This is a genomic window from Paraburkholderia rhizosphaerae (assembly GCF_004366595.1).
GTDB lineage: Bacteria > Pseudomonadota > Gammaproteobacteria > Burkholderiales > Burkholderiaceae > Paraburkholderia > Paraburkholderia rhizosphaerae.
Map to the genome: position 1 here is coordinate 1 of NZ_SORE01000007.1, position 57671 is coordinate 57671.

The window sequence follows — 57671 nt, forward strand, 5'->3', positions numbered from 1 at the left end:
CTGCCTTCGCGTTCGAGCAGCGCCTCGAGCCCTTCGACAATCGACAGGCCCGCGGTCAGCAACGCGAGCAGTTCCTCGCTGAACAGCACCAGCGACAAACCACCGCGCGATGATGCCGGCCGGCGCAACGAACGGCGCGGCACGAGCCGCGTCGCATGCAATCCGCGCGCTTCGACCTGGCGCCGCGCGTCGTTCTCATCATGCGCGTCGATCACCAGTGCGACGATCTGGTTGTCGGGCGCCAGCGCTCTGACTTCGTATTGCATAGTGTTTCGCGAACCCGTTTTTTGAAGCGGTTTTTACAGCTGCTTTTAAAGGAAATTTTTTACAGCATTGCTTACGATCTACCGCAATCCAATTACAATGTTTACGGACTAATGCCGGGTACTCTCTCGAGTACACCGGCATCAGTTAGTGATGCTCCGCATTTTTCGCTCCGGCTATTCGCTCGTAATCTGCGCGCTTTCCGCACTGGTGCCCGACTGGTTATCAGGCCCGTTCGAAATGATCGCGTAGTCGCTCTTCGCGCCGGGAATCTTGTAGACGTACGGATGGCCCCACGGATCCGGCGGCACTTCCTTCTTCAGATACGGGCCTGCCCATTTATCCGCGTTGGCCGGCTTGACGACAAGCGCGGTCAATCCTTCCTGAGCGGTCGGATAACGGCCGACGTCGAGCCGGAAGTTGTCGACCGCCTTCGTGAACACATCGATCTGCGCATGCGCGACCGTCACCTGCGACTTGCCGAGCTGCGAGAAGTAACGCGGTCCAACCAGTGCCGCCAGCATGCCGATGATCACCAGCACCACCAGCAATTCGAGCAGCGTAAAACCGCGTTGTTTGCTCCGCCGCGCGACCCGCGCTCGCATCTCGTTTACCGCCGGGCTACCGTTGCCATACCGCGACATCATGACTCTCCTCAAGGCACCCGCCGTACGGCGGGCGCCATTCCTTATTGCTTGTTACAAACCACTCACCGCCTGCGGCGCTTAGAAACCGATGCCAAGCACCATGTGCTCCGGCTGCGCCGCAACCACCGTCGAGCTCGCGTCCGACACGTCGTCATACGCGAAGCCGTAAGCGAGTCCGCTGATGCCGTGGTCGTGGAAGAACCGTGCGTACTCGTTCGACGGCGATGCCGCATACCACGCATCCGGCGTCGCCCACTTCGTGACGTCTTCCATCACGTGACGGTTGAACGCCGCGCAGATCTGCGCTTCGATTGCGAGTTCCGTCGAATTGCCGGTGGCGAGCGCACCGCTGCCCTGCAGGATGTCCTGCGTAGTCGGCTTGTTCACGATGTAGTTGCCACCGACGAACGCGCCGTTATGCAGATCCGTTTCCGAGAACACCAACTGGCTACCCTGCACCTTGCCGATGAACTGACGGCTGTTGCCCCACATGTTCAGCACAAGGCTGTTCGACGAGTAGTACTGCCACACCTGGTTCACATACGCGTCGAAGTAGTTGCCGTTCGGCTGACCGGCCGCAAAGCTGTCCTTCGCCGGCGCCATGATGCGGAACTGCGACTTCGATTGCGGCTGGAACGCCGACGACACTTCGCTGGCATACGCGGCGAACAGATCCGCGCGGCGCTGCGAAATACCGGTCCGCATGTGGAACGTGCGATTCGAGCCGTACACGTCCTGGGTCATCGGGAAACCGAACTCGTCGACCTGCGTCGTGTTCATCCACAGACCGTTGTCGCCGTACGTGAACTCATACCAGTCGAAGTTCACGTTCAGGTTCGGGTCCGTCCCGTTCTGCGGATTCGGGCCGGCGAAACCGATGTTGTTGTTCGCATCGTTCAGGATCTTCAGGAACACCGGGCTGCCCAGCGACACATACAGGCGGCCCGAGAACAGCTTCGGCAACTGCAGCGTCTTGCTCTGTGCGAGCGTGAACGCGTAGTTCGAGTAGTTCTTTCCATCCGGCCCGGTCAGGTGATTCGCCGCATCGTTATCCGACACGGCCGACGCGACGATCGTGCCGTCCGGCTTCAGCCATGCAAACTGGCCGGTTGCCGGATCGCGCGCGATCACCAGCACATACACCTGGTCGTCGGTGTATGCGCCGTTCGTGTTGTTCACCAGATCGATACCGATAAAGCCCGGCTTGACCGTGTAGTTCGGGACCGACGTATCGACCGACAGCTTTGCGTCGTTCGACGTCGATGCACCGTTCGGACCAGTCACGACGACGCTGTACACTGCGCCGTTGTCGCCTGCTGCCGTTGCCGGCGTGTCGTACGTGCGGCTCGTCGCACCGGCAATCGCGGCGCCGTTACGACGCCACTGGTACGTGAACGGACCGCTACCCGACATCATCGTCGCGAAGTGACCATTCTGGCCGGCCGGCACCGACTGGTTCGCCGGTTGCTGGATAAACGCCGAGACCGGCGGCGTGCTCGTGCTTGCGCCGCTGTTATACACACCAAACTCGAACAGCGAATTGCCGTACGGAGTCGAGCGCGCGGTCGAGTACATCCGCACGAAGCGCGCGGTCACCGGCGCCTGGAACTTCACATCTTCGACACCGCCTTTGCTGGCGTCCTGCTTGTAGACAGTCGTCCAGTTCTTGGTGGTGGCGTCCATCGGGTCCTGGCCTACGTCGTTCGACCACTGAATTTCATAGGCCGCAGCGTGCGCGTTCTCCCAGTTCATCACGACACGATCGAACGTCTGCTGCGCGCCGAGATCGACCATCAGGTACGACGGATCGACGAACGACGACGACCAGCGCGTGTTCAGGTCGCCATCCACCGCGGCCGTCCCAGGCACATTGTTGTTCTCGACACCGCTGACGCTTACCGCCTTGTGCAGCGCGAGGTTCACGCTGGCCGCGAGCGGCACGAACTTCACGCTGATGGTGTGCGCCGCACTGACATTGTTGAACGTGTAGGTCGACTGCGCACCGAGCAGCTGACCGTCCACTGTCATCGCGCCAACACCGTACCCGCTTGCCGGCACCGCCGTGAACGTCTGCGACGCACCCGGCTCGACACTCACCGCACCCGACGGGCTCAGCGCGCCGTTCGCATCGCCGCTCGCGGTGATCGTCAGCTTCGACGCCGCCGCGGTGTTGTACACCTCGAACTCGAACAGCGAGTAGCCATACTGCGTCGCGCGCTGCACACCCTGCATGCGGATGTAGCGCGCGGTCGTGGTCGGCAACGAAATGTCTTCCGTGCCGCCCTTGCCCGCGCTTTGCGTGAAGACGGTGTTCCACGTCTTCTCGTCGTTCGACGTCTGAATCAGATACTGCTTGCCATACGCGTTCTCCCAACGCAACACGACGCGGTTGAACGGCACCGCCTGCTGGAGATCCACCTCCAGCGATGCGTCGTCCTTCTGATCCGACGACCAGCGCGAATTCTGGTCGCCGTCGACCGCGGCGGTTGCAGGGTAGCCATCACCCTGCACGCCCGTCGTGATGGCCGGCTTGCCGAGCGCAAGATTCGCGCTCACCGGTTGGGCCGCGTGACCGCCCGGCTGCTGCGGTTGCGTCGGTTGAGTCTCGTCGCTGCCGCCACCGGTGCTGCCGCTGTTATCCGTGCCGGTGCCCGGATCGGTCGTACCGCCGTTGTCACCTGTACCCGTGCCCGGGTTGGTGGTGCCGCCGTTGCCGCTGTTGTCAGCCGTCACGTTGAACACCTGGAACTCATACAGCGAGTATCCATAACCCGTGCTGCGTCCTTCACCGTGCATCCGTACGAGCTGCGCGGTGACGGGGGTGTCGAGCGTGATGCTCTCGACGCCGCCTTTGCTATCGGCCTGCGTGTACACCGACGTCCACGTATTTCCGTTGTCGTTCGACGTCTCGATCTCATACTTCGTGGCGTGCGCATCCTGCCAGAACAACACGAGATGGTTGAACGTCGTCGCCTTCTGGAAATCGATCGTGAAATACGTCAGGTCGAACGGTCCGGACGACCAACGCGTATCCATCTTGCCATCTACTGCAGCTTCCGCCGGATACGGCGCCGGCTTACCTTCATCGTTAGGCACGCCTTCGTAGCTGGTCGCACTGACCTTTGCGCCAAGCGCCAGGTTCACCGCGGCCGACGCCGGACCGAAGGTCACACTGATCGTGTGATTGGCCAGCACATCGTCGAACGAATAGCTGTTCACCATCCCGATGGCTTTGCCGTCCACTACCACGCCCGTCACCGCGGCACCATCCGCCGGCGTGAACACGTAGCTCTGCGGAGCGCCCTGCAGCACGGTCGTCTTGCCATCCGACGTGGTCGTGCTATTGCCGGTCGCAGTGATCGTGCCGCTGCCGGTCGAAGTCGCGGTGATCGTGTACGACGGCGTGTTAGCCGTGTTGTAGATACCGAACTCGAACAGCGAGAAGCCGAACTGCGTGGAGCGCGTCTTACCATGCATCCGTACGTAACGAGCCGGCTCGGAGAGCGTGAAGCGCACGTCTTCCGTGCCGCCCTTGCCTGCCTTCTGCGTATAGACGGTCGTCCAGTTCTTGGCATTCGGGTCGGTGCTTTCGTCGTTCGATACATCGATATCGTAGACGAGCGCATACGAGTCCTGCCAGCGCAATACCGCACGATCGAACTTCTGCGCCGAGCCCAGATCGACGATCAGACTCTGGTCATCGGCGAACTTCGACGACCAGCGCGTACCGTCGTTGCCGTCGATCGCCTTCGTCGCATAGTACCCGTCGTTCTCGCGACTGGTCGCGTACGCCTTCACACCCGACGCGAGAGCGAGGTTTCCGCTCGGGATCGGATTGCCGCCGTTGTCCGGGTGGCCATTGGGGTCATCGGGGTTTTCCGGATTCGGATTCGGGTTCGGGTTCGGGTTCGGGTCCGGATCCGGGTTCGGATTGCCACCACCACCGGCAGTGACCGTCAGCGTCGCTTGCGCACTCGTGACCGTACCGCCACCGTTGCTGATGGTCACGTAGTACGAGCCGTTGTCAGCCGTGGTCAACGACTGCGTGGTGAACGACGGAATCGTCGAGATGAAAATCGGGTCCTGGCTGCCTACCTTGAACCATTGGTAGCTGAACGGTCCCGTGCCCTTCGGATCGATGCCAACCTTAAACGTCGCGGACTGGCCTACGCCCACCGTCTGGCTAGCCGGCTGACTGACGATAACCGGTGCAGCTGCCGTCGGACCCGACACGCACAACGCCCAACCCGGGTTGTTGTTCTTGATCGCGAACGACAACTTGCCGGCCTGATTGACGATGTAGGCGTTACCTTCGACGCTCGGCACGTCGGTGGTCGTCCATGTATCCCATCCTGCCGGGAACGCACAGGATGCGTAGTTCGCGCGAGCGATCGTCAACGCTTCGTTCAGCGTCGGCAGGCGCATGCCCAGCGATTTGCAATACTGGTCCGCAATCGACTGGACGAACTGCGCGCCCTTTGTCTGGAACGTCGTATCGAACTGCTGCCACGTAAGACCGCTCACGTTGTCCTGCACGGTCGCGATGAACGGACCCGACTCCAGACCGTCAATCGGCGAGGTCCACGTGCCCGGCTTGGCCGGAATCGGCGTGAAGCGCTCGGTGGTGCTCTGCGCCGAGCACTGCGGCACATCGTAGACGCCGAACTCCCACAGCGAGTAGCCGTATGCCGTGTGACGCGTCACGCCTTGCATGCGGACATAGCGTGCGGACGTGCTGTTAAACCGGATCGTTTCGGTGCCGCCTGTACCAGTGTCTTGCGTATAGATAGTCGTCCATTGCTTGTTCGCGGGAGCGGGGCCCACGTCATTCGAGACCTCGATCCGGTATTTGTCTGCATACGCGTTTTCCCACGCCAGCACGATCTGGTCGAACGTACGCACCTCGCCGAGATCCACCATGATCCACGCGGTGTCGTCAAAGGCCGACGACCAGCGCGTCCCCAGGCTACCGTCGACTGCGAACGCCGGTCCGGTTTCCTCTTTCTCGCCCGAGACCGAACCCGACGCCGTAGCGGCACCCAGCGCAAGGTTGCTCGCGCCACCGCCGCTCACGACGAGCTTCGCGATGTCACTGGTGACACTGCCGCCCGCGTTGCTGACCGTGACCTGGTAGTCACCGTTGTCGGTGTCGGTCGCCGACTTGATCACGTAATCGGAACTGGTCGCGGTGGAGTTAGCCGTAATCGGCTCGCCGTTGAGCTTCCACTGATACGTCAGTGGGGCCGAACCGCTTGCTTGCACGCTCAACGTTACGTTCTGGCCAAGCGTCACGCTCTGGCTGCGCGGCTGTGCCACGATGGCCGGCGCGATTGCGTTGCTCACCGTCAGCGTCGCGCTGTTCGACGTCGCAGAGCCCGCGCTGTTCGTCACGATCACGCTGAACTGCGCACCGTCGTCCGCAAGCGTCTCGATCGGCGTAGCGTACTCGTTCTGGTTCGCACCGGTGATCGTTACGCCATTCTTCAGCCACTGGTACGACAGTACAGGCGAGCCGGACGCGATCACGCTGAATTGCGTGCTGTTGCCCGCCGTGATGGTGACCGGCGACGGCTGCGTCGTGATTTCCGGCTTTTTCGGCTGGACAACGGACAGGACTGCCGCGTCCGAAGTCTGGCTGCCGTTGACGTTGCTGACGGTGACCGAGTACTTTGCCCCGTCGTCGTCCACCGTGAGTGCCGGCGTCGTGTAGGCGAAGCTATTCGCGCCTGGAATCGGCGCCCCGTTCTTCATCCACTGGAAGCTCAGCTGCGCCGAGCTGGCCGCGAGCACGTTGAACGTCGCCGTCAGGCCGACCGTCGAGTTCTGGTTTATAGGCTGCGTGATGATTTGCGGCGGGGTTCCCTGCTGCGCGCCGATGATCAGCGACTTGCCATCGAACACTTGCGCTGCGTCTATCGGTGCGACGGTGTAGGTTGCAGTGCCACTGCCGAGTCCCGGCGACGTCGCGGTCACCGTGACCGTGCCCGGCGTGAACGTGCTGCGCACGACGATCTGCGTGACGCCGCCTTGCACGTAGAGCTTCGTGTCACCCGGTGCATGCCAGCCGAGCGGCTGGCTGTCGTCGTAATAGTGATCGCTACCGCCACGGTACTCACCCGCTGCGCCATTGACCGCGAAGGTGATTTCCCTCTTCTGCTTTTCCGAAATCGGCACCACTACGCCATTTGCGTCGACCACTTCCACATGAATAATCGCAGCGTCGGTACCGTTCGCAACCAGCGGGAACTGCGTGCCGTCCGGCTTCGTCAGTTGCGGTTCGACCGTCAACCGGATGTGATCCTCGTTGCCGGCAGTCACTTGCTGGTCGTACGTGACGACCTCGCTACGCTGATTCAGACACTCGGCCCTCAGCGTGCCGGGCACAAATTTCACGTTGTCCCAGTGCACCTGCCCCGGAAGCTGCGTCGTCTGCTGGGAGGCGTCGGCGTTCGAATAGGTCTCTTTCGAATTCGGCGTCTGAACTTCGCCAACCTGCTGGCCGTTAAGCGTCAGACGGACCAATGGGCAGTTGCTGAACGCGTTGACCCTCACCTTCTCCAAAGAAGGATCATCATTCGTGGGCACGCGGGTCCAGTGATACGCGAGCTTCACGACCGGCTTGATCTCGTACGGCGTCCACGCTTCCTGATAGATGTAGTAAAGCAGACGCGGCAGACGGTTCTCGTCCATCATCGACGCGCCATTACTACGCACTTCCATGTTCGAGTAGTGGTCGAACTGGTCGACGATTTCGCCCGGGGTATCGGCGAGATACCAGTGCGCGATGCCCATCGACTTGATCGCGACGCTTTGCACCCATTGCTTCACATAGGACTCGGCGAATTGAATTTCATAGTCGTAGCTCGCCCGGCCGACGCCAGTGCCCCAGTATTCGGAGCCGACGCTCGGCGAATTCGGAAACTGATGCTTGACGCCGATATCGCAGCCGTTACCGCTACAACCAAGCAGATCGCCGTTGTCAGGGTTCGGTGTACGGTCCGCCTGCGCGCGCGTGTGGGTCGGGTCCCACGTCTGCGAGATGCCTTTTAACAATCTCGCAAAATCCGTGTCCGTGGCGCCGTTGTCCGCTTCCCATGCGAGCACCGACGGGCGATTGCGGTCGTGCACGATCATGTCGCGGTGCAATTCCTTCTTCAAATCGCGGTCCCACGACTGCATGCAGTTCGTTTGGGCATCGTCCGTGCAAATATGCGCAAAGCCGTTCTCGCCATCGCCGCTCGGCTGCAACACCATCACGCCGTATGCGTCGGCAGCATCGAGGAACTCAGGACCCTGCGCCGAGTGGCCCGGGCGATACAGACTCCCGCCTGCGTCCGCGAGCAGCATGAGATCGCGCCATTGCAGTGCCGCCGGCACGGCCGATCCGAGCGCCGGGAAGTCGTAGCGGCCCGATGCGCCCCACAGATAGTGCGGATGTCCGTTGATGATCGGGAAATTGCTGTCCCAGGTAATCGTGCGGATACCAAGCGGCGTGTCCTTCGCATCCTTCACCACGCCGTCCACGGCGACCGTGGTGATCACGTGGTACAGATAGGGTTTGCCGTACGTGCTATTGTTCGGATACCAGAGCGTCGGATTCGAAACCGTCAGCGTCTGGTCGAATACCTGCTCCTTCAGATTGGGCGCAGTACCACTCACCTCAACCTTCTGGGTATCCTGTCTACGCGCAACAACCTGGCCGTTCGCATCGACGATTTGCGTCGTCAACGTGACCTGCTGGTCCGTCGAATTTTCGTTCAGTACATTCGTGCGCACCAGAATCGACGCTGAATCCCCACTCGCGGTCAGCGCGGCCGTCGAGACGTAGGTACCCCAGGTGTGCATCACTGCATAGACGTTTTCAGGAATGCGCACGCGGTCCGTGATGTGCATCCACACCGGACGGAACAGGCCCGAATCGCTCTGGCCGAAGCGGAACGCACCGCCAAAACCCGGCGACTTGAAGAACTTGTCGTTGCGCGCGACCTTCACCGCGATCACGTTGTCCGTCGTGCCGTCGAACGTCACAAAGTCCGTTGCGTCGACTTCAAACGGAATGAAACCCATCACGTGGGTCGCATTCTTGTTTTCCGGGATCTCGCTGTTGCCCTGGATAAATTTGCCGTTGATGTACACCTGCGCACCGACGTGAGCGCCCTCGAACTCGATCAGCACTTTGCGGTCCTTGTACGCCGGGTCCAACTTGAAGTGCTTGCGATACCAGGTGATGTTGCCGGTGAGTTGGCCCTCGCCGCCACCCGACTCCTTATTGAGGAAGGTGTCGTTATCCGATGGGGACTGCGGTACACCTTTATCTTGCCAACCCTTGGCAGGATCCGAATCGTCGTAATCCCGCTTCGCATACTCAGGCACGCCGTCAGCGCCCACGGCACCGTCGGAATCCTTGATGTAGCGCCAGGGCGTCTGCCCGAGATTGATATCTATACGGTTGGATGCCGGTATTGAAACGCCCGCGACTGCATGTGTCGCGAAGACCAGCAACAACCAGAGTAGAGCAAGCTGGCCCGCAAGCTGCCCCGATAAATGCCCAATGCGTTCGCGCATCGTGGATTCCCCTCTTCTGGTTTTACTACGGGTGGCTTTCGTTCTCCGCTTTTCAACACACTTCATCGAAAGCGAATGTCGATGTGAATTGACGCGCAAACGTGTGCGCCTTTTCCGGGGGGCTATGATCCGGCGTTAAACCAACCGTAAAGTTGTAAATACGAAGTAACGAACGCAAAAGCGAAGTCACCTTCGCAATGCGCGTTTTAGAGGAATGGGTTATGCAGTAACTCACGTGGGTTATCACGTAACCCGAATTGCGATGGAATATTTCGGCGCCTTAAACGTATCGGTGCAGACCTATACCTGGTGGGCGTTTTAGAAGATTTCCCGTTTGGCGAACGGGTTCTTTACGACTTGCGCGGTATACCTGATCACCGATTCTTTTTTTGACTGTTCTCGCCTTCCCTAGCCTAATTCCGACAATTTGTCAGCTTATACAACGCTACCGAAAGGTTCAAGAAAGTATTAGAGCCGTAATTCCGGCGAGCAAGCATCTTTGTTACGTCATATTTCCGTTTGGTTTGTTAACAGATGGTCAATGTACTGAATGGTTTCGAAGCTATAGGTCCGTGTACGTATCTTTCATTTTTCTTTCGATCGGCAATTGCCCTTGAGGTTGCGTCGACTAGCCCGATCGAATCGGATCAGACCGAATTGGACCGCAAGACTCGGAGTGCGGGCGCGTGCCTGGACCGCTAAACTGGCTTTCAACGGTGCACACCACGGAAAGTCCAGAAACGGTCCGGGAGGTAACAGATGGTTGAGATCGCAACGCATACGGCGGGTCGTGACGCTCATGTATCGGCAAACCCATTCGAAACGCGCGTCGCAGCGCTCGACTGGCCGCGTATCGAAACCGAACTCGACGACTTCGGTTGCGCGACGGTCGCGTCACTGATCACGCCCGACGAGTGCGACCGGCTCGCGAACCTTTATACCCGCGCGGACCTGTTCCGCTCGCGCATCGTGATGGGCCGGCACGGCTTCGGACGCGGCGAATACCAATACTTCGCGTATCCGCTGCCGGACATCATCGAAGGCCTGCGCACCGCGCTCTACCCTTACCTCGTCGCGGTCGCGAATCGCTGGAATCGCGCAATGCGCATCGACGTCCGCTATCCACCGAAGCACCGCGACTTTATCAGGCGCTGTCACGAAGCCGGGCAAACCCGACCGACGCCGCTCATCCTGCGGTACGAAGCGGGCGACTACAACTGTCTGCACCAGGACCTCTATGGCGAACATGTCTTTCCGATCCAGGTCGCCATCCTGCTGTCGGAACCGGGCAAAGACTTCACCGGTGGTGAGTTTGTGATGACCGAGCAACGCCCGCGCATGCAATCGCGCGCGGAGGTGGTTCCGTTGCGTAAAGGCGATGCAGTCGTGTTTACGGTGAACAGCCGCCCGGTGCAGGGCACGCGCGGCGTCTACCGCGTGAACCTGCGGCATGGCGTGAGCCGGTTGCGCTCGGGGCACCGGCACACCGTCGGTTTGATTTTCCACGACGCACAGTGACCGGCAACCCGCTCTTTTGCTTTGGTCGGATCAAAGAAAAGGTACGCTCGACGCTTACCGCGAGAGCGGCCGCAATACAATGGCTTGCAAGACATTCTGATTCTGGCCAGGAATAGAACGCGCCCCTCGCCTGTTCCGCATTGACATAAACGAGCAAGCGAACGGACGTTCTGGCCTGTCGCTTTACGCGACAAACTTCGATCGGGCTTTGCATCACCCTGTGGCTCCGTTTAGCTTGTCGTTCTCGTTTCAACCGGAGCGCCGCCAGCTGGCCGAACTCCTTCAGTCCAGGGAACCGCATGGCTCAAACACTGAAAACGTCTGCACTCGATCGCCGCGTATGGCTGGTGGCGATCGCCTTTTTTGCCATCGGCACGGATTTCAATGTCGTCTCGGGCATCCTGCCGGCGCTTGCGCGAAGCCTCGACGTCAGTGTGCCGGCCGCAGGTCAGGTGGTCACCTCGTATGCATTCTTCTACGCAATCTGCGCGCCGTTACTAGCCGGGCTCACCACAAGCATGCGCCGCAAACCATTGATTGCCGGATCGCTTACCGCGTTCGCACTAGCCAATGCGGCGTCCGCGCTGGCGCCGACCTTTGCGTTTCTGATCGGAACGCGCATCGTCGCCGCTTTTGCCGCCAGTATGTTCGCGCCCGCCGCATACGGATTTGCCGCATCGCTCGCCACACCCGAGCGCAAGGGCGCGGCACTTTCCGCGGCGTTGTCGGGCATCACCGCATCGCTGGTCGTCGGTGTGCCGATCGGTTCATACATCGGTAATCGCTTTGGCTGGCAAGGCAGTTTCTGGTTCGTCACGGCGCTCGCGCTTGTCGGCGCAATCGGGCTCGGGTTCCGCTTGGAACATCATGAAGAACAAACGGCAGCGCCAGCCATGGGTGCGCCCGCCGCTAGCTTCCTCGCGCGCTTCGCGCCGCTGGCCAAGCGTCCGGTACTGCTAGGCATGGTGCCGTCGCTGGTCTGGTATGTCGCGATGTTTTCGTTGTACACGTATCTCGGTGCGACATTCACCGAGCGCGGCATGACGAAGGAAGGGCTCAGCGCGATGTTCGCCGCGTTCGGCATAGGCTCGCTGATCGGCAACCACGTCGGTGGTTCGCTCGGCGACCGTTTTGGATCGCAGCGCGTGATCGCAACTGCACTGGTCATTCAGATCGCCAATCTCGCGTGGCTCGGCACGACGGGTGCGTCGCTGGTCGCGAACGCCCTCGCCGTTGCGATCTTTGGTATGAACGTCTGGTTCATGTTCCCCGCGCAACAAAGCCGGCTTCTCGCACTTGCCCCGAAGCATGGACCGCTCGTGCTCGCGCTAAACAACTCGACGATGTACCTCGGTGGCGCGATCGGGTCCGCAGTCAGTGCGCTGCTGATCCGCCATGGCGTCGCAACCGCGAATCTGCCGTGGGTGTCGTGCGTGCTGTATATCGCCGCACTGGTGGTTTTCGCGCTGTGCTCGCGGGCGCTGCGCTGCGACGCGCGAGTCAGTACACGCACCGAATCAATGTAACTTTTCAACAGAACATTTAGAAGTTACCATCTCCGGAAGGAAGCTACCGGAGAATCACCCATGTCTGTTCAATTTTTGACGTTGTCCGATCACTCGGTGCTCGACTTCATCAATACAGCCGCGACCGACGATACGCGTTCCTATGAGCATCTTGCAACCGATACGCAAGTCGTCGAATGGATGAGAACGCACCAGTTCGCAGGTGCGGCAGTCGCCCCGTTATTTGACGAAGGAAAACTTGCTCACGCGGCTCGCACATTACGAGAGGCCATTCGCAATGCGATGTTCCAGAAGAAGGCTGGCCGAAGAGTCAATATCGAGCCGTTAAACGCGTTTTTGAATCTCGGCCAGTATCGCGTGACGCTGGTCCGGCACGCGAACGGTCAACTGCGGATTGCGCACGAGTACGATTGCGCAACGCCCGAGCAGTTTCTCTCGCAAATCGCCAATGCCTCCGCGGAGCTGCTGGCAACCGGCGACTTCAATCTGATCAGGAAATGTGCATCCGATGCCTGCTCATTGTGGTTCCTCGATCGAACCAAGGCTCACCGGCGCCGCTGGTGCAGCATGGCTCGATGCGGCAACCGCCTGAAGGTGGCGAACTACCGCGCGCGTCGCAAAGCATAATTCGTCGCTAAAAGATGGGCGCAGCGCACTTGTGGAGCATACGGTGCGCGCGTTGTTCCAGGATCGGAGGGTTCGTTCAAGCGCCGATCGCCGTGCCGTCATACCGGCTATGAGTATTTTTGCTCACGGCTCCGTCACTTCGTCAGCATGCGGACGCGTACGAAAGCGCGCGGCTTTCTGGCGATTTCCGCATAGAGACATGTTGCACCAGCGGCGCCGATGGGACTTCGTTCTGTCGCAAAACCATAGTGGACACCCTGGCCACTCACACTGACGAACCAGCATGAAATCGCCGCGCGTTAGCAGTTCCGCCGCCGCGATCGCGAGCGGCGTGAGCACCTGTGCAGGTGTTGCCGCAGGGAACCGATACACGGCCTGTAACTTACCGTCTTCGCTCTCGACCAGTTCCATCTGATAGCCGCCCACAATCAGCACCGGGTTCAGAAGATCAATATCCACCAGGGCGCCGGACTTTCGTTGAAAAAACAAGCGGCGCAGATTCTCTCTGAACTGTCTTGCCTCGACGGCCAGGCCGTGAAAGCATCCGTTCTCCCGCACGATCACCAGATCTAGCAGACCTGCTCGCTCAAGCCACGCAACGACGTCCTCGTCCCGCTGAAACAGATCCGCCGAATGCCCGTTGTGGGGCACAACTGTATTCAGGAATTCAAGCACGCTATCCTGCGCGCGCACCGATGCCAATGGCGAAGCCATTGAATCCTCCACAAAAGTGAATCGTGACTGTAACTGTTAACACATTCATTGACAAGTTACGAATCGAACATTAACGAATCACTCACACGATTTTTTTAGCACAGTCGGACAGCGATTCACAACTGTTGGAGGCCACGCAGATGGTGAGGTATGAGCGAATGCTCATACCTCGAATGAAGAACGCCGATTAACTAAATGACACTTGAAAGCAGCGAGGTTTTTCTTATTTTTATCAGGCTGCCGATACCGCCTTTGCCGCCTCAACAATAATGTCGATCACCGTTTCCGGTGCGGTCAGTGAAGGGGTGTGATCGACGTTGTGCGCGCGCACCGATGCTTTCATCCGCTCAGCCATCCATCGCTGCGTTTGCGGATTGATCATCCGGTCCTCTTCCGCCAGCAGATACCAGCTTTTAGTCGATTTCCATGCAGGCTCCGTTACCGCTTGCTTGATACACTCGACGGAGATTGGTCGTTGCACCGCCGCGCTCACTACCTTCTCGGCCGCGGTTGCATTCTGCGCAAAGGCCTTATCGAAGCCAACATCGGGCATCCAGATAAAGCCTCGCGCATCCGGGGTCAATTCCGGCGCATCCGCATGACGGTCATCACGGTAGAACACATCCGCCACGGTCTCGCCCGCATCCGGAGCGAGCGCCGCGATAAACACCAACGCTTTCACGTTGTCGCTTTTGACGCTGCCGATAACCGCACCGGCGTACGCGTGACCGACCAGAACGACTGGCGAATGCGTTCGCTCGACAATGGACGCGACCACATTGCTATCGTCGGTCAAGCTGGTTAGCGGAATCGGCGCACACACGACGTCCAGCCCGGCGTTCCGGAGCGGCACAATCACTTTGCTCCAGCTCGAACCGTCAGCCCACGCACCGTGCACCAACACGGCAGTCACGCCACTTGCAGACGAAGTCATACCGAAACTCTCCCAAGCAGGTTGTTTCGCGGAACGCGGGTTCACAAGCCCTTAACCTCGCCGCCGTCCATTCGCAGCGCCGCGCCGATCAGCCATTCGCCCGCGGGTGACAGGATAAAGGCCATTAATTCGGCGATATCTTCCGGTTTGCCGTACCGCGTAATGCCGGCTTGATCCGGAAACTTCTCAAGCGCTTCTTCAACTGTCATCGCATGCGCCGCCGCGTACTTTTCCATGTATGAGCGGCGCCGATCGGTCATCACCGGGCCCGGCAATACACTGTTCACGCGAACCCCGTCGCCGATGCCCCGGTCTGCGAACGCTTTCGCCATTGCGACGATGGCGGCATTCACCGTTGCGACCGCGGCGAAGCCCGATTTTGGCGCCTGCGCCGAGTTTCCGGATGTAAAGATCACAGCCCCGCGCGTTGCCTTCAGCGCGTCCCACGCGCGGATTGCGAGTCTTCTCGCGCCGTGCAGCTTTAGCGCAAAGCCGTCGTCCCATTGTTCATCGGTCATTTCCAGCACATCGACCTGTGGCACGGCGCCCGCGATGTTGATCACTGCATCGATTCGCCCGAACGTGTCCAGTGTCTTTTGCACCACGATGCCGGCAGCGGCCGGGTCGCGCAGGTCTGTGTCGATCTCCAGCGCTTGTGCCCCCGCCGCTTTCACCTCCTGCGCGGTAGACTCGAGGAGATCCGCATTGCGCGCCACCACTACCACCGCGCCAAAATTCTGCGCGACGCGAATCGCGGTGGCGCGTCCAATGCCGCGGCTAGCGCCTGTCACAATTGCAACTTTGTTTTCCATTTCGAACTACCTCCATGAGTCTGGCCGGTTATTCCGATATTGATGAATTCGCTTTTCGATTTGGATGACTGATTATATAAATTCGTCCGATTTCCTTATTACGCGATGTAAGCGTTGCCTGGCAGCAGGACTTGCTATTTGATGAAGTATCCGCGAATCGGCTCACCTGAGCGATGCGCGCCGGTTCATAGCTGTTATGACTCGAATGCGACATCCGGCGCGCTCTCGCACGCAATGTCCAGCATCAGCGATGTCATCGCCGACAGCGGGCGGCCGCGGCGGGTCAGGCCGACAATCCATCGGCGCATCATCGGCCGCTCGATCCTGACACGCACAAGCTGATATTCCTGCAGAATCTTCTCCGGAATCAGTCGCGGCAAAATGCACTGACCGTTGGTCATCGACACCAGTTTCAGCATCGCATCGACAGTCTCGACCTCTGCCGCGACCGTCGCGTCGAATTCCTTCGTGTGCAGCATCTTACGTAACGCATAGCCCGCGGGAAACACAACCAGTGGCGGAGATACCTCACGCAAATCGACGCCTGGACGCGAAGCAAAACGCGAGTTTTCGTGCACGACGAGGCACATATCGTCTTCGAATAGCGGCGTGATATTCAGCTGATCGGATGCAACGGCTGAGTCGTAAGCAAAACCGATCTCCGCTTTTCCGCTTTCTACGAGCTCAACCACGCCCGGCGAACTTCGTCCCAGTAACGCAACGCTAGCGCCAGGCCGCTGCGCCATGAATCTCGCCGCGACCTCCGCCATAAAGTAGTAGCTCAGCGTGTGAATCGTCGCGACATGGATGCCGCCATCCGTCACGCCGTGTTCGTTACGCAATTGAAGCATCGTGTTGTCCACCAGCTGATACGCGGCGCTCGCAACCTCGAGCAGCTTGTTGCCCGCCTCGGTCAACTGGACGCCGCGCCCGTGACGAACGAACAGCGCCTGCCCGAGGAACGCTTCGAGGCTTGACAGGTGCCGGCTCAATCCTGATTGAGTCAGCGAGAGAGACTGCGCCGCTGCGGAAAGCGACTTGTGCGCGGCGATCTCTATGAAAAGCCGGGTCTGGTAGTCAATGTTGGATTTCATCGGCAGCGTCATGAAGACCTGGCACTTTGCAAACGATACGTTACGGGTTACGTCGGCTACCTGACTAACGTGAACGATGCAGGAGACCGCACCACCCGACGCGAATCACGCCTTCAGGTTTTCCGCGAGGAAGTCACGCATTGCGGACGCGATCTCATCAACGTGCGTTTCCAGTGCAAAGTGTCCGGTGTCGAGCATCCTGACTACCGCCTTCGGGTTGTCCCGCCGATAAGCTTGCGCGCCGGGCGGAATGAAGAACGGATCGTTTTTCCCCCAGATCGCGAGCGTCGGCGGCTGGTGGTCGCGAAAGAACTTCTGGAACGTCGGATACAGCTTCAGGTTCGACTGGTAGTCGAGGAACAGGTCGAGTTGAATATCTTTCTGGCCCGGTCGTTCGAGCAGCGCCGCATCGAGTGTGTACGACTCAGGCGCGACCGAATCGGGGTCCGACACACCGTGCACATATTGAAATCGCGTGCCTTCATAGTTCAGGATCGCATCGTGAACGGTCTTCCGATGAGCCGCGGTCGGCTCGGCCCAGTACCTGCGTATTGGGTCCCATGCGTCGCCAAGCCCTTCCTCATACGCATTGCCGTTCTGGGAAATGAGGGCGCTCACGCGCTCCGGGTATTTCACCGCCAGCCTGAGGCCCACGGGCGCGCCGTAATCGAACACATAGACCGCATAGCGTTTCAGACCAAGCTTGTCGACAAACGCCGCGACCGTCTGAGCAAGCGCATCGAACGAGTATGTGTAAGCGCGGTTGTCCGCCACATGCGTAAACCCGAAGCCCGGGAGATCCGGCGCAATTACACGATATGTGTCAGCCAAGCGTGGAATCAGTTCGCGATACATATGCGACGAAGACGGGAAGCCGTGTAGCAACAGGACGACCGGCGCGTTGGCAGCGCCTGCCTCCCGATAGAAGACGTCGACCCCATCCGCTTCGGTACGCTTGACGGAAACCGCAGGAACAGCATGACCTTTCGACATTGAAACCTCCATGAACAGTTGTTCAACGAGCCCGGCAGCCCTCTTCGAAGGTTCTATCGTAGCTGGAATAGGTAACTTTTCAAAGTTACTTTTTCGGGTTACTCAATTGATCGATTGAGGACACGCGATGTGCTGGAACGGTGGCCGGTATCCTGCTTGATGAAATGTATTGCAAAGCACCCGCCGCGCGTGTCCAAATCGCCCGCATACAACGACGCCACCCCCGGTTTTACACGCCGCAGCAACGTCGCTCCCCCGTGCGCCAGAGTCAATCGCGTCACTGCCTATCGAATCGATGGTGCGATGCAAACTCATCGAGCACGGGTGACTCCGGCGCCCGACAGCAGCGAAATAGGCAAGTGCCCTTGCCGAATTCGCCCGGAACGGCGACACAGGCACCGGAACACTCACCTCGCCCTCCGGCCCCTCCAATATCGATTCACCGGCAAAACCCGCGGAGCAAGACTCCTGACCGTCGTGTCAACCGGTACACATGAGCGGAAATTTCGCAAAATGAAACAGTGAAAAGCCGTTTCCGTATCTAATCGCGCACCTGCTCGAGATTCCCGTCAACGAGCGGAACGGTCTCTTCCATCAATGTTCCTGTACCCGCGATTCTCCGAAACCTATAGTTGTGCCATCGAAACACGTGAACAACCTGTCGGAGCTTTTCAAATGAACATCGTTAAGGTGATCTTCGCAACGTCTTTGCTGTTAAGTGGAATTTCCTTCGCTCAGGCCGAGGAACCCGCACCGCCGGTCAACGCGGTGACTCAGGTACAAACGCCGAACGCGTCTGCTGCCACACGGCCGGATCAGCAACGCGACAATAGTGCGTCGTCCGAATATCCGTCCGGATTTAACACCGGACCGACCAAGCCCTACGTGAAAGGCTGTGTCGGGCCAGTCAGCTATTGCAACATCTATTTCGGAAGCTAACCATCCGCCACTAGCGCGCACCGATGCGATCATGCCGGCTCGCTTTGACGCGCGCCGCCTGATGGTTGCGGCAAGATCCAGAGAAAGACGACCCGCATTGAAGCGGAAGTCAGCTGAGATTGACCTTGTCGCCCTACGATAACCTTTCAAAAGCAAAACTACGATGCAACCGGTATAGTCAGTTATACCGGTTTCAATGTGATGCACGTGGCAAGCCAGAGCGGAACTCGCCTTGACCCCTCCGACTGTACCTAATAGTATGTACGAGACAGGTGACGCATACTTCAACGACGAAGGACGCAGTGATGGGCCGGCGCGAAGACATCATCGAGGCAACGAAAGATCTGCTCTGGGAGAAAGGGTATGAAGCCACGAGCCCACGCGACATTCAGGCAAAAAGCAAAGCCGGCCAAGGCAGTTTTTATCACCATTTCACGAGCAAGCAGGCGCTCGCGCGCGAAGCGATCGTTGAGGTCGTAGAAGAACGAATCGCCGATTTCGAAGAAGCGATGTCTCGTCAAGGTCGCTTCAAGGATCGGCTGCTCGCGTATTTCGAACAGAACACAAGGCCCTTGTCGGGCTGTCGCGTCGGCCGCCTCGTTTGGGACGCCGCCATCCAGGACGACGAATTGCGGCAACCTTTGTCGCACTATTTCGGCCACATCGAAACACGGCTACAGGAAATCCTCAAAGGCGAGCAGTCAGCAGGATCGTTCAGATTGAAGCTGCCGGCAGCGCATATCGCGCTGACCATTGTCACTGTCGTGCAAGGCAGTTTCGCTGTCAGCCGTGCAATGAACCGGTCTCGCGCGCATGATGCGCGCACCGCACTGCTCGCCTGCCTCGATCTCGCGATCATTGAACGCACCGACCCGCGAACTGCACAGGCAGCTTCGTGTAACCATTGAAAGGTGTGCCGCCATGACAGCGACTATCGAAGGCTTTGTCAGCGTTGCAGGACAGCAAGTCGCCTTTACCCGTACCGCTGAAACACCGACGGTCGCGTTACTGCACGGCATCCCGACCAACCGGCATTTGTGGCGCGCCGTCACGCCGGCACTGTCAGCAAGACAATGCGGATGGATTGCTTTCGACCTGGTCGGGTACGGCGAGTCGTCGAAGCCGGAATCCATTGATATCGGCGTGCATGCGCAGGCAGGTTTTATCGCTGACGCACTTCATCAGTCGGGGTGGCAAGGCGGCACGATCATCGGCCATGATATCGGCGGCGGCGTCGCACAACTGCTCGCGCTCGATGCGACGCTATCGGTTAGCCGGTTAGGTCTGGTCGACAGCGTCGCTTATGACTCGTTTCCCGAACCCGGCATTGCACGGTTAAAGGATCCGATCTGGGACGCGATTCTGGGCGCAGCAGACTTCGATCTGCAACGCGGGTTCGCAAAAGGTTTGCGGCAAGGCGTTGTCAAAGCTGAACGCGTCACACCGCAGCTCGTCGCCGAATATGAACGCCCATTTGCAGGCGTGGCGGGACGCGCCGCGTATCTGCGTGCCGCACGCGCGCTACGCAGCGAAGACCTCGAAGCGCGGAGCGCCGACATCGAAGCGCTCAAGATTCCTGTGCTGCTGGTCTGGGGTGCTCAGGACCGCTTCCAGCCCCTGAAGTATGGTCAACGACTCGCGGACGCGTTGCAGAACGCGCGGCTCGAAGTTGTCGACACAGCCGGACATTTTCTACCCGAGGACGAACCCGAGTTGCTAGGCAAGATGCTGGCGGATTTCGCGCTGGACACGCGCTGAAACGCTCGATTGATTGCATGAGGTAACCGATGAAAGTTGCTGTTTTAGGATCAGGGGGTGTCGGCGGATATTTCGGCGCGCGTCTGGCGGCTGCCGGAAATGACGTGACGTTTATCGCGCGCGGCAGACACCTCGCGGCAATCCGTGAAGACGGCCTACGGGTATCGAGCCCGCTAGGCGACCTCGCGATCCATCACGCGAACGTAGTGGAAGACCTAAGCGCTGTTAAATCGGCCGATCTTATCCTCGTCGCGGTGAAGTTGTGGGACACCGAACAGGTTGCACAGTCGCTCAGGCCGCTCGTCGAACAAGGCTCAGCGGTGATCTCGTTTCAGAACGGCGTGCAGAAGGACGACATCCTCGCTCGATATCTGCCGAAGCACGCGATTGTCGGCGGCGTCTGCTATATCGCGGCCACGATTGGCGAACCCGGGCTTATCGTGCACAGCGGGACGCTGCAAAAGCTTGCGTTCGGCGAATATGACGGCAGCCGTTCGCCGAGAGTGACGGCCTTTTACGACGCGTGCCAGAAAGCCGGCATAACCGCGGAGATCAGCGACGATATTCAACGCCTGATCTGGGAAAAGTTCGTTTTCCTGGTCGGACTGTCTGGCACGACCTCATCCATCCGCCAGTCGATCGGCCCGATCCGGCAGAACCCGCGCACGCGCGCGTTCCTGTTGCAAGTGATGAGCGAAGTCGTCGCGGTCGGACGCGCAAAGGGTGTGAATTTGCCGGCCAACTTCGCGGAAGACCGGCTCGCGTTTTGCGACACCCTTCCCGCCACGATGACGTCGTCCATGCATCACGACCTCGAACGCGGCAACCGTCTGGAATTGCCGTGGCTAAGCGGAGCGGTTGCCACATTCGGTTCGCAACTCAATGTCCCGACACCGTGTAATAGCGTGATATCGGACATCCTCGCGCTTTACGCGGACGGGAAGCAAGGATGACTTCGCATCGTCTTAAGATAAGATCGATTGATGCGGTAGCGGTTAGCGTGCCGATGAATCGCCCATTGGGCACGAGCGCACAATCGATCCGCAATGCGCCACTGCTACTCGTCACGCTCCTGACCGAAGATGGGATACGCGGCCGGTCCTACGCATTCTGCTACGTCGAATCGGTCGCGCGGTCGCTGCAAGTGATCGTGCGCGATCTGAACGACTTTCTTGCCGGACACGATGTCGCACCGATCGACCTGTCCGCATCCATCGCACGATACTTCAAGCTCACAGGCCTTTATGGGCCGCTTCTTATGGTCGCGTCCGCGATCGACAGCGCCGCGTGGGACGTGCTTTCGATTGCCGCGGGTGTTCCGCTAGCCGTGCAGCTCGGCGGCTCGATCCGGCCAGTTCAGGCGTACAACAGCAATGGCCTTGGCCTGATGCCTGCCGGCGCCGCTGCGGACGAAGCGGAACAACTGGTTTCCGCCGGCTTTTCCGCGGTCAAAATGCGGCTCGGCCGCCCTCGCTTCGCCGACGACCTGATCGCGCTACGCGCAGTTCGCAAGCGTCTTTCCGACGATATCGCGATCATGGTCGACTTCAATCAGGCGTTGAGCTTTCCTGCCGCGATGCAATACTGTCCGCAACTTGACGATGAAGGTGTGTACTGGATCGAAGAGCCGATCCGGCATGACGACTTCGAACATCTCGCGATGGTCGCCGCCGCGACGAAAACGCCGCTACAACTCGGCGAGAATCTCGTCGGCCTGCCGCCGGTGTTCGATTCGCTAAAGGCGAACGCGACCGACTACCTGATGTTCGACGTGGATCGGATCGGCGGCACATCCGGTTGGCGTTCGGCGGCCGGCATTGCGGCTGCCGCCGGACGGCCGGTTTCGTCGCATCTGTTTCCGGAGATCAGCGCGCATCTACTGGCCGCGACGCCCACCGCGCATTGGCTCGAATACGTCGACTGGGCGAACCCATTGCTCGAAGAGCCGCTTCGCATAAGCGATGGCAAGGCCACGCCATCCGACCATCCAGGCAATGGGCTTAGCTGGGATGCCGACGCTGTCAAACAATACCGGCTTCCGTAAAGCAGGTGCGGCCTGCTTTGCCGATACGCGTCAAACTTGACTTCCCTGTTGCACTGACATTGACTTAATGTCAGAAACGAGCGCCCAGTGCGCTTCTCAAGCTCGCATGTAGACGCGACCCGCAGCGGTACGCGTGATGACCCAGACTCCTGTATATTGCGGATACGGGTTACCGTGAATGCAAGCGTCGGCGCCGCCTGTCACTTTCAGGAAACTTGTTGGCGTAACTTGTCGATATAAGTTTTAACGGTTACAATCAGCTCCCTCAGTGACTGGAGAAGACTGATGCTTGCCCTTTCTCAGGCGTTTTTACAGATCGCCGACGACCCGGCGCTTGATTTCCTCAATACAGTCGCGCGCACGGACGGCACTCTATACGAGTACCTGGAAGCGGATAACGACGTCATCTCATGGCTGCAGGCGATGGAGTTTCTCGATGCGAAGGAACAACCATCGTTCAGAAAAGGCGCGCTCGTGAACGCGGCACGAAGCCTGCGGGATACCATCAGAAAACTGATCATTCAGAAAAAAGACGGAAAGCGCGTGGATGTCGCGGCGCTTAACGCATTTCTGGGCCATGCGCGCTACCACGTGAATCTGGTTCGCAGAGCACACGGCGAGCTGGATGTCGTTCACGACTATGAGCGCGCGTCGCCCGAACAGTTGCTCGCGCCGGTTGCGCAAGCGGCCGCGGAGCTTCTGGCAACCGGAGACTTCGAACTCGTCAGGAAATGCGAATCCGAAGACTGCATCTTGTGGTTTTATGATCGCACGAAGGCTCATCGGCGCCGCTGGTGCAGCATGGCAATGTGCGGCAATCGTCACAAGGTGGCGAACTTTCGCGCGCGCCAGAAATACGCGGCTAGCGAGTAATTGCCGCAGTCTCTACATCCCTGCTGAAGCAGAAAAATAGAGCAAACTTCGTCGGGTCGCCGGACGGAATGATTTAGCTAAGGCTATACGCGATTCTCAACAACGCATAACACCACGCGGCATCGCTATCGAAATCGCTTGCGCGATGTGTCATTGCCGGCGCGAAAGACAACACGTAAAAGATCACCGGTGCATCGAGCGGTCGAGCCGTGCCGTAGCGAACCCACGCGGGAGGCTTGCGGATGCCCGACATGATCGCCGGTGGACTCCCATCACGCTGCGCCGCACGTTTGAACGGCGGCGCCCCAGTCAAGACTGTCAATACAAGCGCGAACAGGCTGGGACCCTACAGCAAAGCGGACGTCCAAGCAGCCAGCAGGACCGCGGGGGCAAGAATGTTGTTGTGCGTTGTTTCGTGACAAAAATGACGATTTCACCTAACGCGCAAAACGTCGTTAGAGTTGGGTGTTCACGTCAACTCATCCTCATTTTTTATAAGTCGTTTTATCGGTTACAAGCAGCCACCCTTGCGACTGTCGGTCATAACAGTTATGCATGGATGCGTCATCCCTCGTCAAACCCAGAGCACATCAAGGGTTCAGGCGCACTGCGCCGATAACGAACGGTAGACCGACTAAACGGAGCGTTGACTCCCGTTCTCTGTACCTACTACTATGTACGCGATCATTCGGTTCACGGAATACGGTAGGAGTTCTGCTTTTGCAGCGCGCATACCGGTCAGACAATGAAGCGAAATCGGTATGAAGAACATCGACTACCAGCTACGCCAGTTTGTCGAAATCGCGAGGCACAAGTCGCTGTCAGACGCGGCAATCGCGCTGAACGTCACGCAATCTGCGTTGAGCAAACAGTTGCGGGAAATCGAGCTGGCGGTTGGGCATCGTGTTTTTCACCGGCATGGCCGCGGCATCAAACTGACCTCGCAAGGCGCTATGTTGTGGCATGCCGTGCAGGCCGCTTTCCAGTTTGTGGACGCAACCATTCACCAGCTCAACACGCCCCGCGCGACAACGGCCGGAACCGTGACCGTGGCGACACTGCACGGCTGCACCCAACTTGTGGCGAACGGACTTTTCGCAAGCATTCTCGGCCGGCGCCCGGATATCAACCTGACGATGATGGAAGGCACGGCTAAGGATGTATGCCGGTTCGTCGAGGCAGGAATTGCCGACGTGGGCTTTGTCGACCGTCGATCGACGATACCGCACACGCTCGAAATAAGCGTTGCGCACGCAAGCATCGTCGGACGTCCATGCAGACAGCTGGTCGCTGTCATCAGAAGAGCGGCGTGCGAGCTGTAGCCAGAACTTGCGCCCCTGTGTTAAGGAATCTGAAATCAACGTCGCCCAATTGCTACGGATTCCTCCACACAATTGCGTCGCCGCTTGACGATTCTCATCTCTTGTCACGCGTAGTGACAATATGTTCTTCGTTGAGTAGACTTCATGCCATTCGAATGTTTTCGTGCAGTCCGTAACCTGAAAAACGCGTTATAACGGCCAATCATCCGATTTTGAGGTTCCTTATGTCCGGTCGATGTGTGTAGCGAGTGCGAGATCTATGCGTGACACCCTCAGTCATCGTCCGGCAATCAGTGAAAGCAGCTCAATCGTGTACGTGATCGACGACGACCTGGCGATCCGTGAAGCCATCGAGTCGCTGTTTCGTTCGGTCGGAATCCATGCGAGAACCTATTCGAACGCAACGGACTTCCTCGCGGGCGACTTGCCCGACACACCGTCGTGTCTGCTACTGGATGTACGCCTGAAAGGGCCGAGCGGATTTGTCGTGCAAAACCTGATGCGCGAGCGTCAGATCCAGATTCCGATCATCTTCATGACCGCGCACGGTGACGTCGCGATGTCGGTCAAAGCAATGAAAGCCGGCGCGTTCGATTTCCTGACGAAGCCGGTACGCGATCAGGAACTGCTCGATATCGTTGCGGACGCATTTGAAGTGGATGAGCGGCGTCTGCGTTGCAAACGCTCCATGACCGCGCTGAAACGTCAATACGAATCGCTAACACCCAGGCAACGCGAAGTGATGGCATTCGTCGTCAGCGGTCTGATGAACAAGCAGATCGCCTCCGAGATGCGCCTGAGCGAGATCACGGTGAAGATCTACCGGCGCGAAGCGATGAAGAAGATGGGTGCGATGACAGTCGCGGATCTCGTTAGAAAGGCGGTTCAACTGGGCGTGCAACTGTCGCTTATCGACGAACTGACTGACCCGAATACACTCGCGACGGGTGCGGCCACGTCGCGAACCAACAGCGAGAACACCGGTGTGAATGACGCGGGCGCATCGGCCACGGCCCGCGTCGCGCGTCACAATTCAAGCAACGCGAGGTAGCGCGACAAATCGCCCTCCTCGCGCACGATCTCCCTCATCAACTCAGGCAGCGACATCTGCCCCCAGCCGACCGCGCGCCTCACCAGATAAGGCGTCGGACTGTGCGGTTCATGCCGCGCGAGATAGTCCGCCACGAGTTGCAGCAACTGGTACGCATGCGCGCGATCGACAATGCCCGCGGCGTCAAACGGCAATGCAACCGGCGCCACGGCGCCCGGCGTAATGGACTGCGCAGCGGCCGCTGCAACCAGGTGGGCCGACAGCGGCTGCGCGCCGTCGTTATCGATCAACGGGAATTCGCTCATATCGTCCTGTGTCGGGTTCGCGGGCCCATGCTCCGCATGATCGCCTAGCAGGCTGGTCGCCGCGTGCGCGAGCCGCGTCAGCGCATCGGTGACCTGCCCGATGCTCGGCGCCGCCTGCGCGAGCCGCTCATCGAGCCGGCGATCGAGTTCGATCCACGCATCGCGTGCATCGGCCAGTTGACGGCGCAGTTGTAAAAGCGCCGCGGCATTCGCACCGTTCACTTGCCGCGCGAGCGATTCGCTCGACAACGCGTTATCGTCGTCATCGTAAGCGGCCGCGCACGCGCGCTGCCAATCGTACAGGTTCACATCGGCGACCGGCTCGCGCCCTTCAATCCTGAGCAACGGCACATGCAGGACCAGCACGAGCGCGAGCGTGTCGTTGATCCACGTAAACGGTGCACAGCGCGCATCGCTGTCGCCTTCGTCGATTCTCGGCCATGCGGTATCCCAATACCGTTCGACCAGCGCATTGAGCAACATTGCGCCCGCAACAAAGCCTTCGATCCGGTACAGATGCGTCCACGCTTCGCTCAGCCATGCGGCGAGCTGCAGGTCCTTGCTGCGCGTACGCAATGCGTCGCTGCACATCGCCGCGACAGTTTTCCAGTCGGCCTTCACGAGCGGCCGCTCCCATTCGCCCATCGGCAGCGTCGCGTCGTCCTCGTGCCGTGCGCTGCGGATCTGCTGGTAAATCGGTTCGTAACGCAGCCACACGCCGCCTCCTTCACCCTCCGACAGCGGTGCAAGCAGCGCGTCGAGATCGATGCCGAGTGCTTTGAAGCGCTCCGAACCTGCAAGGTTGTCCATCAAAGGCGTCATAACGCAGTCCAGTCCGGCGCGCGCGCCGGGAAGCTGCCGGGCCACGGCAGCGGGTTTTTCTTGCCGGCCGGCGTCAACGTCACGCGCACGAACGCGCGGCCATGCGCCTGGGCGGGCAGCAAACCGACATCCGCGGGGCTCGCGGTGCCTAGCGGAAAATCGAGCTTCAGCAGTAGCGCCGAGCTGTCCGCACGCGGCCCGGTGTCCGGCACACGCTCCGCGCCGATAAACGTAATCAGCGCCCACGGATCGGAAAACTGCCAGGTCAGCACGCGGCCGTCGGTCGAAAATGCACGCTGACGCGGGTCGGCGAGCGCGGTCAACGGCGAGTCCTTCGCGAAGCGCAGCGTCAATGTGACCGGCATGCCGTAATCCCAGTGCAGCGGATGCGACGGCGTATCGCCCATCGACAGGCTCTGCGCGCCGATCGACAACGTCCACGCGATCACCTGGTTCGCCGCGATTTCGCCGGTACGATTCGCGCGGAACTCGACATTCACGTCATAGCCGCTCGGTCCGCCATCGTCGGTCGGATAAAGCGGCGACAGCAACGTTTTCACCTTGTCGAAGTTGTCGATAAAGCGGCGCACCGCGATCGCATCGCCCGTCGCGCCGCCCGCACCCGCATCGCGGAATGTGACCGACACGCGCTCATAGCGCTTCAGCACCTGGCCGAGTTCGCCGAAATCAGCAGTTACGCCATCGCCGACGGCGCCCGTCGCGCCGGCAGCGCCCGCGCCGCCCGTCACACCCGCGCCCGCCGCGCCGATAAACGGCGCGCGTGCTGCAACGCTCTGGTTGAACGCGTCCGAAAAGCTCGCCCATTGCACGCGCAGTTCGTCCGCATAACCCTGATGGCAGCGCGCCAGCAGCGTGCTGTAGAGCCGCGTATGCAGCGTCGCGAAGTAATCGTCGGCGCCGCTTGCCGACGGCCGCGGCGGGAACTTCGCGCCGCAGCCGGCCGACCCGGCATCGGCCGCCGCGATCACGAACTGTTCGAGCATCAGCAGGCTGCTATTCGGATTTTTCAGCTTGTACCGGTCGAGGTCGCGCTCGATCGCGCGCCAGCGCTGCGCGAGTGGCGCGGCTGCATCGACCGGATCGAGCGCGGCCAGATACACGGCCGCCTCGCTGCCGAGCGCCAACGCACGCGCCGACTGCTGCGCGAGATACGGTCCGAGCGACGCGACATCCGCCACGCCGAACGCGGCCAGCACCGTCGGCCGCGCATTCGGGATTCCGTCGAAGCCCGCGTTCTGACGCGTCGCGTACAGTTCGGCGCGCGTCAGTTCCGCGTCGACAAGCCGCAGCCGTTCGAGCGCGTCGCGCGACACAACCGAGTCCAGATCGGCCGCCTGCGTGAGCGCGCCCATGTCGGTCAGCAGCCCTTTGATCCGCGCGAGACGCGCGCGCGCCGCATCGAACGCGGCCGCACTGTCCGCGTCGGCGTCCGCCGGTGTCGGCGTCGCCGCCGCGGCGGTCTGATCGAGCACGAGCCGCGCGAACTGCGCATCGAGCGTCTGCTCGACCGATGGCTGGATCAACGCCGGCAGCTTCGTCAAACCATCGCTGAAGTAACGCTTGCGCACGTCGCCGAGCGCGAGTGCCTGATCGAGTTGCGCGGTATCCCAGACGATCACCGAACCGGCCGGCAGCGTCGGCAATGGCAGATCGCGCGGCTGGACCATAAACGGCTGACTGAGCAGCGCGTTGATGCCGTCGCGCAGCGCGAGCCGCGACGGCGACACTGCGTAGCGACGCTCCTTGTCGACCCACACGATGCCGCTATCCGGCCCGCCGAAGCGCTGCGCGAGTCCGGCGCGGAACGCCTGGAACGCGCTGTCGTCGCGCGCGCGCACGCTGGCCGCGAGATCGTCGCCGAGCAGCCGGTTTTGCGCGACACGCGCGAGCATCCGCTCGTAAGCCGCGCCCGGCGCGAATTGGGTCTGCCTGATCCAGCCGCTTCTGCCGGACGCGAGCAGATCCTGCTGCGCGTCGATGCCGGCCACCACCGAGCGATACGCGGCGCTAACTTGCGCGAAGCCGGACGCGCCCGCATCGGCGCCGGACAGCGTGCGCAGGTGCTCGGTAATAGACTGCTCGCTGACCAGCAACGGATTCGCCGCAAACAGACGCTGATTGAGCCGCAACGCGCCTCGCTCGAGCGTGCAGCGCAACGCTTCACGTAGCTGCGCGACCGCGAGGCCGCTGCCGAGGTCGGAGCGGTACTCGCTCTTCGCGTCGGTATCGCGATAGAAGTAGCGCAGCGTGCTCGCGACGTTGCCCTGCAGTTCGGCGCCCAGCGCATAACGCACGACGAGCCGCAGCGCATCGGCGTTATCCGGCGACGGGCGTTGCAGGCTTTGCAACGCTTGCAGCGCGGCATCGAACTGATCGACGCCGTTCACGTATTGCTGCAGCGAACGCATCTCCGGCAGTTCGTCGATCGACAGCGTGTCAGAGCGCATGCTGTCCGCGCGCGGCAAGGCCGGCGCCGCGCAATCGTCACCGACAATCAATTGCCCGGTGCTCGGGTCGCGCGCGGTGCCGGTCAGCTTCGATACGCGCGCGAACATCTCGCGCTGCAGCGCGGTCAGTGCGATCTCGCCGAACGCCTGATCGAAGCGGCTGTTCACGCGCTGATCGAGGTCGTCGACGATCGGCCATGAGCCCGGCAGGAACACCGTCCACAGCGGGTCCGCACGCAGATGCTGGTTCAGCGCGATCAGCGCGAGCGCCTTGCCGCGGTACCAGTCGGCAGTCAGATCCTGGCCGCGCCGCGCGGCCATCGCCTGATCCTGCGCGTCGCGCTGCAACGCGCCGAGCGCGGCGACCAGTTCGCCATTGCGATGGCTCAGTTGCACGGTCGCAACGACAATGCCGACGCCCCATACGCCGAGCAGCGCATAGCTGCCCCAGCGCAACGCGCGGTTCACGAGCGGTCGCGTCAGATGCTGCGAACGCGATGGCCGCGCGAGACCGTATTCAAGGAAGATCTTCTTGTCGAACAGATCGCGCAGGAACGCGGGCTGCCGCATCAGTTCGTTGAGCGGGCCGCCGGGCTCGCGTCGTTCCGCTTCGAGCGGCGCGCCCGCCGCGTCGCCGAGCAAGGCGGCGGCGCCGCCCGCATACGGGACGAGCGGCATCGCTGCATCGGCGGCGACAGGGTCGCCAGCGCCGTCCGCCGCGGCGAACTCGCCGCCGGCCGGCACCAGCGCGCCATCGCGATAGCCGGCAGACGAGGGTTCCACCGTCCATTGCGCGAACTCGCTGCTATCACCGGTCAGGTAGATGCCGCGGAAAAAGAACGGCTCGTGATACGCGCTCGGCCGCAACAGTTCGTCGATATAGATCTGCAGTTGCGCGCGCATCGCATCGATGCGCGCCGGCAGCAGCAGCAACGCGCCCGCGTCGATCGTGCCGGTATCGAGCGCGAACAGTTCCGCGCTCGTATCGGACACCGCGCGTTCGATGCTGGCCATCGCGGTATCGACCCACGCGGACTGATACGTGGTCGACAGATCGAACGGTGACGACCAGCCGAGCATGCTCGCGCGCATCGGCTCGGGCAGCGCCCGCGCAAAGCCCGCGAAACCCGGCAGCGTTTCGCAACCGGTAATCACGACATACACCGCGAAACGCATCGCGAAGCGATTCTGCGCGAGCCACAGACGCCGGTGCGCGAGTTTCGCGCGCCGCACCAGCTCGAGCTGCGCGTCGGTATCTTCGGCGAGCAACAGCGCGGCCGGCACCGTGATCACGACCGAATCGAACGGCCGCTGCTGACGGTAGTTGCGGCACAAGCCGAGAAACTCGTCCCACGGCTTTTCATCGCCATCGTCTTCGGGGGAACCGAGGTACATCGCCTTGATATCGATCACCACGCCGCGATCGAAAAAGTGCCATGAGATGCCGCTCGTTGCAGCCGGGCTCGCGGCCTCCGAACTCAGCACGCTCGCGACGCCCGCCTGGGCGACCGGCAGCGGATGCGGGTCATCGCCTTCATCGAGCACCATGATCCATGGAATGTTGTAGCGCTCCGCGCGCGACGCGATATTCCCTTCGATCAGTTCGACCGCCTGGCGAAACGTGCTGCGCAGCGTGTCCGCGCGCAGCCGCACGATCTTGCGCTCGGCCGCGGGCTTGCCGTGCGAGCCGTGCAGCGCGAAATACAGCACGACGCCGAGCACGATGCAGACGACCACCGTCAGCACCGCAATCGACAGCAGGAACAGGTTACTGGTCAGCATCGGCAATCTCCGGGCAGCGGGCGGCGCGCGTTCATTTCGTACTCGCGCTGAACGCATCGGGACGGAGCGCCTCGCGCACCGGCCACGACTGCCACAGCCACAGCAGTTCGGACACGGCGAGCAGCGACACGAACGCGAGCAGCACAATCACGCTCCAGCGGCTCAACGTCGGCAGCTTGCGTGGCGCGATATGCGACAGCGTGTTCGCATACGCGGCCGGCGCCACCGTGCGGTCGCGGCTCGTCAGGTCCGCGCGCCGCTGATAGACGAACTCGTACAGTTCGTCGCGATAGCTGCGTAGCTGCGCGGCCGCATCGATACCGCGAAAGCGCCCCTGAAAACCCATCGCGAGCGCGAACAGATACAGCCGTGCGACCGCGCGGCGCGACGGCTCGCGTTCGGACAGCACCTGCTCGATGCGCCGGAACACCAGATCGCCGGCTACGTTGGTACGAAACAGCGTCGACTCGAGCAGAAAGCCGGTCCAGGTTTCGCGGCCCGGCCACGGCGTATTGAGCAGAATTTCGTCGGCGAGCACCGCTTTCAGATAGCGCGCGTCCATCAGGCTTTCGGTGTCGTAGCGCGTACTGTCGCGCCGCGATTGCAACGTCTGGATCTCGATCAGGTTCAGCAGATGACGGTTCATCTCCGCGGCGGCAAGTTCCGGCGCCGCGTCGGGCGCATTCGACGCGCGTGCGCGCGCTTTCACGAGCTCGTCGAGAAATGCGCGGAACTGTTCGGTCACGGGGTCGTGTTCGTCGGATTCCGGTCGATTGCGTGCCATGCTCGATTCCTTTGTTGCGTTGTTGCGTTGTTGCTGCGTTGCCGGGGTTCAGCTCTTCACAAACAGCACCATCTCCTGCGGCCGCTGCGCGCTCTCGCCCTCGTTCGGGTTGCCGATCACGAGCGGCTGGTTCGCATGAATCAGCGCCGGGTCGGCCAGCACCTCGAACAACTGATAGCCGGAACCCGAACGCAGACCGAGGTCTTCCGCGTAGTCCAGCGGACGGCGCGCGGCGCCCAGTACGCGGCGGCTGCGCAACGACGGATAGACCGGCTGCGAGCCGATCATCGCCGCGTCCATCCATGCGAGCAGGTCGCGCTCCGATTGCCCGCGCAAACCCACCACCAGACGCTCGCCAATCCAGTCCTGATGCAGCGTCAGTTCATACGCACCGTGCCTGAATTCGAAGCGGTGCTCGCGATGGTCTTCGCTGACTTCGGACACCGCCTCGCGCAACGAGCGCAATAGCGGCACAAATACCGCGAGCGGGTCTTCATGGTCGTAGTCGAGCGGCACGGGCGGCAAGCCGCCGGCCTTCAGCATGCTCAGCGAGCCGGATAACGATGCCAGCGCGAGATACAACGACAGCGGATGCAGATGCGGCGTGCGTAGCACCGCTTCCGCATACGGCAGATCGGTCAGCAGATTGCGCAGACGGTCTTTCAATTCGAGCTGCGTGAGCCGGTCGTCGATCTTCGACGACGGGTTCGCGGTCTGCCGCGCGACGAATGCGGCTTTGCCGCGCAGCTGGCCAAGCAGTGACGCGACACCGGTCCATAGCGGGTTGTCGCGCGCGACTTCGAGCAACGGCGGCAGCCGTTCGCCGAGACGCACGACCTCGTTGTCCTTGTAGACCGAGCCGAGGCGCAGCGCCACGAACATCGGCGACGGCCGCTCGCCTGCGGCGAGCGCGAGATTCGGCACGAGCCGCGCGATATCCGCAGGCGGCGCCTCCGACACTTCGTCTTCGACCGGCGTGCCGGGCACCGACGTGAAGCGCCGTATGCGCGCCCCGCCCATCGGTGCGCTGCGCACCGGCAGCGTCAGGTAGAAATCGAGCGGCCCGCTCGATAGCCGGTCGGCGAACGGCTCGAGTGACAGTTCGAGACATTGCGGTTCACCGCTTTGCGGCGCGTACGACACCGCGGTGCCATCCGGCAGGATCGCGTCGAGCGCGAGCACGCGCACGAGCCCGGCGGGCAGCAGGCCCTGGTCGAACACGACGCGGCGCACGCCCCAACTGAACGGCGCGGCGGCGAGCGTCTGCCACGCGACCAGCGAATCGAGCCGGCCTGACAGCAACTGGAAATGCTGCGGCGACAGCAGCATGCCTTCGAACCATTCGACCCGGTCGACAACCATCGGCGTGCGCTCAGACATCGCGATTCTCCTGGCCGCGGATTGCAGCGGCGGCGACACAGCCCGCAACGGCAGCGCCAACGGTGTCGACAACGACAACGACAACGACAACGATAGCGACAGCGACAGCATCGCGAACCAGCGTCGAAGCAGACTGCGCGGAACGATTAATGATCTTCATTGAGTGGGCGAAACAGTGAATGCGGTACTGTTCAGCAGCACGACCATCCGGCCGTTGAACGTGTCGATCCGGACGCGATGCGCGCCCGGCCCCTGATAGTTCGCGAACACGAACGCCGCAGCGACGCGCGGCCCGGCGAACGTATCGCCCGGCACATCGAGCCGCTGCCCGGGCACCATCTCCCAGCTGCGATAGCGCAGTCCTTGCGGAAATGTCGCGGCGAGATCGGCGCGCGCGCTGAACCATTTCGATGCCGGCAGGTCCGCAATGCGCTCGAGCAATGCGCGGTCCGACACCAGCACGACATCGACGGCGACCGGTGCGTTGTTGTTCAGATCGTCGCTGGCGGTCAGCGTCATCTGCGACCACTTCACCTTGTCGCCGCTCGAGCCGAACATCCCGCAGCCCGCGAGCGCTTGCGTGACACACGCGACAAAAATCAGCAGCATCAACTGCCGCAACGGCGCATTGCGCGACACGCGACGCAAGCGGTTCGGGAACCTGTACACGAGAATCATCGAGCCCCCACTCCGACGCCCAGCAGCACAATCAGCGATGCCGCCATCAGCACGCAACCCAGCGCGAGCACGAGTTGCGCGCGCGAGAACGAGAATTGCAAAACGGGTTGTCCTTGCAGTTGTCCCTGAAGTTGGGAACCAGGCTGCAAAACAGGCTGCCCGCGCCCCCGCAACGCATGCGCGTCGGTGCGTGCGCTCTGCTCGAACGGCAGACCCGCCGACACGAACGCGATCACCGTGCACACCGCGAGCAGGCTCAGCACGTTGCGCGGCCCTTCGCACAGCAGGTCGATCGCAATGAACAGCACACCGGCCGCTTCGACGGGCAGTTGCAGAACCGACAGCACGACACCCGCGAAGCCCGCGGTTGCGACGCCGTTCTGCCCGGCCGACGCAAACGCCGCCACCGTCGATGCGACACCGATCAGCGCGAGGTCGATCGCATCGAGCGGCCGCGCATAGAGATTCGCGACGAACACCGTCACCAGCGCGAAGTACAGCGCGGTGCCCGCGCGGATAAACACCGCGCCGAGCGGCACGACCAGTTCGACGACGCCGCGGCTAAAGCCCAGGCGCGCACTCATCGCTTCGATCGTGTGCGGAATCGGGGCGGTCTCGCTGCCGGACATCAGCCCGACCAGCAGCGGCGCCTTCAATGCGGCGACCACCTGCGCGAATGGCTTGCCGCAGCGCACGGAGATCACCGCCAGCGTCAACGCGGCCAGCGCGACCGACAACGACACGAAACACAGCAGAAAGCTTTTCATCGCGTCGAGCGTCGCGCGGTCCACATGAGAGGCGACGTACGCAGCCGCGCCGAACGCGAGTGCCGGAATCATCAGATTGGCGTGTTCGATGATCGCTTCGAGCGTCCGGTAAATGCCTTCGAACACACTGGACAGCATCGTCGACTGCTCGCGCGACAGCGCGGCGAACGCCATGCCGAACAGGATCGTGCCGCTCAGGATCGCCAGCGTGCGGCCCTGCGCGAGCGCACGGTAAAAGTTATCGGGTATCAGGTCGTGCACCGTGTACACAATCGCGTGCGACACCGTGTCGTTCTGTCGCGCGGGTGCGGCTGCGGGTGTGTCGGCAGCGGGCGGTACGTCGAGTGACGCCGTTGCCGGCGCGCTTTGCGCGGCTCCGGCCTCCGGCTGCCCAACCTGCGCCGACGCGTCGTCCGGTTGCCGCTGAGCAGCGGCCGTGTGTACGTCGCGCGCGGAACCTGTGTCGTCGTCGAACAGCGCCATATGCACTTCGTCGCCGCTGCTCGCGCTTTGCAGCACCAGTTCGCCGAGATGCGCATACTGCGACGCCGACAGATGCGAACCCGGCATCGCGGCGCGCCCCGCAACCGTCCCCACCGCCGCGCATAGCGCGACGCCCGCCAGCGCGAGCACGCCAATCGTGCTCACGCGCAACACCGGTCGCGGCAGTTGCAGCACCTGACGCAAGCCGAAAAACGTCGCGACCACCAGCAGCGGAATCGCGGCCATATTAACGACCGCCAGATACAGCTTCCCGATCAGATATACGGCATCGCCGGCCGGCGCCGCGTACACGCCGCACAGCACGCCGGTCGCGACGCATAGCAGCAGCACGACGGTACTGTTCGACAGTTGCCTGAGCGTTTTCATGCGGGGCGGTTCCAGCCGCGCGCCAGCGCATAGCGCACGGTCTCGCGTGCAAGTTCGAGTGTGCTGTCGACCAGCGCGAATTCGCGCATTTCAAGTTCGCGCGCCGCGATCGGCAATTCGGTGCAGCCGAGCACCGCCGCTTCGATGCGCTGCGCGGTCAACGCATCGAGCGCCGCGCACAGATGTGCGGCGGCATCGCCGAGACGATCCGCCTTGACCGCGGCGACGCACGCGCTCACCGCCTGCTGCGTGTCCGGATCCGGCAACACCGGCTCAATGCCGCGTTCGACCAGCGCCGCCTGATAAAAACCGGCGGTCAGCGCGCCACGTGTCGCGAGCACCGCGGCGCGCGTCACCTGCGGTGCGATCGCCGCAGCGCAGACCTCGCCGATATGCAGTAGCGGCGCCTCGCTGTGCGCGCGCATCTGCGCATACCAGTGGTGCGCCGAGTTGCACGGCACCGCGATCACGCCGACGCGATTGCGATTCAGCAGATCGATGCCTGCGAGCAGCGCCGGCAGCGGGTCCGCGCCGCCATCGGTAATCGCGGCCGAACGGTCCGGCGTATGCGGCAGGTTCGCGACCAGCATCGGCAGATGCTCCTGGTCGCGCGCCGCGCCAGTCAGCCGGATGATCTGTTCCATGAAATCGACCGTGGCGAGCGGACCCATGCCGCCGAGAATACCGATCAGCGCCATACGCGTCTCCTTCATATCTTGAGTGGCCGCGGGCAGATCACCGACACCGCAGCGGCATTGCCGATCACGAGAATCAGCGTGCGCAGCATGTCGCACAATGGATCGACCGCAAGAAACAGGATGAACGCCGCTTCGAACGGCAAGCGCAGATACGCGCAGGTCATGCCGACCAGCGACACCGTCACGAGCCCTGTCATGCCCGCCGATGCAAACCCCGCGAGCACCGACGCGAGCAGCACCGTGACCACCTCGACCACGCCGAGCGTATGGCCGTACAGTTGCGCGATAAACAGCGTCGCGCACACGTAATAGACCATCGGTCCGACGCGCAGCAGCGAGATGGTCAGCGGCACCAGCAACTCGACGCGCGAGCGCGCAAAGCCCAACCTGTCGACCAGGCTCTCGATCATGCTCGGCATGCAGGCGGCGCTATTTCGCGTGGCGAGCGCAAGCGCGAACGGCGCGCGCAGCGCATCGAGCGCGGTCGCAAGCGTGCCGCCCGAGCGCTTCCAGATAATCACCGCGGCCAGCGCGAGTAGCGTCACCGATGCGATAAAGAACGCGAGCACGAACTGCAGCATCGCGTGCAAAGGCTCGACGCCGGACTTGCCGAATTGCGCGGCGCTCATGCAGAACAGAATGGCCGGTAGCAGATAGCTGAGCCAGTGCATCAGTTTTTGACACGCGTGATAAACCGTTTCGAGCGCCTGGCTCAAGCCCGTCGAAATGCGCTCCGGCACGCGCCCGACCGCGAGGCCGAATAGCAGCGCGAACACGAGCGCTTTCAATGCGTCGCCGTTCGCAAGCGCGGCGAAAATATTGGTCGGTACGAGGCTCGTCAGCAGTGTCGCGAGACTGAGGGTTTTTTCCGGCACGTCGGTGCCGTACAGGTTCATCACTGTGTTGTTCGACGACGAATCGCTGCCGACCATCAAACCGAAGGTCTGCATCGTTTCGCTCGACAGATTCGAGCCCGGGCTCATCACGATCAGTACAATCGCGCCGATCAGCGACACGATCGCCGACGCGCCGATAAACACGGTGACCACGCGCAGCAGCAACTTCGACGTGCCGCCGTCGCGAAACAGACGCTGCAGGCTGAATATCACCGCGGAGATCATGAACGGCAGCGTCGTCATTTTCAGCAGATCGACATAGATGTCGCCGATAAACGCGAGGTGCTGCGCTTGCCGCGGCAACACAAGTCCGACGGATACGCCAAGCCCGAGGCTCGCGAAAATCACCCAGGGGTTGACGGCTAGCGCATAGATTCGAGCGGAGTTCAGCTTCATGGTCTTTCTGGTCTTTCGGTCGTGTGATCGGTTTTTATCGTCGGCGGCGTTCAGTGATCGGTGGCCTGCAGCACCGTGCTGACGTCGAACTTCGTGCTGCGCTCGGACAGAAACTGGTTGATAAACGCGAGCAGCGCCGGCGCCGATACGTTCACGCCAATCGCGAGCGTGTCCTCGAGGTCCTGCAGCGTGACCACGCGCAGACGCAGCGAGGCGGTCGGGTCGATCTTCAAGACGCGCTTCACTTCGAATTCGTCGCGATATGCAGCGGTGATTTCACCGGTGTTCAACGCCTTCAGGACGGCTTCCCAGGTCGGGTATTGACGTACCTGAGCTTTCGGGAAATTGCTGGTCACGTACGCCGCGTAGGACGAGTTCGCGACCACCCCGATCGAGTTGTCGTACGTGCGAATCATCTCCGGCACCGTGCGGCCCTGCGCGAGTTGCGCGAACTTCACACGGTTGAGCAGCAGCGCACGCTTCAGGCGCAGATACGGCGTGCTGAAGCTGATCTCCTGCGCGCGCGGCAGCGTGCGCGACAGCTTGCTGACCGCGATATCCGCATTACCGCGCGCAAGCAGATCGACGACGCCGTCGAAGGTATTCGCATCGCGGTTGAAGCGCACCTTCACGCCGAGCTTCGCGGCGATTTCTTTCGCGAGGTCGATATCGAGTCCGCTGAGCTGGCCGTTGCGTTCCTCGAAGAACGGCGGTTGATCGACCTTCAGCACCGCGACGATCAGCTCACCGCGCTGGACGATGCGTGCAAACTCCGGCGCCAGCAGCCGGCCGTCCGGCATCTGCACGAGGCCGGTGGAGGTGAGCGGCGTGTTGCTGGTGCCGGCGGGCGCCGATGGGTTGGGCACCGCCACCACAGGCATACCCGCATCGGACGCTTGACCATTCGCCGCTGGCGCAGCGGCAAATGCGGGTCGCGGCATCACAAGCATCGCGACGGCGACGAGCACTACACACAACAGCGCGCAAAACCACGCGGCGCACCGTGCTAAATGCGATAACCCGCACGGCACGCGGCGGAATCGGAACACACCAGGCAAAGCCAACGTAGACGACATGAACGTCACACTCTCCACAGAACTAGGAACCGGAATCCGCCGCATTGGCCGCGGCAGCGGGTATCACAACAGGCACAACGGGCGACGGTTGCGCAACCGTCTCGTCGGACACATCGGACATGCGTGATGCGTCCGACGTGTCCGTAGCGTCCGCCGGGTTGGACGCGTTGGTCGCGCCGTTCGGATAAGCAGTCGCGCCCGCAGGCGTCGAAGCGCCAGCCGGTGCGCGCCCCGGCACGACCGCCGCCGACCACGACGCGCCGGCTATCGGCTGCGACGTCGCCTGCGCAGGCGTTTGCCCGGTCAGGCGCGCGCCGATCTGCATGCCGAGCAGAAACAGCAGCACACACAACAACAGCGCGCAGCCGAGCGCTATCGTCACCATCCGCGAAGTCATCGAGAACACGTATTGCATCGTGCGTCACCATCAGGGAACCATCGTCGTCACTTGCGCCGGCGCGACCACCGTGATCACGCCGCCCCACGTGCACATCAGCTTCGAGGCGTTCTGCAGCGCCGGCATCCCGCCGATCGTCACAGTCGGCGATCCGGGCACCCACGGCGCGACGGTGACCGGCACGCACGGCATCGGCGTCAGCACCCCGAGCGCGGCCGCGGTCGCCGCAGCGACCGTCGGGTTTGCCGCGCAACTGCATACGCCGAACGGCATCACATTCACCATCGGCACGTTATCCACCACCGTCGCCGCCGGCGCGCCGGACAGCACGCGGTTGACCGGCAGCACCGACATCGGCGCCGGCGCCGCACCGAAGCTGCATTGCAGCGTCGCGCCCGCTGTCACGAGCAGGCTCATGCATTGCCCCTTACTAACTTTTCGAGGTGCCGGACAAAGCGCTGCGTGCCCGGCTGCGCGTCGCCGCCGGCCTGCTGCGCGGGCACTTGCCGCCACTCGCCTTGCGGCTTGCCTTGTGCGTACTGGCGCTCTTCGACGACACTGCCGTCCGGCGCGAAACGCCGTACCGTTCCATGCAGCAGGTTCGAGCGGTGCGGCGCTGCCTGGGCGAGCGTGCCGTCGCGCGCATAGTCGCGCGCTTCGCCTTCAATCAGCCCTTTGCGGTACGGCACGCGGCGCACCACGACGCCGTCATGCATAAAGATGGCTTCGCGCTCGAGCACGCCGGCCTCGTAAGTCATCCTCGATACAACCAGTCCGGACGCCGCATAGACGACGCTCTCGCCGTGCGCCACGCCGCCGGCGTACTGCTGGCGGCTGACGAGAAGACCGTCCTGGTAGAGCGACAGCGCGCCGTGCAGCTTGCCGTTCACGTAGTGCGCTTCATGCGTGACGCGACCCTGTTCGTCGAATGTGCGCAACGGGCCCGACAACGAGCCTTGCGCGTAGCGCGCCTGCAATAGCGGCGCGCCGTTCGGCCCGAAGCGCGCGAGCTCGCCGTGCGGCACGCCGTTGCACATTTCGGTGCGGCTTAGGACGCGGCCTTCGTCGTCGTGCTCTTCGACGACGGTGGTAACGCCAGCCGCGTGAGCGCCGGTCGCTGCGTGTGGGCCCTTTGCGGCGTACGGGTCTGTCGACGCGTACGACGCGTACGACGCGTTCGTGGCGTGCGTGTCCGGCGCGGCGCCCGGCGTAACACCGGGTGCAGCCCCAAAGGCAAACAGTTGCGTCAAGGTCTCGCTCATCGTGTCGCAGGTCCGGTTCAGTTCAGTTTGACGACGCCGCCCTTCAGCGCGAGCATCCCGCCGCCATCGACGGTCTGCGTGGCCGACGCCTTGTGCTCGACGGTCATCCCCTGCGCGGTCAGCGACGTGCCCGCCTTCAATCCGAGCGAGGTCCCCGCTTCGTTCGCGAACGACGTGCCGGACTTGATGCTGATCGTGCCGGTCGCCTCGATCACGAGATTGCCGGTGATCTTCAGCGTGTAGTCGCCGCCGGTTGTCTGCGTGAACTTGCCGTGATTCGTGTGTGTTTCATCGCCGGTAATGTCGAGCGAGCGCGTGCCTTTGACCGAATACGTTTCCTTGCCGGTCTGCACGTCGACGGTCCGGTCGCCTTTTTGCACGACAAGCTTTTGCGCGCCGCCGACCACCGTCGTCGTCAGCGCGTTCTCGATCGCGACGTTCATGTCCTTCTGCGCATGCAGATACAGCTCTTCCGAATCGAGCTTGTCTTCCATGCGAATCTCATTGCCGGCCTGGCCGTTCTTCGATGAGCGCGAGCGCAGCACGCTTTGCGTTTGCGAACCGGGCAGCGTGAGCGGCGTCGTGTTGACACCGTTGAATACGCAACCGGTGACGAGCGGCCGGTCCGGATCGCCATCGATATAGCTGACGATCACCTCCTGACCGATGCGCGGCAGGATGAACTGCCCCCAGCCTTGACCCGCCCATGCCTGCGACACACGCACCCAACACGACGTATCTTCGTTCGCGGTGGACGAACGATCCCAGTGGAATTTCACCTTCACGCGCCCATAACTGTCGGTCCAGATCTCCTCGCCGGATGCACCGGTCACCTTCGCGGTATGCGTGCCGTTAACGACCGGCAGCGGCGTCACGAACGGCGCGCGGAACGGCACGCTATACGGGAAGATTTCGAACACGTTGCGGTACATGTCGTTGGTTGCGTCGTGCATGACACCGCGCACCACATAGTCGACATTGAGCGCCGCGTTCGCATGCGCGGCCAGCGTGAAGAACGTCCCGGCCGCGAGGCTGTAGCATTCGCCGCTGCCATGACCCGTGTGCTGCCCGACGGTATCCGCGGCGAGGCGGATCGCCGCCTTGCGCGTGCCGTCGGCGTCATCGGTGTACTTGCCGGGAAACGTGTAGCGCAGCAGGTCCGCGCCCGCTCCGGCACCGGACGCGGTGGTCTGCTTCTGCGCCTCCGATGTGGTGGCCTTGACGAAGTCGTAGTCGGCCAGCACGTGGTCGCCCGCGACCAGCGCCTGCGCGATTTCGAATGTATGGAGGCGCTCGATATTCGCGGCCACGCCGGCTATGCCGGTGCAGTACAGCGTTGCGCTATTCGTGCCTTTCGAGTGCGCGCTGACGCTGTCCGCGAGCACCATCGTGTGCGAGCCGTCGGCGAACACGAAGAAGTAGAAAATCCCTTCCTCTTCCATCAGCCGCGAAATGAACTGAAACGCGCTCTCGTCGTATTGCACACAGTAGTCGCGCACCGCGTATGTGCCGGTCAGCCGGTCTTCGAATGTCACGCTGAACGTGCCAAGCACCGCCTTCACGATGTCGGGCACGCTCTTGTTCTGATAGATCGCGCGGTCGCGCCCGAGCGTCGCCCGCCAGAGCTGTGGCGCGAGGGTCGCGGTGTAGTGACCATATTGCGCATCGGCGCCGACGCTTGCGAAGCGCGTGACGATACCGCTCAGATAGCGCGCGGGTCCGGCCTTCGTTTGCAGTTTCACCGTTGCGGTCGCGCCGACCAGTGTCGAGAAATCGAGCGCCTTGTTTGCCGCACGCATCCGCAGGTCGAACTGGAACAGCTCGGAAATCGCTTCGCGTCCCGCGCACCCGTCGAGCAGCAGCACGTCGGCGCCGAGCGGCGTCGTGACCGACAGCAAGCAGTGCGTCTGAGTGGCGGCGACTGTCGACATAGCGGTTACGCCTCGTCCGAAGAACGGAACCGGAACACAATGCCGCCCTGCGCGTTCACGCCGATATGTACACCCGAAAACGGCCGCGCAATCGAAATCCGCTCGAGCACCTGGCGCGCGAGCTCGGGCATCACCGCCTGCGTCAGGATGTGATCGACGTTGCGCGCGCCGCTATCGACTTCCTTGCAGCGCTGCGTGATCAGTTGCGACAGCGCGTCGTCCCACGTGAGCGGCGCGTGATGGTTGCGCGCGAAACGATCGGCGAGCCGTTCGAGCTTGAGTTCGACGATCGACGCGATCTGCGCATCGCCGAGCGGGTAATACGGCACCAGCACCAGCCGTCCGAGAAACGCGGGGCTGAATTGCCGCACCAGCGCGGGCCGCAACTGTTCGATCAGCGCGTCCGGCGGCGGACGGCGGCCGCCCTGGCATGCGTCGGTGATCACGTCCTGCGCGGCATTCGATGTCAGCAGAATCAGCGTGTTCTTGAAGTCGATCGGCACGCCCTCGCCGTCTTCCATCGTGCCTTTGTCGAACACCTGGAAGAACAGTTCGAGCACGTCCGGATGCGCCTTTTCCATTTCGTCGAGCAGCACGACGCTATAGGGGCGGCGTCGCACCGCTTCGGTCAGCACGCCGCCGCGTCCATAGCCGACATAACCCGGCGGTGCGCCTTTCAGGCCGGATACGCTGTGCGCTTCCTGAAACTCGGACATGTTGACGGTGATCATGTTGCGCTCGCCGCCGTACAGCGTGTCGGCCAGCGCGGCCGCCGTCTCGGTCTTGCCGACGCCGCTCGGGCCGACCAGCAGAAACACGCCAACCGGTTTGCCCGGATCGTCGAGGTCCGCGCGGAACGTGCGGATGCGGCGCGCGATCGTGTCGAGCGCCTGGTCCTGGCCGACCACGCGCTCCGCCAGCTTGTCCTGCAGATACAGCACCGTGTGCAATTCGTCGGCGAGCATGCGGCCGACCGGGATGCCGGTCCAGCCGGAGATCACATTCGCGACGACGTTCGAGTCGACGCAGACCGGCACCAGCGGTTCGTCGTTCTGCACCGCTTCGAGGCCTTTTTCGAGGCGCGCCAGATTGGCGGCGAGCGATGCTTCGTCGTCGCCTTCGGGCATTTCCAATGCGTCTACGGCGTCCGGCATCGGCTGCACGGGTACGCTGCGTCGATCGTCCGCCGCACGATCGTGGCCGCCGTGTTCAGTGCGATGGGCGTTGCTTGAGTGGCTTGCGTTGCCTGCGCCATTTGCATGGCTTGCGCTATCCGCGTCGCGCTCGACATCCCGATCCGCGAGATGCTGCGCGATCTTGCGCCGCCACGCGAGAATTTCCGCCACCGCGCGCTTTTCGGTCGCGAGCTTGTCGGTAAGGCGCGCATAGCGCGCACGGTCGTCCGCAAGCTGGCGTTCGCGCGTGGCAATCGCATCGACACGGTCGGCGCCGGTCGCGCTTTCGTGACGCAGAATGCGCAAATGATTCTCCGCGCTCTCGATCGCGCGGCTCAGCGCTTCGAGCTCTTCCGGCGCGCCGCTCTGGCCGATCGCGACGCGCGCACAAGCGGTGTCGAGCACGCTGATCGCCTTATCCGGCAGTTGCCGGCCGGAGATATAGCGATGCGATAGCTTCACTGCGTCGCGCACCGCTTCATCGAGAATTTCAACGCCGTGATGCGCTTCGAGCTTCTGCACCATCCCGCGCAGCATCTCGATTGCGACCGGCTCGGTCGGCTCTTCGACCTTCACCACCTGGAAGCGCCGCGCCAGCGCCGGGTCGCGCTCGACGTACTTCTTGTATTCGGCCCACGTGGTCGCCGCGATTGTGCGCAGTTCGCCGCGCGCGAGCGCGGGCTTCAGCATATTCGCCGCGTCGCCCTGACCTTCGCTGCCGCCCGCGCCGATCAGCTGATGCGCCTCGTCGATAAACAGGATGACCGGCGTCGGCGACGCCTTGACCTCGGCGATCACCGACTTCAGCCGGTTCTCGAACTCGCCTTTGATGCCGGCGCCCGCTTGCAACAGCGCGAGATCGAGCGAGCGCACCGACACATTCGCCAGCGCGGGCGGCACGTCGCCGTGCACGATTCGCTGCGCGAAGCCTTCGACGACGGCCGTTTTGCCAACGCCCGCTTCGCCGGTCAGGATCGGATTGTTCTGGCGGCGCCGCAGCAGCACGTCGATCAATTGACGGATCTCGCTGTCGCGGCCGCGAATCGGATCGATTGCGCCTTCGCGCGCGAGCGCGGTCAGGTCGGCCGTGTATTGTTCGAGCGCGCTTTGGCGTGACGCGTGACCCGCTCCGGCGCTCGACAGCGTCGGCATCGCACGCACGGACGACGTGGCACTCGCCGTGCCGGATGCACCCGCCGCGGCGGCCGGCGCACCACTATCGCGACCGGCGCCACCGGTGTCTTCCGGCGAATCGGCGACCAGCGCCGGCAGCGCATCGCGCAGGCTCGCGCGCGGAATCTTCAGCAACACCGGCGCCGATTCGAGCAACAGCCCGCGCAGGCTATCTACCTCCAGCAACGCGAGCACCAGCGTGCCCGAGCGTACCTGCTGCTCGCCGAGCAGCATCGAACTCAACAGCCACGCTTCCTGCAGCAGCGGCGTGAAATTCGGCGACAGCGCGGGCGTGCGGCCATTGCCGCGTTTGAACTGGTCGATTGCCTTTTGCAACTGCGCGGTGAGCGCTTCGATGGTGATGTCGAAATGCGCGAGGATCGCGCGCAGATCGGGCGCGTCGGTTTCGACGAGCGCGAGCAGCAAGTGCTCGACGTCGACGTTGTAATGCGTTTGCCGCACGCACGACTGCGCGGCCTGCTCCATCGCATGACGGCATGCGGGATTGAGCCGGCTTAGCAGCGTGCGAATATCGATGTCCATGCGGCAATGTCCTCGTTCGGGCGGCGTCGTTTCGGGGTGGCTTCGTAGGTTTCGTTGCAGGGGTGGTTTCGTGTCGTCGCGGTTTCTTCCAGCGGTCTCGGTGTGGTCTCGTCGCTGCGTCAGCGATGCGGCCGCGTCGCCACGGCGCCCGGAGTCGGACTCGCACTCGGACTTGCACTCTCGCTCGCTCGCGCGGTGAAGCGCACCGGCGCCGGCGCACGCCGTGCGCGATGCGCAGCGGTGCCCGTCGCGCCGCCGAATACCGGTCGGTGGGTCTTGCCCGCGCCCCCGTTCGCGCTGGCTTCAGCGCCCGCTTTGCCCCCCGCGTCAGCGCCCACTTCCGCTTTCGCCGCACGCGTGCCCGACAACCACGACGTCCACCCCAACCTCGCCGCCGTCTTGCCACCGACCGCGCACGCCACCGTCTGCGGCGCCGGCATCAGCATGAACTGCACGTCGAAGTCCTCCTGCAGATAACTGCGGATCAGCCATAGCGCGAGCGCGTGGTCATCGCCACCCGGCAGCAGCGCGGTAAAACGCGTGCGTGGCAGATCGTGAAACTCGATCCGAATGCCGGCCGCCTGATCCCACCAGCGGCGTCCGAGCAGTTGCACGCCACCGACGCGCGACCCAGCGGTGCGCACACCGTCGCGCACTCCCGCGATACGGATCGAATCCGCGCGATCGACCGCGCGCCAGCCGCCGATAAACTGCGTGCCGGTGACCCGCAAACCCAGACGATCGGCAAGCAGCGTGACGAGCCCGGCCATCGAGCGCGGTGCACCGCTCATTAGCCCCGCGTGGCGCAGCCAGGGCTCCGTCCCACGAGGTCTTTCACCTGCCGCGTGATGCGGTCCCCGCATGTGGCGGTGCAGCCCGAGATTGCTGAGCGCATCGATGCATGCCGCGAGCGCCGACGCATGCGGCGATTGCCAGTTCAGGCCAGGCGCATGCTTTTTACGCCCGCGATACAGAAACGAAAGGAAGCGGTGATTGAAGATGTCGAGCAGATCCGAAAGCGCAGGCTCGCGCGCCGCACGGCGCTCGAGCACCAGTTCAGTGACCGGCATCGGCAGCGGTCCATTCGCACCGGCGAGCGTCAGCACCGGCGTGCTCAACGTATAGGTCACCGGCGGCAGCCCGCGCTCGCCGGCGGCCACCGCGTGCGGCGCGACGACTTCATCGCGCGGCGGATTCTCCCGTACGCTCCTCACATCGCTCGCCTCGAACGCGAGCGACACATGGCCCGACAGCCGCACCGCTTCGCGTGCGCCATCGCCGGTGCCAAGCGCTTCGGCCGCCGGCAACGCCCGCTCGAGCAGCGCGATCGCCTGGAACAGATCGAAGCCGGGCGCGTGCTGCGTGAGCTCGGCGATCAGAGCAGCGGCTGACAGCCTGTCATCGGCTCCCATTGCTTCCATATCCCGTCTCCACGGCGCACCACCAGCCGTACAAAGGAGTTGACCGTCGTATACAGCGCGAAGAAGCGTGCGAGCACCGCGCCCATCAGCAATGGCGAGCCGCCCGCAAACGCGTCCGCGTCGAACTCGAGTGCGATCTCGGTGCCGCGGCAGTAGCCGCGCCACGCGTCGGTGCCGACATGCGCGGCCGCGCTGCGCGTTTCGATGCTCTTCACGCCGCGGATCTGATCCTGCTCACGCGCGCTATCGGAGGCGAACAGGCGCAGCAGTTCCTGCAGTTGCGCGCGCCCGGTCGCGCCGCTCGCGAGCGACTGATGGTTCAGCGTCAGCAGCGACACGAGGCGCCACAAGGTTTCGCTGGAGAGCGGCGGGTTGCGCGCGGCGGTCGGCTCGTACAGACAGCGCACCTGCACGTTCTGCGACACCTTGTCGACGACAAGGCGCGCGCCGGCCGGCACATGCTCGGCGAGGCGCCGGTTCGTGCACAGCACGTTCGCGTAGATGACCGGCATCGAGGTGGTGCTCGCCGTCGCGTTGTCCGCGTCGATAAAACTCACGAACATATCGGTGCCCGCCATGTTGCCGCGCAGCGTGTGCTCGCGGCGCGCGGACCAGTACACCTTGTCGCCGTGCTGCGCTGACGCGAAGCTTGGAATCGCGCGTGTGTGCCGCTGGTGCGGGTCCGACACGACCACCGAACTCACGGAATGAATTTCGGTGATCGCCTCGCGTTGCCGGTCCGCGACCAGGCGGTACTCGAACTGCCGGTGGTCGATCGCAATCGGCTCGCTCGTCTGCGCGAACAGATTGACGATCGGCGTCGCGCCGAGCCGGAAATGCTGTGCGTTGAGCGTCGCGAGCCCGCGCGGCGCGTGCCGCAAATGCAGCGCGATTTCGCAGCGGCGCCCGCTGCCCATGCGTCCGCGCAAACCGTGCAGGTCGAAGAAATGAAACTTGCGCGGAAACGCGAAATATTCCTGCATCAGCCCGTACGCCGGTTGCGCGTGCAACGGGTGCGGCAACACGCTGTCTTCGCGCGCGTAGCCGACTTCGCGCCACGAACCGGCCGGCAGCAGCGACGGCCGGCCGCCTTCGGGCTGCAGCGACACGTCGGATACGCCTGCTGTCAGCAACTCGTAAAGCGGCATCGTCAGCATCCAGTCGCCGTGCAAATGGATGCGCAGGCTGGTCAGTTCGAGCTCGGCAAAATCGACCTGAGCGTCGCACTCGAGCGTGAGCCGCAAGGTCGCGTCGTCGGCCAAGCGCGCATGCACGATTTTCAGCGGCCACAGCATGGTGTCCCACGCGGTGCGGAAGCGGCACACGTCGCCGGTTTCGGTGCGCGCCTGCAAGCCCGTGTGGCGTGGCACGCGAAAACCGGCGGTGACCTTGCCCTGCTGCGGGTCGAGATCGAATTGCGCAATCGTCATCGACGGCAGCGGTTGCGCAAGCGATGGGCATACGCCTTCGAGCAGCGATGCGGCGATCTGCGGAAACGCCTGATCGAGATCGCGGTGCACACGCGCCGCCAGAAACGCGGTCGCCTCGATCAGCCGCTCCGTGTGCGGGTCGAGCGATTCGTTGCCGTGCAACGCAAGACGCGCCGCGACCTTCGGGTAGCGGCGCGCAAAATCGGCGCCCTGCGTGCGCAGGTACGCGAGTTCATGCTTGTAGTACTGCAGGATGTCGTCCGGCGCGACGTCAGCCATGAGCCTCCCAGCGGGCGTCGGTTGTGCCGGCGGCGTCGCGTGCGAGTTCGAACGCGACGTGATGCACGGCCGTGCCGGCGCGCATTTCGCCGCGGATGGTCAGGCACGGCGCGTGGCGTTTCGGGTCCGCGGCGCTTGTACCGCCGCTTGTACCGGTGAAGCCGACCGACACATTCGCCAGCCGCGGCTCGAACAGCGCGATCGCCCGCGCGACCGCCGCCGCGATCGCATCGCGGTCCGCGCCCGACTGCAACGAACGTTCGGTGAAATCAGGCACGCCATAGTCGAGCACCGTGCCTTCACGTTGCGCAAACAGATCGAACGTGAGCCGCGAGCGCGTATTGAGCAGCCGCGCGAGGTCCCGCGCAATCGACGCGCGCAGTGTATCGGCCAGCGGCAATGACGCGTCGCCGTCGGCGCCGGCATCGGCATCGGCAACGCGGTCGAACAGCGACATCGATGAACCGCTGGCGATCGCTGACATCGGCTTTCACTCCTCGCTGACTGGCTACACGAACGCAGCGCGCACCGCGTTGATACGGCGCGCGCCGCTAGCGTCCGGTTGCGCCGCTTTAGCTCTTCGCCGGTGCGGCGTCGGTATTGGTCGACAGATCCCAACCGAACGGCGCCGTGCCCTTCTTCGTCGAGTCGGTGTTCTGCTGCGTGTACTCGGCGGTGATCTTCGTGAAGTTCAGCGTGAAGCTGTCCGACATGCCGCCGCCGCCGCCGCCCGTCGAGATGGTCGACACCATCGCGTTGCTGAGCACGTACTTCATATGCAGCATGAACGCGCCGCCTTCGTTACGGCCGACCAGCACGCTGGCATCGCCGAGCTTCGTACCGGCCGCGCAAGCCGCGTAAAGTGCGGGCGTCGCAAGGTCGGTGGCCTTGGAAAAGCTCATCTCCGAAATATTCACGCGGCCGAGCGTGCGTTCGGTGTTGGCCGGATCGTTCGAAACCGGCAGGTTCATGCTGATCGAAAACGAGTCGACGATGATCTTGTCCGAATGGTCTTTAAGCAGCGAGTTGCCCTTGACGTCGGTCATCTCGAGAAGAATGGTGTCCATGAAGTCCTCAGGTCAGTGTGCGAACAGGCGGATCAGGCGGCCGCGGCCGGCAGCTCGGCAACGAGGCGGATCGACGCGGTCAGATCTTCCATCTGGAAGTGCGGCTTCAGGAAGCACGTCGCGCGGTACGCGCCCGGCTTGCCCGGCACTTCGGTCACGTCGACGCGCGCCTCGCCAAGCGGATAGCGCGCCTTCTGCACCTGCGACGCGGACGGATTGATCAGCACGTAGTCGGCAATCCAGTTGTTCAGATAGTTCTCCACGTCGGCGCGCGTCTGGAAGCTGCCGATCTTGTCGCGCATGATCACCTTCAGGTAGTGCGCAAAGCGCGACGCGGCAAGCACGTACGGCAGACGCGACGACAGATGCGCGTTCGCGTTCGCGAGATCCTTGTTATAGAGCTTCGGCTTGTTGGTCGTCTGGCCGCCGAAGAAGGTGGCCATATTTGAGCCCTTCGAGTTCAGCAGCGCGATAAAGCCCAGATCGTTCAGCTCCTTTTCACGACGGTCGGTAATCGTCACCTCGGTCGGGCACTTGAGCACGATGTCGCCTTCGCCGGTCTTGTACGTATGCGCGACCATGCCGTTCACCCGGCCGCCGCCTTCGACGCCGCGAATCGCGGTCGACCAGCCGAAGTTCGCAAACGCGTCGGTGATGCGCAGGCCCATCTGATACGCCGAGTTCGCCCACAGGTACTTGCTGTGATCGGTCCCGTCGACGTCTTCCTCGAAATTGAAGCTCTCGACTGGCTTGGTCTTCGCGCCGTACGGCAGGCGCGCCGCGTACGACGGCAGCACCAGCGCGACGTAGCGCGAATCCTCGGTCTCGCGGAAGCTGCGCCACGTGGTCAGTTCCGCGCTTTCGAAGATCTTCGACAGATCGCGCGTGACACCCAGCTCAGTAAACGATTTCAGATCGAACAGGCTCGGCGCCGCCGATGCGATAAACGGTGCGTGCGCGGCCGCGGCGACGCGCGAGATGCGCTCGAGCAGCGCAATGTCCTGCGGGTGCCGGCCAAACGTGTAGTCGCCGACCAGCAGCGAATACGGGTGGCCGCCGAACGTGCCGTACTCCTCTTCGTAGACCTTCTTGAAGAGGACGCTCATATCGTGGTCGACCGCCGATTCGAGGTCCTTCAGCAGTTCTTTCTTCGTCACGTTGAGCAGGCGCAGCTTCAGGTTGCTGCTCGTCTCGGTGCCGAACACCATGTCGTGCAGCCCGGTCCACGACGCTTCGAGCGCCTGGAACGCCGGATCGTGCATGATCGCGTTGAGCTGGTCGGTCAGCATCCGGTCGATTTCCGCGACCCGCTCGTTGATCATCGCGACCACGCTCTTGTCGGGGCTCGTGCGCATCCCTTCGTCGAGAATCTGCGACGCGAGCTGGCCAATCAGCTTCTTCGCGTAGCCGCTTTGCGACGGCTCGACCGCCATGTTGCCTTCATGCACGATCTGATCGAGCAGGCTCAGTTCGCCTGCGGTGGTTCCAGTCTGCGTTGCGGCTGACGTTCCGGCCGCTTGTTTGCTTGCCATGTGCATCACCTTTGAATGGGTTTGCGCCCGCGCTATGCCCGGACACCAGTTGTTTGATCACGGGACTCGGGTCGACGCTCGGGTCGACGCCCAGCTCTTCGCTCAGCTCGCCGGAGTCCCGGAAGCGGCGTCCGGCGCGGCGCCGGCCGTTTCGCCAGCCGGTTCCGCGGCAGCAGCAGCGGGCTCGCCGGCTTGCGCGAGGCTTTGCACCTTCTTCAGCTCCTCCGTGCTCTGGATGATGCGGTCGAGCATCGAGTCGAGTTCGTCATTGCCGTCGAGCTTCGCAAGCAGATCGCGCAGTTGCTGGCGCGCTTCGAGCAGCTTCGCGAGGCGCGGCACCTGGTTCACGATGTTCTCGGGATGGAAGTCGGCAAACTCGCTGAATTGCAGTTCGACCTTCAGATTGCCTTCGCCTTTCGCGGTATCGGGCACCGACAGGTCCAGACGCGGGTGGATCTTGCCCATGATCTCGTCGAAGTTGTCGCGATCGATTTCGACGAAGCGGCGCTCCTTGAGCTTCGGCAGCGGCTCGGCAGGCTGACCCGACAGATCAGCGAGCAGGCCGACCACGAGCGGCAGTTCGCGCTTCTCGACGGCATCGCCGATTTCGACGTCATAGGTAATCTGGACACGCGGCGGGCGATTGCGCCCAATCCACTTTTGCAGGCTGTTGGACATGGAAGGATCTCCGGAAACCCCTGATACGTTTTGGAAAAAGCGTCCCCCTCGCAATTCCGACAATGCGATGAAGACAGACGCAAACCATCCGCAAAAATGCAATAAAAATGTGTATGCAATACCCCGCTCGCGACCGCGCAACGCACGGCAAGCGCATCGAGGTCATACGCGAATTTCAAACGCTCCTATCGTCAAGCTACCCACCTGCCGGCCGGGCGGAGCGCCTCGCATCTGATGCGATATGTGAGGGCGCTTATCGAGCGCTGGTAGCGTGATGCTTGCGCTCGCCCCGCAATCCGTCGCACGCCGATAAATTGCCCAGGTCGGGGCCGCGGCCATTGAGCAACGGATTGAATCTATTCACGCTTTGCGCATAGGCGCGCAGCGCCGATATTCGTGAGTGTTTCGAAGAATTTTGTCGGCATTTAATCGGACTGCCGCGCTAACGGCAATACCTGGAATTTGGTATCCGTTACCTATGCCAGCAACGGCCGGCGCAGGGTTTTCAAACTCAGGCTACCTGTTTTCAGGTATTTTGGCGGACATGCATTTATGCCAGGCTCGCAAGCGCTCCTTAATCGGCTGACTGCATGCGCCGGGGCCGCGCACGCAGATGACTGATCCGACCATGACTCAACCTTCATTCGAAACGCGCGAGCCGACGCTGCCGCGGCCGCTCCTCGTTGTGGAAGACGAACCAGCAATGCAGGTCAGGCTGCGCGGCATACTCGCGACGCTTGGCTATGGCGATGACGCGTTGTACTTCGCCGAAACGCTTGCGCAAGCCGATGCATTGCTAGGTAGCCAGCGCTTCGCGATGGTGCTGATCGATTGCGGGCTGCCCGACGGCAACGGCATCGACCTGATCCATAAGCTCTATGCGAAAGATCCGGCGCTGCCGATTCTGGTAATCTCCGCGTGGCGTTCACCGCATACGATCCTCTCCGCGCTGCAAGCCGGCGCGACCGGCTATCTGCTGAAGGAGCGCGACGAGATCGAAATCACGTTGTCGATTCGCAGTGCGCTGCGCGGTGGCGCGCCGATCGACCCCTTCATCGCGAAGCACATTCTTGCCCTGGCTGGCTCCGCCACATCCCTTTTGCGTGGCTCGGGAGACGCTACGCAGCACGCGATCCCGGCCGCTCCGCTGAGCCGTCGAGAAATCGAAGTGCTTGGACTGGTGGGCAAGGGGCTGACGAATCGGGAGATCTCCGGGCTGTTGTCCTTGTCCAGGCTGACGGTCGAATGTCACATCAAAAATATCTACAAGAAACTCGCGGTGAACTCGCGCACTCAGGCCATTTTCGAAGCGCGTACCCATGGCTTGTTGCCCTGATCCTGATTATCGCGCTGTGTGCCGGTGCGGCATTCGCGGCTCAGGAGGTGGACGCGTCGCGCCCTCAGGTCGCGCGTTCGTCGGGCTGGCGCGCGCAGCAGGTGAGCTCGATTCGCGCGTCGGCCATCGCGCTATATCGGGCGGGCGTCGAGCCGGCGGGTATGACTGGATTTGCGCCGGGCTTTGCTTTTACGGTCACACCTGACGCCGCGCTGTTCGCAATCGGTGACGCAACCGTCTTGAGCACGCAGGAAGCGTGCTGGCCCTGGCTGCCACCTAATCTCCCACTGTTTGGACTTGCATTGACTAGCGTACTCGGTTGCCTGTTTGCGCTGATCTGGATCATGCGTCCGCAGGAAAGTGCTTACGGGTGGTTCAGCCTGACGGCGCTTGCGTGGTTTAACTATGTGTCGAACCAGGTTACAACGGGCCCGTGGCCATTCGCGAGCATCGACGCGAGCGAACGCTTCAGTTCGGTCGCGCTGCTGATATGCACTGCGTGTGTCGCGAGTTTTGTCGCACGGCTGTGCGAGTGGCGCAGGCCATTGCCCGAAACGGTTTTATGGATCGCCGTCGCTATCGGTTCGGCCGCGATGGTCGCGGCACGGCATGCATACGTCGACGACCTGCGCGCGCTGCTCGCTATTGTGTCGGTCTGCGTGGCGGTCATCAGTTGTACTTTGCTGATTGGCTTCGCGCTACGCAAGCGTCGCGGCGAGCTGGCGCTCCTTGCGCTGTGCATGACGGGTTGTGCCGCGGCCGGCGTGCACGATCTGTTTATCTCGGCGAACGTCGTTGACAATGCGGTTCGCTATGCGATACCCGCTTCACAGCTGCTGACGATCGGCATGGCGATCCTGCTTGCGCGACGCTTGTCTACGGCGCTCGCACGCATCGACCGGTTCGACGATGAACTCGCTTCCGGAATCGAATGCGCGACGCGCGATGCGAAGCAGCGCTTGCGCGATCAGTACGAACTCCATATCGAGCAAGTTCGAATCAACGAGCGCACGAGTCTTGCCCATGACCTGCACGATGGGCTGGGCGGCATGCTGGTTAGCCAGATTGCGACGCTCGAACAGGCGCCGCATGCGATACCGGCTGAGCGCTTCCTCGTACTGCTCAAGGCACTGCGTGACGATCTGCGCATCATCATCGAGTCCGCGTCGCAAACGCGCTTCGACGCGCAGCCGATCGACGAATGGATCGCCCCGCTCCGTCACCGGCTCACGCAATTGCTCGAGAGCCAGGGAATCGACTGCACGTGGAAGGTGTACAGCTTCGCGGGCGCGCGCATGCCGGCGGCAGCGGGCGTAGACGTGATGCGCGTGTTGCAGGAAGGTGTGACCAACGTGCTCAAACATAGCCGGGCGACGCGTGTCGATATCGAGTTGTGCGCGGACGACGAAGCGCTCGATATCGTGATTGCCGACAATGGGATCGGCTTTGATACCACGCACTCGGCTACGCCGCACGGTATCGGTCTACGCAGCATGCGCGCGCGTGTCGCGCGGCACAGTGGAACGATGACGTTCAGCGCGTCCGGGACCGCGACCGTGCTCAACGTGCAGATTCCGCTTGGCAGACCACCTACGCCTGCTCCGCAAGATACGCCTTCATCCAGTTGACCAGTCCGCCTTGCAGCACATTTTTCAGCTGCCGCGTTCGGCGGTAGCGAATTTCATCGCATCGATTGTTTGAATGCGGCACCTGCGCTTATCGACATGCTGGGTGAAATGGCGCTGGAGAATCTGGATGCGTCGGTGCGTACGGCACGCGAAGCCCGCGGAGACGAAGCAGAAGACATAGTCGAGCCAGTCTGAGTGAAAACTGAGTGATGCCGGGCCGCTACAACATCCCCAGCGCAAGCCGAGCCGCTTCAGTCATCCGCGCTTTCGTCCACGGCGGGTCCCACACCAGTTCGAGTTTCACGTCGCGTACGCCGGCAACCGTGAACACCTGCTCCTCGACCATCGGCGGAAACGATTCCGCCACCGGACACGCAGGCGCGGTCAACGTCATCTGAATCTCGACGCGCCCTTCGTCTTCATCGACGTTCAGCGCGTAGATCAAACCGAGGTCGTAGATATTCACCGGTATTTCCGGGTCGTACAGCGTGCGCAATTCATCGATGACCCGCTCTTTCAGTGGGCGCGCGCTGTCGTTACTAAAGGATTCAGCAGTCATTCCTCGTAATGCTCCTTGTGATGCAACGCCGCCGATAAGGTCCGCCACGCGAGCGTCGCGCATTTGACGCGCGCCGGAAACTCTCTCACGCCGGCGAGAATCGTTGTTTTGCCGAGGCCTTGCGTCTCGCTTTGTGCCGGCTCATGGTCGCTCGTCACCATGCTTTGGAAACGCTGGATCAGTTGCTCCGCCTCCGCGAGCGTCTTGCCTTTGATCAGGTCGGTCATCATCGACGCCGACGCGGTCGCGATCGCGCAGCCCTCGCCGTCGAAGCCGACTTCGGTCACGATGCCGTTTTCGATGCGCAGTTCGAGCTTCACACGGTCGCCGCACAGCGGGTTGTAACCCTCCGCGTGATGGCTCGCATGGTCGATGTCGCGCCGGTTATGCGGGCGGCGGTAGTGATCGAAGATCACCTGCTGGTAAAGGTCGCGGATGTCATTCATGTCCGAACCACTCCTTCACGCGGGCCAGCCCCTTCACCAGCGCGTCGATTTCTTCGTGCGTGTTGTAAAGCGCAAGCGACGCGCGAACCGTGGCGGGCACCTTGAAGCGCGTCATCACCGGCATCGCGCAGTGATGACCGGCGCGTACCGCGATGCCCGCATCGCTCAGAATCGAGCCGACGTCGTGCGCATGAATACCGTCGACGACAAACGACAAAATACCGGATTTATCCGCAGCGGTGCCGATCAGCTTGACCCCGTCGATGCGTTGCAATTCGACCGTCGCATAGTCGAGCAGCGCATGCTCGGATGCTTCGATCGCGCTGAAGCCGATCGTGCCGAAATAGTCGATCGCGGCAGCGAGCCCGATCGCACCGGCAATATTCGGCGTACCTGCTTCGAACTTCCACGGCAACTCGTTGTACGTGGTCTTTTCAAACGACACGGTGCGAATCATGTCGCCTCCACCCTGCCACGGCGGCATTGCGTCGAGCCACGTCGATTTGCCATAAAGCACGCCGATGCCTGTCGGTCCATAGAGCTTATGGCCGGAAAATGCGTAGAAGTCGCAATCGAGCGCACGGACATCGACCGGCAGATGCGCAACTGCCTGCGCGCCGTCGAGCAGCACCGGAATGCCGAGCGCGTGCGCCTGTTCGATCATGTTCCTGACCGGATTCACTGTGCCAAGCGCATTCGAAATGTGTGCGAGCGCAACCAGTTTTGTGTGCGGACCAAGCAATCGCGCATACGCATCGACATCGAGCGTACCGGTATCGTCGACGGGCACCACTTTCAGTGTTGCGCCGGTCTGCTCGCAGACGATCTGCCACGGCACGATGTTCGAGTGATGCTCGATGGTCGTCAGCACGATCTCGTCGCCCGGCTGCAAACGCGGCCGCGCAAAACTGTGCGCGACAAGGTTGATTGCTTCGGTCGTACCACGCACGAATACGATCTCCGACGGATGCGCGGCGTTGATAAACCGTGCGACCGTCGCGCGCGAGCGTTCGTACGCATCGGTCGCGCGTTCCGCCAGCCAATGCACGCCGCGGTGCACGTTCGAGTTCGTGTTGCGGTAGTAGTTCGCTTCCGCTTCGATCACATGAAACGGCTTTTGCGTGGTCGCCGCATTGTCGAGATAAATGAGCGGTTTGCCATTCGGACGGGTATCGAGAATCGGGAAATCCCGGCGCCACACCCGTACCAGGTCCTCGTGCTCGAGATCAATGCGTTTCATCATGCTTCCCCCGCGTCGGCTGGCGCATCCGCCATCCGCGTCAATAACGTTGCCTCGAGGCGCGCTTTCAGCGGCTCGATCGCGACCCGATCGATCACGTCGCGTGCAAACGCGAACGTCAGCAGCGCGCGCGCCGCGCGCTCGTCGATGCCACGAGCGCGCAGATAGAACAGCTGCGTTTCGTCGAGCTGACCGACCGTGGTGCCGTGCGTGCAGCGTACGTCGTCGGCGAAAATCTCCAGTTGTGGCTTCGTGTCGATTTCCGCACTACGCGACAGCAGCAGATTATGGTTCGCCTGATCGGCATCCGTCTTCTGTGCATCCTGACGCACGACGATGCGTCCGTTGAACACGCCGTGCGCGCTGCCGTCGAGTATGCCGCGATACGTTTCGCGGCTTGCACACTGCGGATGCGCGTGATCGATCATTGTGTAGTGGTCGAGATGTTGCTTGCCGCCTCCGACGTAGAGTCCATCGAGCGTTGTCGATGTGCGCGGCGCCCCGAGCTTCGTCACGATTGTCGAGCGCGCCAGCGCTGCGCCGAACGAAAACGCGTAGGACGAAAAGCGGCTAGATTCGCGTTGCTCTGTCAGCACCGTTGCGGTGTGTACCGCATTGGGTGCTTCCTGCTGCACGCGGTAGTGCTGCACGTCTGCATGATCGCCCGCGTCGATGCGGGTCATCGCGTTCGTGTAATACCATGCGTCACCGTCGCCGACATACTGTTCGACTACCGCGCAACGCGCATGCGAACCGGCGACAACCACATTCAATGGCTGCATGGCCAGATCGTTATCGTCGCTACCGATGAACATCACATGCAACGGCTTACCAAGCTCGACGCCAGATGGGATCAGCATGACATAGCCATCCCGCGCAAACGCCGCGTTGAACGCAGCGAGGCCATCGGGCCAGCGATCATCCGCGAATTGCGCGCGGATACGCTCCGGAATCTGTTCGAGCGCACTCGC

44 protein-coding genes and 1 pseudogene (1 of these 45 running past the window's edge) are annotated in these 57671 nt (G+C 62.3%); 13 read left to right on the top strand and 32 right to left on the bottom strand.

Annotated features, from left to right (window positions below; genetic code table 11):
- The 3 genes and pseudogenes from BX592_RS10865 to BX592_RS10875 form a co-directional block, all read right to left on the bottom strand.
- A pseudogene (locus BX592_RS10865) lies at positions 1-266 on the bottom strand (type II secretion system F family protein); the annotation flags it as partial.
- A gap of 174 nt (positions 267-440) precedes the next feature.
- Positions 441-911 (bottom strand): type II secretion system major pseudopilin GspG, encoded by a 471-nt coding sequence (gspG, locus tag BX592_RS10870; protein WP_377681634.1) that lies wholly within the window; start codon positions 909-911, stop codon positions 441-443.
- Positions 912-989: 78 nt separating this feature from the next.
- Positions 990-9476: a discoidin domain-containing protein gene (locus BX592_RS10875; RefSeq protein WP_134191784.1), complete on the bottom strand. Its 8487-nt coding sequence runs from the start codon at positions 9474-9476 to the stop codon at positions 990-992.
- A 759-nt stretch (positions 9477-10235) separates the two neighbouring features.
- Between BX592_RS10875 and BX592_RS10880 the strand changes: the two genes are divergently transcribed.
- The 3 genes from BX592_RS10880 (at position 10236) to BX592_RS10890 (ending at position 13147) form a co-directional block, all read left to right on the top strand.
- Positions 10236-10994: a 2OG-Fe(II) oxygenase gene (locus BX592_RS10880; RefSeq protein ID WP_134191785.1), complete on the top strand. Its 759-nt coding sequence runs from the start codon at positions 10236-10238 to the stop codon at positions 10992-10994.
- 299 nt (positions 10995-11293) lie between these two features.
- A complete protein-coding gene (locus BX592_RS10885) occupies positions 11294-12520 on the top strand; it encodes an MFS transporter (RefSeq protein WP_134191786.1) in 1227 nt (408 codons plus the stop codon).
- A 60-nt stretch (positions 12521-12580) separates the two neighbouring features.
- Positions 12581-13147: a CGNR zinc finger domain-containing protein gene (locus BX592_RS10890; protein ID WP_134191787.1), complete on the top strand. Its 567-nt coding sequence runs from the start codon at positions 12581-12583 to the stop codon at positions 13145-13147.
- A 123-nt stretch (positions 13148-13270) separates the two neighbouring features.
- On the opposite strand, the gene BX592_RS10895 is transcribed toward BX592_RS10890, so the two are convergent.
- The 5 genes from BX592_RS10895 to BX592_RS10915 all read right to left on the bottom strand — a co-directional run bounded on the left by BX592_RS10895 (position 13271) and on the right by BX592_RS10915 (position 17694).
- Entirely contained in the window at positions 13271-13861 is a 591-nt protein-coding gene (locus BX592_RS10895) for a CGNR zinc finger domain-containing protein (RefSeq protein ID WP_134191788.1), read from the bottom strand.
- A gap of 232 nt (positions 13862-14093) precedes the next feature.
- A complete protein-coding gene (locus BX592_RS10900) occupies positions 14094-14795 on the bottom strand; it encodes an alpha/beta hydrolase (RefSeq protein WP_134191789.1) in 702 nt (233 codons plus the stop codon).
- A 41-nt stretch (positions 14796-14836) separates the two neighbouring features.
- Positions 14837-15607, bottom strand: a complete 771-nt coding sequence (locus tag BX592_RS10905) for an SDR family oxidoreductase (RefSeq protein WP_134191790.1) — start codon at positions 15605-15607, stop codon at positions 14837-14839.
- A 194-nt stretch (positions 15608-15801) separates the two neighbouring features.
- The gene (locus BX592_RS10910) at positions 15802-16701 is read right to left on the bottom strand and encodes a LysR family transcriptional regulator (protein WP_134191791.1); all 900 of its coding nucleotides are present in this window, start codon (positions 16699-16701) and stop codon (positions 15802-15804) included.
- Positions 16702-16806: 105 nt separating this feature from the next.
- Complete coding sequence (locus BX592_RS10915; protein WP_134191792.1) at positions 16807-17694, bottom strand: alpha/beta fold hydrolase; 888 nt, start codon at positions 17692-17694, stop codon at positions 16807-16809.
- 675 nt (positions 17695-18369) lie between these two features.
- Here BX592_RS10915 and BX592_RS10920 point away from each other — a divergent pair.
- The 8 genes from BX592_RS10920 to BX592_RS10955 all read left to right on the top strand — a co-directional run bounded on the left by BX592_RS10920 (position 18370) and on the right by BX592_RS10955 (position 25681).
- Positions 18370-18633 (top strand): hypothetical protein, encoded by a 264-nt coding sequence (locus BX592_RS10920; RefSeq protein WP_134191793.1) that lies wholly within the window; start codon positions 18370-18372, stop codon positions 18631-18633.
- A 272-nt stretch (positions 18634-18905) separates the two neighbouring features.
- On the top strand, positions 18906-19541 hold the full coding sequence (locus tag BX592_RS10925) for a TetR/AcrR family transcriptional regulator (protein ID WP_134191794.1): 636 nt from the start codon (positions 18906-18908) through the stop codon (positions 19539-19541).
- 13 nt (positions 19542-19554) lie between these two features.
- Positions 19555-20391 (top strand): alpha/beta fold hydrolase, encoded by an 837-nt coding sequence (locus BX592_RS10930; RefSeq protein WP_166676335.1) that lies wholly within the window; start codon positions 19555-19557, stop codon positions 20389-20391.
- Positions 20392-20420: 29 nt separating this feature from the next.
- Entirely contained in the window at positions 20421-21344 is a 924-nt protein-coding gene (locus BX592_RS10935) for a ketopantoate reductase family protein (RefSeq protein ID WP_134191796.1), read from the top strand.
- Positions 21341-22435, top strand: coding sequence for an enolase C-terminal domain-like protein (locus BX592_RS10940; RefSeq protein ID WP_134191797.1), 1095 nt, complete (start codon positions 21341-21343; stop codon positions 22433-22435). Before BX592_RS10935 ends, BX592_RS10940 begins: the two co-directional genes overlap by 4 nt.
- Before the next feature lie 285 nt (positions 22436-22720).
- Positions 22721-23308 carry a CGNR zinc finger domain-containing protein gene (locus tag BX592_RS10945; RefSeq protein ID WP_134191798.1) on the top strand — a complete coding sequence of 196 codons (588 nt, stop codon included), beginning with the start codon at positions 22721-22723 and terminating at the stop codon, positions 23306-23308.
- A gap of 761 nt (positions 23309-24069) precedes the next feature.
- A complete protein-coding gene (locus tag BX592_RS10950) occupies positions 24070-24630 on the top strand; it encodes a LysR family transcriptional regulator (protein ID WP_134191799.1) in 561 nt (186 codons plus the stop codon).
- A 259-nt stretch (positions 24631-24889) separates the two neighbouring features.
- On the top strand, positions 24890-25681 hold the full coding sequence (locus BX592_RS10955; protein ID WP_134191800.1) for a response regulator transcription factor: 792 nt from the start codon (positions 24890-24892) through the stop codon (positions 25679-25681).
- Here BX592_RS10955 and tssA read toward each other — a convergent pair.
- From tssA to tssB, 20 genes are all read right to left on the bottom strand, one after another.
- On the bottom strand, positions 25657-26796 hold the full coding sequence (tssA, locus tag BX592_RS10960; RefSeq protein ID WP_134191801.1) for a type VI secretion system protein TssA: 1140 nt from the start codon (positions 26794-26796) through the stop codon (positions 25657-25659). The two genes, BX592_RS10955 and tssA, sit on opposite strands and share 25 nt — an antisense overlap.
- A gap of 8 nt (positions 26797-26804) precedes the next feature.
- On the bottom strand, positions 26805-31058 hold the full coding sequence (locus BX592_RS10965) for a type VI secretion system protein (RefSeq protein ID WP_134191802.1): 4254 nt from the start codon (positions 31056-31058) through the stop codon (positions 26805-26807).
- A 31-nt stretch (positions 31059-31089) separates the two neighbouring features.
- Positions 31090-31842 (bottom strand): DotU family type IV/VI secretion system protein, encoded by a 753-nt coding sequence (locus BX592_RS10970; RefSeq protein WP_134191803.1) that lies wholly within the window; start codon positions 31840-31842, stop codon positions 31090-31092.
- Positions 31843-31890: 48 nt separating this feature from the next.
- Positions 31891-33222 (bottom strand): type VI secretion system baseplate subunit TssK, encoded by a 1332-nt coding sequence (gene tssK, locus BX592_RS10975; protein ID WP_134191804.1) that lies wholly within the window; start codon positions 33220-33222, stop codon positions 31891-31893.
- Positions 33223-33378: 156 nt separating this feature from the next.
- Positions 33379-33900, bottom strand: a complete 522-nt coding sequence (locus BX592_RS10980) for a hypothetical protein (RefSeq protein WP_341803942.1) — start codon at positions 33898-33900, stop codon at positions 33379-33381.
- Positions 33897-35537: a dicarboxylate/amino acid:cation symporter gene (locus BX592_RS10985; protein WP_243849469.1), complete on the bottom strand. Its 1641-nt coding sequence runs from the start codon at positions 35535-35537 to the stop codon at positions 33897-33899. Before BX592_RS10985 ends, BX592_RS10980 begins: the two co-directional genes overlap by 4 nt.
- Positions 35534-36235: a cysteate racemase gene (gene cuyB / locus BX592_RS10990; RefSeq protein WP_134191805.1), complete on the bottom strand. Its 702-nt coding sequence runs from the start codon at positions 36233-36235 to the stop codon at positions 35534-35536. The genes BX592_RS10985 and cuyB overlap by 4 nt, the downstream gene beginning before the upstream one ends.
- An 11-nt stretch (positions 36236-36246) precedes the next feature.
- Positions 36247-37521: a dicarboxylate/amino acid:cation symporter gene (locus BX592_RS10995; protein WP_134192002.1), complete on the bottom strand. Its 1275-nt coding sequence runs from the start codon at positions 37519-37521 to the stop codon at positions 36247-36249.
- A 56-nt stretch (positions 37522-37577) separates the two neighbouring features.
- Positions 37578-38477 carry an ABC transporter substrate-binding protein gene (locus BX592_RS11000; RefSeq protein WP_134192003.1) on the bottom strand — a complete coding sequence of 300 codons (900 nt, stop codon included), beginning with the start codon at positions 38475-38477 and terminating at the stop codon, positions 37578-37580.
- A 148-nt stretch (positions 38478-38625) separates the two neighbouring features.
- Complete coding sequence (locus BX592_RS11005) at positions 38626-39018, bottom strand: hypothetical protein (RefSeq protein WP_134191806.1); 393 nt, start codon at positions 39016-39018, stop codon at positions 38626-38628.
- 12 nt (positions 39019-39030) lie between these two features.
- Positions 39031-39417: a DUF4280 domain-containing protein gene (locus BX592_RS11010; RefSeq protein ID WP_134191807.1), complete on the bottom strand. Its 387-nt coding sequence runs from the start codon at positions 39415-39417 to the stop codon at positions 39031-39033.
- A complete protein-coding gene (locus tag BX592_RS11015) occupies positions 39414-40262 on the bottom strand; it encodes a toxin-antitoxin system YwqK family antitoxin (protein ID WP_208327886.1) in 849 nt (282 codons plus the stop codon). The genes BX592_RS11010 and BX592_RS11015 overlap by 4 nt, the downstream gene beginning before the upstream one ends.
- Before the next feature lie 17 nt (positions 40263-40279).
- Complete coding sequence (gene tssI / locus BX592_RS11020; RefSeq protein ID WP_134191808.1) at positions 40280-42193, bottom strand: type VI secretion system tip protein TssI/VgrG; 1914 nt, start codon at positions 42191-42193, stop codon at positions 40280-40282.
- A 5-nt stretch (positions 42194-42198) separates the two neighbouring features.
- A complete protein-coding gene (tssH, locus tag BX592_RS11025; protein ID WP_134191809.1) occupies positions 42199-45084 on the bottom strand; it encodes a type VI secretion system ATPase TssH in 2886 nt (961 codons plus the stop codon).
- Positions 45085-45203: 119 nt separating this feature from the next.
- Positions 45204-46505 (bottom strand): type VI secretion system baseplate subunit TssG, encoded by a 1302-nt coding sequence (gene tssG, locus BX592_RS11030; RefSeq protein WP_134191810.1) that lies wholly within the window; start codon positions 46503-46505, stop codon positions 45204-45206.
- A complete protein-coding gene (tssF, locus tag BX592_RS11035; RefSeq protein WP_134191811.1) occupies positions 46460-48214 on the bottom strand; it encodes a type VI secretion system baseplate subunit TssF in 1755 nt (584 codons plus the stop codon). Before tssF ends, tssG begins: the two co-directional genes overlap by 46 nt.
- Positions 48207-48698 (bottom strand): type VI secretion system baseplate subunit TssE, encoded by a 492-nt coding sequence (gene tssE / locus BX592_RS11040; RefSeq protein ID WP_134191812.1) that lies wholly within the window; start codon positions 48696-48698, stop codon positions 48207-48209. Before tssE ends, tssF begins: the two co-directional genes overlap by 8 nt.
- Positions 48699-48786: 88 nt before the next feature.
- Complete coding sequence (locus BX592_RS11045; RefSeq protein WP_134191813.1) at positions 48787-49281, bottom strand: Hcp family type VI secretion system effector; 495 nt, start codon at positions 49279-49281, stop codon at positions 48787-48789.
- Positions 49282-49313: 32 nt separating this feature from the next.
- The gene (gene tssC / locus BX592_RS11050) at positions 49314-50813 is read right to left on the bottom strand and encodes a type VI secretion system contractile sheath large subunit (protein ID WP_134191814.1); all 1500 of its coding nucleotides are present in this window, start codon (positions 50811-50813) and stop codon (positions 49314-49316) included.
- A 102-nt stretch (positions 50814-50915) separates the two neighbouring features.
- The gene (gene tssB / locus BX592_RS11055) at positions 50916-51491 is read right to left on the bottom strand and encodes a type VI secretion system contractile sheath small subunit (protein ID WP_134191815.1); all 576 of its coding nucleotides are present in this window, start codon (positions 51489-51491) and stop codon (positions 50916-50918) included.
- Positions 51492-52119: 628 nt separating this feature from the next.
- Here tssB and BX592_RS11060 point away from each other — a divergent pair.
- Together BX592_RS11060 and BX592_RS11065 are read left to right on the top strand one after the other, a co-directional pair.
- Positions 52120-52827 carry a response regulator transcription factor gene (locus tag BX592_RS11060; protein ID WP_134191816.1) on the top strand — a complete coding sequence of 236 codons (708 nt, stop codon included), beginning with the start codon at positions 52120-52122 and terminating at the stop codon, positions 52825-52827.
- A gap of 47 nt (positions 52828-52874) precedes the next feature.
- A complete protein-coding gene (locus tag BX592_RS11065) occupies positions 52875-54455 on the top strand; it encodes a sensor histidine kinase (protein ID WP_166676336.1) in 1581 nt (526 codons plus the stop codon).
- Between the two features lie 220 nt (positions 54456-54675).
- Here BX592_RS11065 and BX592_RS11070 read toward each other — a convergent pair whose 3' ends face one another.
- The 4 genes in view from BX592_RS11070 to sufD are tightly spaced (each overlapping or abutting the next) and all read right to left on the bottom strand, a layout consistent with a single transcriptional unit that may run on beyond the window.
- Positions 54676-55014 carry an SUF system Fe-S cluster assembly protein gene (locus BX592_RS11070; protein WP_134191818.1) on the bottom strand — a complete coding sequence of 113 codons (339 nt, stop codon included), beginning with the start codon at positions 55012-55014 and terminating at the stop codon, positions 54676-54678.
- Positions 55011-55460, bottom strand: coding sequence for a Fe-S cluster assembly sulfur transfer protein SufU (sufU, locus tag BX592_RS11075; RefSeq protein ID WP_134191819.1), 450 nt, complete (start codon positions 55458-55460; stop codon positions 55011-55013). The genes BX592_RS11070 and sufU overlap by 4 nt, the downstream gene beginning before the upstream one ends.
- The gene (locus BX592_RS11080; protein ID WP_377681633.1) at positions 55453-56703 is read right to left on the bottom strand and encodes a SufS family cysteine desulfurase; all 1251 of its coding nucleotides are present in this window, start codon (positions 56701-56703) and stop codon (positions 55453-55455) included. The genes sufU and BX592_RS11080 overlap by 8 nt, the downstream gene beginning before the upstream one ends.
- Positions 56700-57671, bottom strand: partial view of a Fe-S cluster assembly protein SufD gene (gene sufD, locus BX592_RS11085; RefSeq protein WP_134191820.1) — the 3' portion only. 360 nt of this gene lie beyond the right edge of the window; only the last 972 of its 1332 coding nucleotides appear in the window; its start codon lies beyond the right edge, outside the window; the stop codon is at positions 56700-56702. The genes BX592_RS11080 and sufD overlap by 4 nt, the downstream gene beginning before the upstream one ends.

What these genes read in the sequence shown, in the direction of transcription:
- gspG (WP_377681634.1), bottom strand. Translation starts at nt 911, where the DNA reads ATGATGTCGCGGTATGGCAACGGTAGCCCGGCGGTAAACGAGATGCGA.
- BX592_RS10875 (WP_134191784.1), bottom strand. Translation starts at nt 9,476, where the DNA reads ATGCGCGAACGCATTGGGCATTTATCGGGGCAGCTTGCGGGCCAGCTT.
- BX592_RS10880 (WP_134191785.1), top strand. Translation starts at nt 10,236, where the DNA reads ATGGTTGAGATCGCAACGCATACGGCGGGTCGTGACGCTCATGTATCG.
- BX592_RS10885 (WP_134191786.1), top strand. Translation starts at nt 11,294, where the DNA reads ATGGCTCAAACACTGAAAACGTCTGCACTCGATCGCCGCGTATGGCTG.
- BX592_RS10890 (WP_134191787.1), top strand. Translation starts at nt 12,581, where the DNA reads ATGTCTGTTCAATTTTTGACGTTGTCCGATCACTCGGTGCTCGACTTC.
- BX592_RS10895 (WP_134191788.1), bottom strand. Translation starts at nt 13,861, where the DNA reads ATGGCTTCGCCATTGGCATCGGTGCGCGCGCAGGATAGCGTGCTTGAA.
- BX592_RS10900 (WP_134191789.1), bottom strand. Translation starts at nt 14,795, where the DNA reads ATGACTTCGTCTGCAAGTGGCGTGACTGCCGTGTTGGTGCACGGTGCG.
- BX592_RS10905 (WP_134191790.1), bottom strand. Translation starts at nt 15,607, where the DNA reads ATGGAAAACAAAGTTGCAATTGTGACAGGCGCTAGCCGCGGCATTGGA.
- BX592_RS10910 (WP_134191791.1), bottom strand. Translation starts at nt 16,701, where the DNA reads ATGAAATCCAACATTGACTACCAGACCCGGCTTTTCATAGAGATCGCC.
- BX592_RS10915 (WP_134191792.1), bottom strand. Translation starts at nt 17,694, where the DNA reads ATGTCGAAAGGTCATGCTGTTCCTGCGGTTTCCGTCAAGCGTACCGAA.
- BX592_RS10920 (WP_134191793.1), top strand. Translation starts at nt 18,370, where the DNA reads ATGAACATCGTTAAGGTGATCTTCGCAACGTCTTTGCTGTTAAGTGGA.
- BX592_RS10930 (WP_166676335.1), top strand. Translation starts at nt 19,555, where the DNA reads ATGACAGCGACTATCGAAGGCTTTGTCAGCGTTGCAGGACAGCAAGTC.
- BX592_RS10935 (WP_134191796.1), top strand. Translation starts at nt 20,421, where the DNA reads ATGAAAGTTGCTGTTTTAGGATCAGGGGGTGTCGGCGGATATTTCGGC.
- BX592_RS10940 (WP_134191797.1), top strand. Translation starts at nt 21,341, where the DNA reads ATGACTTCGCATCGTCTTAAGATAAGATCGATTGATGCGGTAGCGGTT.
- BX592_RS10945 (WP_134191798.1), top strand. Translation starts at nt 22,721, where the DNA reads ATGCTTGCCCTTTCTCAGGCGTTTTTACAGATCGCCGACGACCCGGCG.
- BX592_RS10950 (WP_134191799.1), top strand. Translation starts at nt 24,070, where the DNA reads ATGAAGAACATCGACTACCAGCTACGCCAGTTTGTCGAAATCGCGAGG.
- BX592_RS10955 (WP_134191800.1), top strand. Translation starts at nt 24,890, where the DNA reads ATGCGTGACACCCTCAGTCATCGTCCGGCAATCAGTGAAAGCAGCTCA.
- tssA (WP_134191801.1), bottom strand. Translation starts at nt 26,796, where the DNA reads ATGGACAACCTTGCAGGTTCGGAGCGCTTCAAAGCACTCGGCATCGAT.
- BX592_RS10965 (WP_134191802.1), bottom strand. Translation starts at nt 31,058, where the DNA reads ATGCTGACCAGTAACCTGTTCCTGCTGTCGATTGCGGTGCTGACGGTG.
- BX592_RS10970 (WP_134191803.1), bottom strand. Translation starts at nt 31,842, where the DNA reads ATGGCACGCAATCGACCGGAATCCGACGAACACGACCCCGTGACCGAA.
- tssK (WP_134191804.1), bottom strand. Translation starts at nt 33,222, where the DNA reads ATGTCTGAGCGCACGCCGATGGTTGTCGACCGGGTCGAATGGTTCGAA.
- BX592_RS10980 (WP_341803942.1), bottom strand. Translation starts at nt 33,900, where the DNA reads ATGATTCTCGTGTACAGGTTCCCGAACCGCTTGCGTCGCGTGTCGCGC.
- BX592_RS10985 (WP_243849469.1), bottom strand. Translation starts at nt 35,537, where the DNA reads ATGAAAACGCTCAGGCAACTGTCGAACAGTACCGTCGTGCTGCTGCTA.
- cuyB (WP_134191805.1), bottom strand. Translation starts at nt 36,235, where the DNA reads ATGGCGCTGATCGGTATTCTCGGCGGCATGGGTCCGCTCGCCACGGTC.
- BX592_RS11000 (WP_134192003.1), bottom strand. Translation starts at nt 38,477, where the DNA reads ATGCTTGTGATGCCGCGACCCGCATTTGCCGCTGCGCCAGCGGCGAAT.
- BX592_RS11005 (WP_134191806.1), bottom strand. Translation starts at nt 39,018, where the DNA reads ATGCAATACGTGTTCTCGATGACTTCGCGGATGGTGACGATAGCGCTC.
- BX592_RS11010 (WP_134191807.1), bottom strand. Translation starts at nt 39,417, where the DNA reads ATGAGCCTGCTCGTGACAGCGGGCGCGACGCTGCAATGCAGCTTCGGT.
- BX592_RS11015 (WP_208327886.1), bottom strand. Translation starts at nt 40,262, where the DNA reads ATGAGCGAGACCTTGACGCAACTGTTTGCCTTTGGGGCTGCACCCGGT.
- tssI (WP_134191808.1), bottom strand. Translation starts at nt 42,193, where the DNA reads ATGTCGACAGTCGCCGCCACTCAGACGCACTGCTTGCTGTCGGTCACG.
- tssH (WP_134191809.1), bottom strand. Translation starts at nt 45,084, where the DNA reads ATGGACATCGATATTCGCACGCTGCTAAGCCGGCTCAATCCCGCATGC.
- tssG (WP_134191810.1), bottom strand. Translation starts at nt 46,505, where the DNA reads ATGGAAGCAATGGGAGCCGATGACAGGCTGTCAGCCGCTGCTCTGATC.
- tssF (WP_134191811.1), bottom strand. Translation starts at nt 48,214, where the DNA reads ATGGCTGACGTCGCGCCGGACGACATCCTGCAGTACTACAAGCATGAA.
- tssE (WP_134191812.1), bottom strand. Translation starts at nt 48,698, where the DNA reads ATGTCAGCGATCGCCAGCGGTTCATCGATGTCGCTGTTCGACCGCGTT.
- BX592_RS11045 (WP_134191813.1), bottom strand. Translation starts at nt 49,281, where the DNA reads ATGGACACCATTCTTCTCGAGATGACCGACGTCAAGGGCAACTCGCTG.
- tssC (WP_134191814.1), bottom strand. Translation starts at nt 50,813, where the DNA reads ATGGCAAGCAAACAAGCGGCCGGAACGTCAGCCGCAACGCAGACTGGA.
- tssB (WP_134191815.1), bottom strand. Translation starts at nt 51,491, where the DNA reads ATGTCCAACAGCCTGCAAAAGTGGATTGGGCGCAATCGCCCGCCGCGT.
- BX592_RS11060 (WP_134191816.1), top strand. Translation starts at nt 52,120, where the DNA reads ATGACTCAACCTTCATTCGAAACGCGCGAGCCGACGCTGCCGCGGCCG.
- BX592_RS11070 (WP_134191818.1), bottom strand. Translation starts at nt 55,014, where the DNA reads ATGACTGCTGAATCCTTTAGTAACGACAGCGCGCGCCCACTGAAAGAG.
- sufU (WP_134191819.1), bottom strand. Translation starts at nt 55,460, where the DNA reads ATGAATGACATCCGCGACCTTTACCAGCAGGTGATCTTCGATCACTAC.
- BX592_RS11080 (WP_377681633.1), bottom strand. Translation starts at nt 56,703, where the DNA reads ATGATGAAACGCATTGATCTCGAGCACGAGGACCTGGTACGGGTGTGG.